This is a genomic window from Spiroplasma endosymbiont of Monopis laevigella (genome assembly GCF_964019975.1).
In the GTDB taxonomy this organism is placed as follows: Bacteria; Bacillota_I; Bacilli_A; order Mycoplasmatales; family VBWQ01; genus Spiroplasma_E; species Spiroplasma_E ixodetis_A.
This window is the reverse complement of sequence record NZ_OZ026473.1, coordinates 634386-692056: the sequence shown is the minus strand read 5'-3', so window position 1 is coordinate 692056 and position 57671 is coordinate 634386. Positions and strand designations below refer to the sequence as shown.

56 protein-coding genes, 1 tRNA gene, 3 pseudogenes and 1 riboswitch (2 of these 61 cut by a window edge) are annotated in these 57671 nt (G+C 24.0%); of the genes and pseudogenes, 24 read left to right on the top strand and 36 right to left on the bottom strand.

Annotation, left to right across the window (positions count from 1 at the left end):
• A protein-coding gene (gene leuS, locus AACK94_RS03850; protein WP_338976294.1) for a leucine--tRNA ligase crosses the window boundary here: on the bottom strand, positions 1–1993 show its 5' portion. The gene continues 446 nt to the left of window position 1, outside the view; only the first 1993 of its 2439 coding nucleotides appear in the window; it begins with the start codon at positions 1991–1993; the stop codon falls past the left edge of the window.
• 503 nt (positions 1994–2496) lie between these two features.
• On the opposite strand from leuS, the gene AACK94_RS03845 reads away from it, so the two are divergent.
• Positions 2497–3042, top strand: coding sequence for an amino acid permease (locus AACK94_RS03845; protein WP_338976293.1), 546 nt, complete (start codon positions 2497–2499; stop codon positions 3040–3042).
• On the top strand, positions 3042–3791 hold the full coding sequence (locus AACK94_RS03840) for an amino acid permease (protein WP_338976291.1): 750 nt from the start codon (positions 3042–3044) through the stop codon (positions 3789–3791). Before AACK94_RS03845 ends, AACK94_RS03840 begins: the two co-directional genes overlap by 1 nt.
• A 25-nt stretch (positions 3792–3816) precedes the next feature.
• Here the strand turns inward: AACK94_RS03840 and AACK94_RS03835 are convergent, their stop codons facing one another.
• Both AACK94_RS03835 and AACK94_RS03830 read right to left on the bottom strand, forming a co-directional pair.
• Complete coding sequence (locus tag AACK94_RS03835) at positions 3817–4065, bottom strand: hypothetical protein (RefSeq protein WP_338975120.1); 249 nt, start codon at positions 4063–4065, stop codon at positions 3817–3819.
• A 71-nt stretch (positions 4066–4136) separates the two neighbouring features.
• Positions 4137–5183, bottom strand: a complete 1047-nt coding sequence (locus AACK94_RS03830; RefSeq protein WP_338976290.1) for an energy-coupled thiamine transporter ThiT — start codon at positions 5181–5183, stop codon at positions 4137–4139.
• Positions 5184–5243: 60 nt separating this feature from the next.
• Positions 5244–5331, bottom strand: a riboswitch (TPP riboswitch).
• A gap of 202 nt (positions 5332–5533) precedes the next feature.
• Here AACK94_RS03830 and AACK94_RS03825 point away from each other — a divergent pair.
• Both AACK94_RS03825 and AACK94_RS03820 read left to right on the top strand, forming a co-directional pair.
• Positions 5534–6145, top strand: coding sequence for a hypothetical protein (locus AACK94_RS03825; RefSeq protein ID WP_338976288.1), 612 nt, complete (start codon positions 5534–5536; stop codon positions 6143–6145).
• Between the two features lie 39 nt (positions 6146–6184).
• Positions 6185–7302, top strand: a protein-coding gene (locus AACK94_RS03820) for an IS3 family transposase (RefSeq protein ID WP_338976287.1) whose coding sequence is annotated in 2 segments (ribosomal slippage) — positions 6185–6455 and positions 6455–7302 — 1119 coding nt in all. Because the reading frame shifts where the segments join, the coding sequence is not laid out codon by codon here.
• Positions 7303–7906: 604 nt separating this feature from the next.
• On the opposite strand, the gene AACK94_RS03815 is transcribed toward AACK94_RS03820, so the two are convergent.
• On the bottom strand, positions 7907–8683 hold the full coding sequence (locus AACK94_RS03815) for a hypothetical protein (RefSeq protein WP_338976286.1): 777 nt from the start codon (positions 8681–8683) through the stop codon (positions 7907–7909).
• Complete coding sequence (locus tag AACK94_RS03810) at positions 8634–9440, bottom strand: ABC transporter ATP-binding protein (protein ID WP_338976285.1); 807 nt, start codon at positions 9438–9440, stop codon at positions 8634–8636. Before AACK94_RS03810 ends, AACK94_RS03815 begins: the two co-directional genes overlap by 50 nt.
• A 173-nt stretch (positions 9441–9613) precedes the next feature.
• Between AACK94_RS03810 and AACK94_RS03805 the strand changes: the two genes are divergently transcribed.
• Positions 9614–10000 (top strand): hypothetical protein, encoded by a 387-nt coding sequence (locus AACK94_RS03805; protein ID WP_338976284.1) that lies wholly within the window; start codon positions 9614–9616, stop codon positions 9998–10000.
• Positions 10001–10193: 193 nt separating this feature from the next.
• Positions 10194–10685, top strand: coding sequence for a hypothetical protein (locus AACK94_RS03800; protein WP_338976283.1), 492 nt, complete (start codon positions 10194–10196; stop codon positions 10683–10685).
• Between the two features lie 83 nt (positions 10686–10768).
• On the opposite strand, the gene lon is transcribed toward AACK94_RS03800, so the two are convergent.
• From lon to AACK94_RS03780, 4 genes are all read right to left on the bottom strand, one after another.
• Positions 10769–13153 carry an endopeptidase La gene (gene lon / locus AACK94_RS03795; protein WP_338976282.1) on the bottom strand — a complete coding sequence of 795 codons (2385 nt, stop codon included), beginning with the start codon at positions 13151–13153 and terminating at the stop codon, positions 10769–10771.
• A 263-nt stretch (positions 13154–13416) separates the two neighbouring features.
• Complete coding sequence (gene tig, locus AACK94_RS03790; RefSeq protein ID WP_338976281.1) at positions 13417–14727, bottom strand: trigger factor; 1311 nt, start codon at positions 14725–14727, stop codon at positions 13417–13419.
• 15 nt (positions 14728–14742) lie between these two features.
• Positions 14743–15504: a DUF3196 family protein gene (locus AACK94_RS03785; protein WP_338976280.1), complete on the bottom strand. Its 762-nt coding sequence runs from the start codon at positions 15502–15504 to the stop codon at positions 14743–14745.
• A gap of 36 nt (positions 15505–15540) precedes the next feature.
• Positions 15541–15616: transfer RNA gene (locus AACK94_RS03780), tRNA-Arg, on the bottom strand.
• Positions 15617–15906: 290 nt separating this feature from the next.
• On the opposite strand from AACK94_RS03780, the gene AACK94_RS03775 reads away from it, so the two are divergent.
• The 4 genes from AACK94_RS03775 (at position 15907) to AACK94_RS03760 (ending at position 22658) form a co-directional block, all read left to right on the top strand.
• A complete protein-coding gene (locus tag AACK94_RS03775) occupies positions 15907–16362 on the top strand; it encodes a hypothetical protein (RefSeq protein ID WP_338976278.1) in 456 nt (151 codons plus the stop codon).
• Positions 16363–16555: 193 nt separating this feature from the next.
• Positions 16556–17140, top strand: a complete 585-nt coding sequence (locus AACK94_RS03770; RefSeq protein WP_338976277.1) for a hypothetical protein — start codon at positions 16556–16558, stop codon at positions 17138–17140.
• A 320-nt stretch (positions 17141–17460) separates the two neighbouring features.
• A complete protein-coding gene (locus AACK94_RS03765) occupies positions 17461–21810 on the top strand; it encodes a PolC-type DNA polymerase III (protein WP_338976276.1) in 4350 nt (1449 codons plus the stop codon).
• A gap of 32 nt (positions 21811–21842) precedes the next feature.
• A complete protein-coding gene (locus AACK94_RS03760) occupies positions 21843–22658 on the top strand; it encodes a Pr6Pr family membrane protein (RefSeq protein ID WP_338976275.1) in 816 nt (271 codons plus the stop codon).
• Positions 22659–22911: 253 nt separating this feature from the next.
• Here AACK94_RS03760 and AACK94_RS03755 read toward each other — a convergent pair.
• Positions 22912–23058: pseudogene (locus AACK94_RS03755) on the bottom strand (IS256 family transposase); the annotation flags it as partial.
• Between AACK94_RS03755 and AACK94_RS03750 the strand changes: the two are divergent.
• Both AACK94_RS03750 and AACK94_RS03745 read left to right on the top strand, forming a co-directional pair.
• Positions 23013–24443: a hypothetical protein gene (locus AACK94_RS03750; RefSeq protein ID WP_338976274.1), complete on the top strand. Its 1431-nt coding sequence runs from the start codon at positions 23013–23015 to the stop codon at positions 24441–24443. The pseudogene AACK94_RS03755 and the gene AACK94_RS03750 sit on opposite strands and share 46 nt — an antisense overlap.
• Positions 24444–24687: 244 nt before the next feature.
• The gene (locus tag AACK94_RS03745; RefSeq protein WP_281749131.1) at positions 24688–24930 is read left to right on the top strand and encodes a hypothetical protein; all 243 of its coding nucleotides are present in this window, start codon (positions 24688–24690) and stop codon (positions 24928–24930) included.
• 3 nt (positions 24931–24933) lie between these two features.
• Here the strand turns inward: AACK94_RS03745 and AACK94_RS03740 are convergent, their stop codons facing one another.
• From AACK94_RS03740 to AACK94_RS03660, 17 genes are all read right to left on the bottom strand, one after another.
• Complete coding sequence (locus AACK94_RS03740; RefSeq protein ID WP_338976273.1) at positions 24934–25794, bottom strand: hypothetical protein; 861 nt, start codon at positions 25792–25794, stop codon at positions 24934–24936.
• Between the two features lie 184 nt (positions 25795–25978).
• Positions 25979–26950 (bottom strand): hypothetical protein, encoded by a 972-nt coding sequence (locus AACK94_RS03735; protein WP_338976272.1) that lies wholly within the window; start codon positions 26948–26950, stop codon positions 25979–25981.
• On the bottom strand, positions 26901–28142 hold the full coding sequence (locus AACK94_RS03730) for a hypothetical protein (RefSeq protein ID WP_338975553.1): 1242 nt from the start codon (positions 28140–28142) through the stop codon (positions 26901–26903). The genes AACK94_RS03735 and AACK94_RS03730 overlap by 50 nt, the downstream gene beginning before the upstream one ends.
• 145 nt (positions 28143–28287) lie before the next feature.
• On the bottom strand, positions 28288–30366 hold the full coding sequence (locus AACK94_RS03725; protein ID WP_338975590.1) for a hypothetical protein: 2079 nt from the start codon (positions 30364–30366) through the stop codon (positions 28288–28290).
• Positions 30367–30431: 65 nt separating this feature from the next.
• Positions 30432–32072, bottom strand: coding sequence for a hypothetical protein (locus tag AACK94_RS03720; RefSeq protein ID WP_338976271.1), 1641 nt, complete (start codon positions 32070–32072; stop codon positions 30432–30434).
• 14 nt (positions 32073–32086) lie between these two features.
• A complete protein-coding gene (locus AACK94_RS03715; RefSeq protein WP_338975556.1) occupies positions 32087–33271 on the bottom strand; it encodes a hypothetical protein in 1185 nt (394 codons plus the stop codon).
• Positions 33272–33288: 17 nt separating this feature from the next.
• Positions 33289–33666: a hypothetical protein gene (locus tag AACK94_RS03710; RefSeq protein ID WP_338975557.1), complete on the bottom strand. Its 378-nt coding sequence runs from the start codon at positions 33664–33666 to the stop codon at positions 33289–33291.
• A gap of 13 nt (positions 33667–33679) precedes the next feature.
• Positions 33680–33859, bottom strand: coding sequence for a hypothetical protein (locus tag AACK94_RS03705; RefSeq protein ID WP_338975558.1), 180 nt, complete (start codon positions 33857–33859; stop codon positions 33680–33682).
• 34 nt (positions 33860–33893) lie between these two features.
• Positions 33894–34052, bottom strand: a complete 159-nt coding sequence (locus AACK94_RS03700) for a hypothetical protein (RefSeq protein ID WP_174480523.1) — start codon at positions 34050–34052, stop codon at positions 33894–33896.
• 16 nt (positions 34053–34068) lie between these two features.
• Positions 34069–34830 carry a hypothetical protein gene (locus tag AACK94_RS03695; RefSeq protein WP_338975559.1) on the bottom strand — a complete coding sequence of 254 codons (762 nt, stop codon included), beginning with the start codon at positions 34828–34830 and terminating at the stop codon, positions 34069–34071.
• Positions 34799–35065, bottom strand: a complete 267-nt coding sequence (locus tag AACK94_RS03690; RefSeq protein WP_338975560.1) for a hypothetical protein — start codon at positions 35063–35065, stop codon at positions 34799–34801. The genes AACK94_RS03695 and AACK94_RS03690 overlap by 32 nt, the downstream gene beginning before the upstream one ends.
• A complete protein-coding gene (locus AACK94_RS03685) occupies positions 35058–35369 on the bottom strand; it encodes a hypothetical protein (RefSeq protein ID WP_338975561.1) in 312 nt (103 codons plus the stop codon). Before AACK94_RS03685 ends, AACK94_RS03690 begins: the two co-directional genes overlap by 8 nt.
• Before the next feature lie 137 nt (positions 35370–35506).
• Positions 35507–35665 (bottom strand): hypothetical protein, encoded by a 159-nt coding sequence (locus AACK94_RS03680; RefSeq protein WP_174480528.1) that lies wholly within the window; start codon positions 35663–35665, stop codon positions 35507–35509.
• Between the two features lie 3 nt (positions 35666–35668).
• A complete protein-coding gene (locus AACK94_RS03675; protein WP_338975222.1) occupies positions 35669–35962 on the bottom strand; it encodes a hypothetical protein in 294 nt (97 codons plus the stop codon).
• A complete protein-coding gene (locus tag AACK94_RS03670; RefSeq protein WP_338975223.1) occupies positions 35916–36389 on the bottom strand; it encodes a hypothetical protein in 474 nt (157 codons plus the stop codon). Before AACK94_RS03670 ends, AACK94_RS03675 begins: the two co-directional genes overlap by 47 nt.
• Positions 36390–36397: 8 nt before the next feature.
• Positions 36398–36559 carry a hypothetical protein gene (locus AACK94_RS03665; RefSeq protein WP_338975224.1) on the bottom strand — a complete coding sequence of 54 codons (162 nt, stop codon included), beginning with the start codon at positions 36557–36559 and terminating at the stop codon, positions 36398–36400.
• A gap of 207 nt (positions 36560–36766) precedes the next feature.
• A complete protein-coding gene (locus AACK94_RS03660; RefSeq protein WP_338975225.1) occupies positions 36767–37279 on the bottom strand; it encodes a hypothetical protein in 513 nt (170 codons plus the stop codon).
• Between the two features lie 606 nt (positions 37280–37885).
• On the opposite strand from AACK94_RS03660, the gene AACK94_RS03655 reads away from it, so the two are divergent.
• Positions 37886–38725 (top strand): class II fructose-bisphosphate aldolase, encoded by an 840-nt coding sequence (locus tag AACK94_RS03655; RefSeq protein ID WP_338976269.1) that lies wholly within the window; start codon positions 37886–37888, stop codon positions 38723–38725.
• Positions 38726–38899: 174 nt separating this feature from the next.
• Here AACK94_RS03655 and AACK94_RS03650 read toward each other — a convergent pair whose 3' ends face one another.
• The 8 genes and pseudogenes from AACK94_RS03650 to AACK94_RS03615 all read right to left on the bottom strand — a co-directional run bounded on the left by AACK94_RS03650 (position 38900) and on the right by AACK94_RS03615 (position 46198).
• The gene (locus AACK94_RS03650) at positions 38900–40021 is read right to left on the bottom strand and encodes a site-2 protease family protein (RefSeq protein WP_338976268.1); all 1122 of its coding nucleotides are present in this window, start codon (positions 40019–40021) and stop codon (positions 38900–38902) included.
• Positions 40022–40045: 24 nt separating this feature from the next.
• Positions 40046–41059, bottom strand: coding sequence for a phosphatidate cytidylyltransferase (locus AACK94_RS03645; RefSeq protein ID WP_338973363.1), 1014 nt, complete (start codon positions 41057–41059; stop codon positions 40046–40048).
• A 34-nt stretch (positions 41060–41093) separates the two neighbouring features.
• Entirely contained in the window at positions 41094–41636 is a 543-nt protein-coding gene (locus tag AACK94_RS03640; protein WP_338976267.1) for a ribosome-recycling factor, read from the bottom strand.
• 136 nt (positions 41637–41772) lie between these two features.
• Positions 41773–42021, bottom strand: coding sequence for a hypothetical protein (locus tag AACK94_RS03635; RefSeq protein ID WP_338976266.1), 249 nt, complete (start codon positions 42019–42021; stop codon positions 41773–41775).
• A gap of 90 nt (positions 42022–42111) precedes the next feature.
• On the bottom strand, positions 42112–42582 hold the full coding sequence (locus tag AACK94_RS03630; protein WP_338976265.1) for a hypothetical protein: 471 nt from the start codon (positions 42580–42582) through the stop codon (positions 42112–42114).
• Between the two features lie 181 nt (positions 42583–42763).
• A complete protein-coding gene (locus tag AACK94_RS03625; protein WP_338976264.1) occupies positions 42764–43657 on the bottom strand; it encodes a hypothetical protein in 894 nt (297 codons plus the stop codon).
• Between the two features lie 385 nt (positions 43658–44042).
• Positions 44043–44990, bottom strand: coding sequence for a nuclease-related domain-containing protein (locus tag AACK94_RS03620; RefSeq protein ID WP_338976263.1), 948 nt, complete (start codon positions 44988–44990; stop codon positions 44043–44045).
• Between the two features lie 90 nt (positions 44991–45080).
• Positions 45081–46198 (bottom strand): annotated as a pseudogene (locus AACK94_RS03615) (IS3 family transposase).
• A gap of 535 nt (positions 46199–46733) precedes the next feature.
• Here AACK94_RS03615 and nusA point away from each other — a divergent pair.
• From nusA to rbfA, 4 genes are read left to right on the top strand one after another with little or no spacing between them, the layout of a single operon-like run.
• Positions 46734–47909 carry a transcription termination factor NusA gene (gene nusA, locus AACK94_RS03610; RefSeq protein ID WP_338976262.1) on the top strand — a complete coding sequence of 392 codons (1176 nt, stop codon included), beginning with the start codon at positions 46734–46736 and terminating at the stop codon, positions 47907–47909.
• 18 nt (positions 47910–47927) lie between these two features.
• A complete protein-coding gene (rnpM, locus tag AACK94_RS03605) occupies positions 47928–48218 on the top strand; it encodes an RNase P modulator RnpM (protein WP_338976261.1) in 291 nt (96 codons plus the stop codon).
• A gap of 27 nt (positions 48219–48245) precedes the next feature.
• Entirely contained in the window at positions 48246–50075 is a 1830-nt protein-coding gene (gene infB / locus AACK94_RS03600) for a translation initiation factor IF-2 (RefSeq protein ID WP_338976260.1), read from the top strand.
• A gap of 1 nt (position 50076) precedes the next feature.
• Positions 50077–50436, top strand: coding sequence for a 30S ribosome-binding factor RbfA (gene rbfA, locus AACK94_RS03595; protein ID WP_281747920.1), 360 nt, complete (start codon positions 50077–50079; stop codon positions 50434–50436).
• Between the two features lie 173 nt (positions 50437–50609).
• On the opposite strand, the pseudogene AACK94_RS03590 reads toward rbfA, so the two are convergent.
• Positions 50610–50894: pseudogene (locus AACK94_RS03590) on the bottom strand (transposase); the annotation flags it as partial.
• 72 nt (positions 50895–50966) lie between these two features.
• Between AACK94_RS03590 and AACK94_RS03585 the strand changes: the two are divergent.
• The 7 genes from AACK94_RS03585 to AACK94_RS03555 form a co-directional block, all read left to right on the top strand.
• Positions 50967–52084, top strand: a protein-coding gene (locus AACK94_RS03585) for an IS3 family transposase (RefSeq protein WP_338976259.1) whose coding sequence is annotated in 2 segments (ribosomal slippage) — positions 50967–51237 and positions 51237–52084 — 1119 coding nt in all. Because the reading frame shifts where the segments join, the coding sequence is not laid out codon by codon here.
• 114 nt (positions 52085–52198) lie between these two features.
• The gene (locus AACK94_RS03580; protein WP_281749630.1) at positions 52199–53437 is read left to right on the top strand and encodes an IS256 family transposase; all 1239 of its coding nucleotides are present in this window, start codon (positions 52199–52201) and stop codon (positions 53435–53437) included.
• 265 nt (positions 53438–53702) lie between these two features.
• The gene (gene ybeY, locus AACK94_RS03575; protein WP_338976251.1) at positions 53703–54173 is read left to right on the top strand and encodes an rRNA maturation RNase YbeY; all 471 of its coding nucleotides are present in this window, start codon (positions 53703–53705) and stop codon (positions 54171–54173) included.
• An 11-nt stretch (positions 54174–54184) separates the two neighbouring features.
• Positions 54185–54619 (top strand): cytidine deaminase, encoded by a 435-nt coding sequence (gene cdd, locus AACK94_RS03570; protein ID WP_281748063.1) that lies wholly within the window; start codon positions 54185–54187, stop codon positions 54617–54619.
• 3 nt (positions 54620–54622) lie between these two features.
• On the top strand, positions 54623–55519 hold the full coding sequence (gene era / locus AACK94_RS03565) for a GTPase Era (protein WP_338976253.1): 897 nt from the start codon (positions 54623–54625) through the stop codon (positions 55517–55519).
• A 255-nt stretch (positions 55520–55774) separates the two neighbouring features.
• On the top strand, positions 55775–56218 hold the full coding sequence (recO, locus tag AACK94_RS03560) for a DNA repair protein RecO (RefSeq protein ID WP_338976258.1): 444 nt from the start codon (positions 55775–55777) through the stop codon (positions 56216–56218).
• A 164-nt stretch (positions 56219–56382) separates the two neighbouring features.
• A protein-coding gene (locus AACK94_RS03555; RefSeq protein ID WP_338976257.1) for a glycine--tRNA ligase crosses the window boundary here: on the top strand, positions 56383–57671 show its 5' portion. The gene runs 127 nt beyond the window's last position; only the first 1289 of its 1416 coding nucleotides appear in the window; the start codon lies at positions 56383–56385; the stop codon falls past the right edge of the window.

The following is a 57671-nucleotide window of genomic DNA, read 5'->3' as shown; positions in this document are numbered from 1 at the left end:
AAATTGTATCTAATGATTTATCATTCTTAGTAGTAATTTTTATTTTATACTCATCTTTATTAACAAGACGATAAATACGCATTAAAAACTTATAACAACCAACTAAACCACTATTTAATCACGGTAAAGATGCTGTTAATGGTCCCATAAACATTTCATATATTCGTAAAGTATCAGCACCATACTCATTAATAATATCATCTGGATTAACAACATTACCGCGTGATTTAGACATTTTTTCATTATTTTCACCAAGAATCATACCTTGATTTACCAATTTTAAAAATGGCTCTTTAACACTAACTAATTTTAAATCATATAGTACTAAATGTCAGAAACGAGCATACAATAAATGTAAAACAGCATGTTCTTGACCGCCAATATATAAATCAACTGGTAATCAATAGTTAAAACGTTTTTGCGCAATAGCACTATTAAAATCACAATAAGTACCATCATCATTTTTTAAAATATATGCTAAATAATATCAACAGCTACCTGCTCATTGTGGCATTGTATTAATTTCTCTTTTTCCTTTTACACCATCTTTTCTAGTTACATGTAATCAGGAATTTGGTGCATTAGTTAAAGGTGCATTCCCCGAATTAGATGGCTTAATATTAGTCATTTTTGGTAATAATACTGGTAATTGTTGTTCATCTACTGTTGAGATTGTACCATCTTCTCAATAAATTATCGGAAAAGGTTCACCTCAATAACGTTGACGAGAAAAAAGTCAATCTCGTAACTTATATGCAGTATGTACTTTTCCTTGTTTTAAAGTTAGTAATTTTTTAACAATTAAATTAGTAGCTGTTTCTAAATCCTTACCATTAATAAAATCAGAGTTAATATATTCACTAGTACCCAAAAATGGTTCATTTTTATTATTAGTTTTCATAATAAAATTGATTGGTAAATTTTTATTTTTAGCAAAAATAAAATCACGACTATCATGTGCAGGAACACCCATAATTGCTCCTGTCCCATAATGATTTAAAACATAATCACCAACTCAAATTGGTAATTTACTTTTAGTAAAAGGATGAATAGCATAACTTCCAGTAAAAACACCAGATTTTAAAGTATCATATCCTTGACGCATTAAATCTGTTTTAGTTTTAGCATCTAAACAGTATTGAGTAATTGCTTGCGAATATTCACTAGTTGTTAAATCATGAATTAATGGATGTTCAGGAGCAAGTACTAAAAATGAAACACCAAAAATAGTATCAACCCTTGAAGTAAAAATAGAAACCTTACATTTATTATTTTCAACTACAAAATCAACTAATGTTCCAACACTTTTACCAATTCAATTACGTTGTAATTCCTTAACACTATTTGGTCAGTCTAAATCATCTAATCCTTTTAATAATTTTTCAGCATACTTAGTAATTTTTAAAACCCACTGACGCATTGGTTTTTTAATAACTGGGAAATTACCACGTTCAGAAACCATATGACCATTAATGTTAATTATTTCTTCATTAGCTAAAACAGTTCCTAACTGTTCACAAAAATTAACTTCAACATCTTTAATTTCAGCTAACCCTTGTTCATAAAGTTTAATGAAAATTCATTGTGTTCACTTATAATATTGAGGGTCTGTAGTATTAACTTCTTTATTATAATCAAAACTTAGACCAATACTTTGTAATTGTTTACGAAAATTATTAATGTTTTGTTTAGTAAATGTCTCTGGATTATTACCTGTATTTAAGGCATATTGCTCAGCTGGTAAACCAAAAGCATCTCAACCAATTGGATGCAAAACATTAAAACCATTCATTATTTTAACTCGAGAAATAACATCAGTAGCACAATAACCTTTAGGATGGCCAACATGTAAACCTGATCCTGAAGGATAAGGGAACATATCAAGAATATATGATTTTGGTTTTTTATTATCATCAATGTTTGTTTTAAAAGTTTCATTTTTTAATCAATACTGCTGTCATTTTTTTTCTATTTGTTGGTGATTATAACTCATGTTTTTCTCCTTTAATATGTTCAGGTAAAGTAATCATAAAACCATAATATCATAATCATTTAACAAGTTGCAATGTTTACTTATTGATTAAATTATATTTTAAATATTTTGTTAATTATCAATCAATGTTATTAAACCATTTGATAATATTTATTTTCTACAAAAAAGAAATAGTTTTTATTGTATTTCAAATAAAATATATTATATAATTATCGTTAATATTAAATAAATTCAAAGGAGGATTCTATGAACACACAAAAAGTTTTAAATAAGTCTTTAAAACAAAAAACAAAGCAGCAAAAAATAGGCTTAGGAGAACTGGTGTGACTTTGGATTTAATTATACTTGCACAATAGCTTTTCCTATGTCTTTTATAGGAATATATTATTGAAATAATGGCGGAGTTGGATTACATCTAATCTGAATTATGATTTTAGGCGCTATAATGGCTAGTATTAGTGCATGTGCTTTTTTAAAATGTAGTAAAGTTTATGCTGGTAATAATGGTTGGAGCATATATTTATGTTAGAGCAACTTTTGGTCGTTTTTGAGGATGAATAACCGGCTTTATGCAATATATCATTTTACCATCTACTGTTATTGGTGGTATTATTTCAATGTTTAGAATTAACTTAAACCAATTATCATTTTTTTCTTGATTACCTGATAGATGATCTAATTTATTTATTGATAGTTTAGTAATTATAGTTTATTGTTTGGTTACAAGTTGTATCTATTTTGGATTAAGAGGTTTTCGTTGATTTGTTAATATTTCAGGAATCATTAAATGACTGTCAACTTGTTTTTTGATTATTTGTGCCATTATTCTGGTAATCAAAAACGGCACTATAGTTTATCAACAAGCATTTGTTGGTACTAAACATCTTCATTTTACAATTAATATTTTTAATAATGCTTTTAGTAATTTTTTCTACTTTTTCCTTGGTTTTGAGACCTTTACTGTTATTGGAAAAAATGTTAAAAATCCTAATAAAAATTTAGGTAGGGAACAATTATTGTCTTATTTTTGACAACTATTTTTTATTTAATGATTACAATTTTAATTATTGGTGCCATCAGTTCGCAGGGACCTAATGGTAATAACGGATGAGCAAATGGTGGTAATAATTATAACCCAAATAATGTTATTGCTGGCATTGCTGGTACAACGGGTATCATTTTACTAGTTATTTGTACTTTATCAATTAAATTGAATGGTGTAATACAAGTAGCGCTATATTCTGGAGCTATGCTACAACCATTAGCCAAAGAAGGATACATTAGTGAAAAAATAGCCAAATTAAATAAAGAAAATATTGCAATGTATGGTAATACTATTAATTTTATAATTACAATTATAGTTTGTATTATTATGCTAATAATTCCGGATTTAATTGGAATTAGTTTTAATTATAACCAAATGTTGGGATTTACAACTAATATAACAATCTTTGTTTATCTTTTTGTTATAGCAGCAACTTGTGTTATGGGTTATTATAAAAAAATAAAAATAAAAGTTATTGAATGAATTATGTTTATTATCTGTTTATTATTTTTAATTAGTCAATTCATTATTTTTAATTATAATATGATTCATGATTTAGTAAGCAACAAAGGAATCATATTAATTGCAATTGCGATTAAGTTTTTAATATTTTGAGTATTTATTATAATTGCTACTATTATTTATTTTACTTATTATAAACCAAAAATAAAACAAAGATTAATAACAAATCCAGAATATCAAAATCAATTAGATAAAGAATTTATTTTTAATTCTCATCTAGTAGTTAATTAAATTACTTAAAAATTATATTATCTTATTATCGCCAAAAATAAACTAAATGAGTTGCTGGTTTTTTACAAAAACAAGTACCAGTAGTAGTTGTACTTTTTAATTTAGCATATGCTTGAAAATGTTCAGATCAACCAATATCAATTGTATGTTGAGCATGTTTTCCTAATTCAATTGCTGCTAATACAACCTTTTTCTCATTTAATGCTTTATTCATTAATTTAATATCACCATCCATAATAATAATATCTTCTTTGATTATTTCATCATTTTTCATTATAATCACCCTTTCTATCAATTAATATTATAACGCTATTTAAAAAAGAAATAGTAATTACAATTACTATTCTAACGATATCTTTCTACATAGTGACTAACTAAACCACGATAAATAAAAGGTATTGTTAATTGCATAATTGGATAAGTAAACAAAAAAATATGAATAAAATTGTAAACTAATGAGTAAAAAAGAGGATTAAATCCTGATCAAATATTTTTACTTCCGTCAGCATTAGTAATTTGTGATCAAATAAAATATCCTGCTATTGTTTGTCAAAAATAAATAATTAAACAAACTAAAAAATAATGTAAAAAATAATTAATATAAGTAAAAATTGATTTATCAGCTTTTAAATTAAAACGTAATAATGAAATAATAGCGGGCGTTGTCATTGGCAAAAAATAATCTAATAAATAACTTCAAGCATTAATAACATAACCACCACCAATAAATAATAATGACATTAAAGCACTAATCATACCCGTTAATCATCCACTTGCAAAGCCAATAATATAACTAATAACCATTAAAGGTATATATTTAATAGCAATACCGCCGCCGTATGGCATTTTTGGTAATAAATTTTGTTCAATAAAAGCACAAGCAATAGTTACACCAGTAAATAAACCAATAATTGTATAATCAATAACTAATCATCGTTTAATACCAAATGCAAATTTAAAATTAGTTCATCATCTTGTTTTTAAAATGGCAAAAGTTTCTTCTTTTTGTCATTGATAATGTTTAATTCAATTAAAAATTAATGCAATGGGATTGATACTAAAAATTGATAGTAATGTAACAATAACAATATTTTTATGCATATCTTCTATTTTAATTGTTCATGTAATAACAGATAATAAAATTGCTGAAATTAATAATAAACAAAGAATTAATATTAAATAAATTTTACTGCTATAAAATTGTCAACCAATAATAGTAGTAACTTTAAAAAAGTGATTAATACTACTAGCAGGTAAAATGCTAATAATAACTGTTAATGTTAAAAGAGTAATTAAACTAAAAATGGCTGATGCTTTAATTAACATTCCTACCCCCAGTTTGCTTTTAATTTTATTATAATTGATAGTTGTTAATAGTTGTTCTTTAAACATAATAAAATGATAACTCCTTTAATTTATCTTACATAACAAAAAGGAGTTATCATTTTTTAAAATATAAAAAATAAAGTCTCCCTCCGCTAGTACTAACTAGATCAGGTTATAGGGTATTTCTCAGGCAATGCCACCCCTGCTTTATATAATATATGCAAATTAATCCATATTTACTACTATTATAACATTCAAAATATTTTTTTAAATATAAAATATATTTTTTTATGATTTTTAGTTTAAATTAAAATTTGTTCTATTTTTATTTGAAATTTATTTGAAAAAAAATAAAATATATTCACTTCTTAAAAATAAGAAGTTATTGGGAAAAAATAAAAAGGAGTTTTTTAAATATGAAAAAGATATCAACACTAATTACAACAACAATTTTAGCAATAGCAAGTACAAACAGTTTAAATACCTTATTTATCAATAACACAAATAATAAAATTAAAACAAGTATTAAAAATGAAAATAATAATTGAAAAATAAATGAAATTAAGTCTTTAACAACTGATAGAAATAGAAATATTTATGCACTTGCTAATAATACTGTTTATAAATGTTTAGCAGAACAAACAGAATTCGAAAAAATGATAGTACCTAAAGAATTTGCTAATGGTAAATTTATAAAAACTGATAAAGATAAAAATACTTATGTAGCAACTAATAATAATATTTATAAATGTCTTGCAACACAAACATATTTTCAACAAATGATAGTACCTAAAGAATTAGAAAATATTAGATTTTTAAAAATTAATGAGAGAGACGGAAATTTTTTTATAATAGCTAATAATAGTATTTATAAATGTTTAGCGGGAGAATGAGAATTTAAAAAAATGACATTACCAACTAACATTAATTTTCTGAGTCACATAAGTATTGATAAATATGGAAATATTTATATCACTGCTAATAATAATCTTGGATGGGTTACACTTTATTGGACACTAATTACATAGACAAGTGAACAAATTAGTTAAAAGAAAGGAATTATAATTATGGTCACTATTAACTCATATTCAGATGAATTTAAAAAACAAATAGTAGCTTTATATCAAAGTGGCAAATCAGTATCTTGCCTTGTTAAAGAATACAATGTTACAAGAGCAGCTACTTACAATTGAATTAAGCAATTTACTAATTCAGGTAGTTTTAAAACTAAAGATAATCTTTCAGATTTAGAAAAACAATTAATTCAAGCAAATAAAGAATTAAAACACTTACGAATGGAAATTGATATTTTAAAGCAAGCAGCACTAATAATAGGCAGAAAGTAGAGATTATTGCAAATAATAAATCTAAATATAAAATTCGCACAATGTGTCATTTTTTAAAACTCTCTAAATCAACATATTATTTTAATTTAAAGAAAAAAAATAAAATTCAAAATAATATTTATGAACAAGCTGTTATTAGTGCTTTTAAAGAAAATAAAGAAGTTTATGGTACTAGAAGATTAAAAGTCATACTAGCAAACCAAGAAATTTATTTATCACGCAGAAAAATTAAAGAAATTATGAATAAGCATAATTTAATATCAAAATACACTAAATTATCATTCAAAAATTATCATAATAAAGTCAATGATAGTCAAATAACCAATCTTGTTAATAGAAACTTTAATAATAGAATTAAAAATGAAGTTATTGTTAGTGATTTAACTTATGTTCAAGTTAATGGTAAATGAAACTATATTTGCCTATTAATCGACCTATTTAACCGCGAAATTATTGGACATAGTGTTGGAGTTAAAAAAGATGCATCATTAGTATATCAAGCATTTATGCAATCAAATCACTGTTTAAAAGATATTGAAATATTTCATACTGATCGCGGTAATGAATTCAATAATAAAACTATTGATAAACTTTTATTAGCTTTCAACATAACTCGATCTTTAAGCAAAAAAGGATGTCCTTATGACAATGCTGTTGCTGAAGCAACTTTTAAAACTTTCAAAATTGAATTTATTAATGATAAAAATTTTACATCATTAATCCAATTAAAATTAGAATTATTTGATTACATCAATTGATATAACAACATAAGAATTCACAGTACTCTAAACTACCTAACTCCAATTAGTTATCAAAAACAAATGTCTACCAAAAAATAGTCCTAAAAAGGGTTGCCATTCCAGATTAACTTTTTATGAAGAAAATGGAAAATGATTTTTTCAAATCATCATTGCTCATTATGGTAAAACATGAGGATCTGAAAGTGGAGGACAAATTAAAACAATTTTAGGGAACGGTTTTCGATTATACTCATAATTTATTTTTTAAATATTCATACTCCTTTAAAAATAAATTTAAAGGAGTATTTTAATAAAACTATTATTTCAAAATATTGTTAATATATAAAAATCTAATTATTTATAAAAAATAATTAGACTATAAATTAATAAAAATAAGTAAGTTATTATATTAAAACATTTTCAATTTTTGATTTAAATTTGAAACATTTTCCAAATATTTATTTTCTAATTGATTTATTACTTTAGTATTTAACTTATCACTTTGTTTTAAATAGTTTTGTTGAGATGCAACTTCTGATAATAGTTCTAAATTTTCAAATTAATTTTGATTATCTAATCATGCTTTAACTTTATCAAAATAATTAATTGGTTGTTCATCAATAACATATTTTCTTATATTTTTAGGCATTGTATATTTTCACTCCTTTGTTATTTTATAATTCATTACATACTTTTATAAAAATTAATCAAATCATTTAAATAGTTTTCAAGTTAAATAATAAATGCCACAACTAATAAGATTTAAGGCAATAAATATACCCACTAAAATACCAACAACAGCACCAGCACCAATACTTGAAACTAATCCTTCACCAATAAGACTAGCTAAAAAGTAAGTTAAAATAATTAATGGCGCAACAATTAATAAACTAGTAAATAAACTAACAATTGCTTGTCCAGTACGACTTTTAATAATAACTGACATTAGCAAAGCAATACTAGTAATAGTAATAGAAAAAAATAATGTAAATAAAATAATAATTAATAATTGTCAATTAAAAATGGAACTAATCATTCCAGATAAAGGAACAACATAACCAATAATAATAACACCAATAAAAATAATAATATCAGAAATTAAAACTAAAGCTAAATTAAATATTGATGTTATAATAATAAACTTGGTTTTGCTAATTCTTGTTAAACCAATGCGTCGATAAACTACGCTTTGTTTTAAATCTAGTAAAATAGCTAAAAAAGTTTGAATTGAAAAGGAAGCAGTTTGTGTCAATCAAATAATCATCAAAATAAATCGTCCAATATTTTTACCAGCAGGTGATGATAATATTTGATTATTTCCACCAATTGATGCACCAATAAAAATCAATGGTGAAACGAAAACTGAAAAAATAATAATTGAACGATTACGTTTTAAATAACTTCAAAATAAATTAAGAAGAGATCAATCATTATTTTTGTTTTTTAAGGTGTTTTTTTCAAGACTTAGCTCATTTTTCATTATTTTCCCCTCCTAATCTTTTTAATAACGCTTCGCTATCATACATACCTATTTTATATTCTTTAAATTTAGTTTTAACATATTCTTCAATACTTCCATATTCTTTAACAACAGTTTTAACATCATTTATACTAATAATTGAACCTTCAAACATGAAAATAATTTGTTGACAAAAACGTTCAATTTCTTGCATATTATGTGAAACAATCAATACTGAAAGATTAGGTTTAATAAAAACTTCTTTTTCTAGTAATTCATAAATTCGCTCACGTACCTCTAAATCTAATCCCGTAGCTAATTCATCTAAAATTAATAAATCTGGTTCAACAATTAATGCTAATAAAATATTAATTTTTTGTTGTTGACCGCCCGATAAAGTAATAATAGGTTTATTAATAAATGCTTCAGCGTCCAAATAGTACAATAACTTTTGAATGTCTTCAACAGACTTATTTAAACGATAAGCTCTCATATAATATTGGGCCATATCTCAACCAGTTAGACCACGAGGAAATTTAGTTTCTTGTAATTGCATGCCTATTTTTAAATCAGGTTTAATATTAATAGTACCTGTTGTTGGTTTACGAAGTTGGGAAATCATTTCACATAATGTTGTTTTTCCAGTACCATTGGGGCCAACAATACCAATTTTGGCACCAATAGCAATATTCAGACTAACATTTTTAATGACTTCATTACTATCATAGTTTTTACTGACATTAATGATTTCAACATTATTTTTTTTATCTTTAATCATAATTACTTCCTTCCTATAACTTTATAATTTTATCATAATTACTACATAAATATTACTTGTTTTTTAAGTTATAAAAATTAAAATATTATATAATATATTGTAAACTTTATTAGGTTTTTACTCATTAATTTCATAAAAAGTAAATGAGTTTTTATTTTTAAAAGGAGAAAATTATGAAAAAAAATGCACAAAAAAAAGAAATAAAAAAATTAAAAAAAGAGAAAAAAGAATTAGAAAAAAGTTTGAATCCATTTAAAAAAAATTTTAGTCTTAATAATAAAGAAAAGATATTAAAAGAAATTGCTTTAATCAATGAAAAAATTGTTAACTTAAAACAAAAATTATTAGTAGATTATGAAGAACATTTAGATGAAATTGAAAATGGAAATCTAGAATTTAATTTTAACCTCCAACAGTTAAATAATGAAGATCAATATTTAAAAGATAGTACTTTTCTAATAACTAATGTAACTAATGATGATATAAATAGTATAAATTCAGAAGAATTAATTAATATGCAATATGGTAAAAAATGTTGTCCACCATGCACAATTTTTTAATTTTAAATATTTTTATATAAAAATATAAAAAAATATTAATAACAACACTTTTACTATTTATAATTTAATTTTTCAATTATAAAATTAAAATAATATATAATATAAAAACAAACTTGATCAAAGTTTTAACCCATTACTTTATTTTAAAAGTAAAGGGTTTTTTTATTTTTTAAAAGAGAGGAGACATTAAAAAATGGATATTAATGATTTAGAAAGAGAAGTTAACTTTATAGCAAATAATTATCATATTATTAATCTTTATTTACATTTTCCGATTGAAACTTATAGTAAAGATTACAATGATATTTTTGACTTTTGAGAAAATAATAAAAAAAATACTCAAAATCATTATCAATTTTTAAATAAAAAAATAAAAACTTTAGAATCCTTAAAAAAATTAGAAAATAATTTTATAAATTCAATAAATAACCTATCAAAAAAATTAAATAATAAAAAAATAAATAAAATAATGAAAATACTTACTATTGGATTATTTAATTGAAATAAAAAAATAGAAACAAAAATAACTATTTTAACAAAAATCAAAGAAATTAAACAACAAAATTTAGTAAAAATAAATGAACTAATATTACGAATTAACAAAAAAAATATAATTAAAAGTGTAAATTCGGAAATTAATTTTTCTGTAACAAATAAAAGCAAATCAAATTTATCACAAATATAAAAAAATTTTATATAAAAAAAGTAAATACTTGTTTTTAGTATTTACTTTTTTAAAGTTATAGTTATTAATAATTTAATTAGATTTTAACCTTCATCAATAATACTTGAAGTTGGTTTAATATTATTAATAGGTGAGTGAATTTTTGCTTTATGTTTATTAAAAATAAAATCATATACTTCAGAATAAAATTCAACTGAAACAATATTTAATTTTTTCTTTACTTCTTCTGGAATATCTTCTAAGTCTTTTATATTAGCTTTTGGAATTAAAATTGTTTTTAGTCCACTACGATGAGCAGAAATTGATTTTTCTTTTAATCCACCAATTGGTAATACATGACCACGAAGTGTAATTTCACCTGTCATACCAATATCTTTTGATACAGGTCTACTTGTCAGAGCAGAAATAATTGCAGTTGTTAAAGTAATACCAGCACTTGGACCATCCTTTGGCACTGCTCCTTCAGGAACATGGATATGAATATCATGTTCTGCAAAGAAAGTATCAGGAATATTGAAAGTAATAGCATTTGCTTTAATATAATCTAAAGCAATAGTAGCAGATTCTTTCATAACTTCACCTAATTTACCAGTTAATACTAAATTACCTTTTCCTTTAAAGTAGTTTACTTCAATTGGTAAGATATCACCACCATATTGAGTATAAGCAAGACCAGTTACCACTCCAATTTGTGATTCATTTTCTTTTTTAGTATAATCGAAAATTTGTTTTCCTAAATAATCTTTAACATTATCAGCAACAATTTCTTCAGTACTAATTTTTTTATTCAAAAGTTTAACAATAAATTTACGAGCAATTTTATTTAATAATCTTTCTAATTGTCGAACACCTGATTCTCTTGTATAATATTTAATTATTTCTTCAATTGAATTTGGTTTAAATTTTAACATTTTATTATTTAAACCAGTAATTTCAATAACACGAGGAATTAAATATTTTTTTGCAATTTCAAGTTTTTCTAATTCTGTATATGAAGAAAGCTCAATAATTTCCATTCGATCTTTTAATGGTTCAGGGATACCTTCCATATAATTAGCTGTTGCTAGAAACATAACTTGTGATAAATCATAATTTTCTTCAATATAATGATCTGAAAAATTAGCATTTTGTTCAGGATCTAATACTTCTAACATAGCACTAGCTGGATCACCACGATAATCAGATGACATTTTATCAATTTCATCTAATAAAAATAATGGATTAATAACTTTAGCACGTTTCATACCTTGGATAATTCTTCCTGGCATCGCACCAATATAAGTTTTACGATGACCACGAATTTCAGATTCATCTTTAACTCCACCAAGTGAAACTTTAACGAAAGTACGCCCCATCGCTTCAGCAATTGATTTAGCTAAAGAAGTCTTACCAACACCAGGAGGACCAACTAAACAAATAATTTGCCCTGGCATTGCCTTAGCCATTTTTTTAACAGCAAGATATTCAATAATTCTTTCTTTAACTTTTTCTAAACCATAGTGATATTTATCAAGAATTTTTTTTGCATTAATTAAATCAAATTTTTCTTCACTTTTTTGAAATCAAGGTAAAGTCATCATTCAATCAATGTATGTACGAATTATATTTGATTCACTTGAAGCTTGTGGCATATCTTCATAACGACTAATTTCTTCTTTAACACGAGTTTTGATTGCTTCAGGAAACTCTTCTGTTTCTAAACGTTCTAAATAACGTTTCATTTCATTAGACTTACCATCAATTTCGCCTAATTCTTCTTTAATAGCACGCAATCTTTCTCGTAAATAATATTCACGTTGTTGTTCATCAATACGATCTTTAATTTTAGCTGTTAAATCCTTTTCAATAGCACCAACTTGTTTTTGACCACCAACATCTTTCAATAATAAATCTAAACGTTTATTAATATCAATTTCTTGTAAAATTTCTTGGCGTTTATTGATAGTTAAAAATGGTAAAAATTGAGCCATTTTATCAATAATTTCACTAGCTTTCATTCCATCGGTGATTTGACTAATTACACCTTGTGGAATTGAACCATGAACATCTAAAATCTGTTGTAAATTATTTACAATTCTTTGGATCAACTCTTCTTCTAATGATTTTGAAACATTAGGACTAACTAAAGTTTCAGCATCTCCTGTATAAAATTTATCATCATAAAACTTAGAAACTTTAACTCTTTGTTGTCCATAAAAAAATACGGTAAGTGTACCATCATTATGACTTTTTTTAATTTGCACTTTACACAAAGTACCATGATTGTAGACTTCACTTAATTGAGGATTATCTACTTTTGGATCCTTTTGCGAAACTAAAATAATTTCTGAATTAAACTTAGCTACCGATTCATTAATTGCCGCTACTGATTTATGTCTGCCAACTTCTAGTTCTATTTCAACTGTTGGGAAAACAAAACTTCCTCTTGTTACTAGTACTGGAATATTAGTAATATTTTTTATCTTCATTGTCTCACCTCAAATAATGTATTAACTGGATTATAATATAAAACATTAGCACTTGCAATACTTAATTGCTAAAATATCTAATTTTTGATTTATACTATACTATTACAGCAGCACTTATTAATTCATATTTAATTTATACTAGTAGTATTTTATTACATTTATTTTTTTTGATAATTTTTACTTTTTGAAAAAAAATAAACGATAAAATAACCTAATTATTAAATTGGTAATTAGGTTATATAATAATTATCAAATTAAATTAATTAAGCACTTGTTGTTTGCTTTTGGTTTTTACCGTTACTTTCTCATAATAAATCAAAGGCTTTATTACGTTTTAGGGTAGTAGTCACTAAACTTAAATCTTTAATATTTGCTTTAACTTCTTCAATGCTTATTTTAAATTGGTCGGCAAATGTTGTTAATTGTTTTTGAACTTCTTCTTCGGTAATTTCTATTTTTTCTTGTTTAATAATTTCTTCAATAACTAAAAAATTCTGAAGTTGCATAATTGCATCCTTTTTTATTTCATTAATAATTTCTTCATGAGATAAACCGGTTGCTGCCATATAGTTTTCAATTGTAAAGTTTTGATTAGCTAATTGTTTTTTAAATTCATTTTCTAAACGTTCAGTTTCATTTTTAACAGCAAAATTTGGAATTATTATTTTTGAATCTTTAACAATTTTAGCAATAAGTTCTTCCATAAATTGTTCCTTAATTGTCATTGTTTTTTGTACTTCAATTTGTTTTTTAATATTTTCTAATAATTGTTCAGTAGTAGTAACATCTGGAATGTTAACATCTTTTACTAATTCTTCTAAATCTTCATTAATAACTTTTGTTTTTATTTCGTTTAATTCAATTTCAAATTGTACTAATTGACCTTTTAAATTTGGAACATGATAATCTTCTGGGAAAGTTACTTCAATAGTTTTTTTAGATTTAGGTTCCATACCGATCATTCCTTCTTCAAAACCAGGAATAAATTTACCAGAACCAATTTCTAATTCCATGTTTTTAGCTTCACCGCTAGGGAATTTTTTACCTTCTAAAAAACCAGTAAAATTAAAAACCGCAGTATCACCTTTTTCTAATTTTCCTTTTTCTTTTGGATTAAAAATAGCAAAACGATCTTGTAATAGTTTAATTTGAGTATCAATTTCTTCTTGATTAACAGTTGCTACAGGTTTTACTATATCAATACCACGATATTTACCAATAGTAATTTCTGCTGGTAAATCAAATACAAACATTATTTCACACTCTTTAATAGTAGATTTTTCCACATTAACTTCGGGTTGATTAGTAGGCATTAAGTTAGGTTTTTGTTTTAAGGCAAAATCATAAGCAATAGTAATAACTGCTTTAGTTGCTGTTTGTAAAGTTTGTTCTTCAGTTACATGTTTTTTAGCCATTTTAGTAGGAACTTTTCCTTTACGAAATCCAGGAATTTCTACTTGTGCAATCAATTTATTTTCAGCTTTTGCCAATTGATCTTTTCAAGTTTTAGCATCAATGGTAACATGTCATTTTCCAAGACCATTTTTTTCATCTTTTATAATATTTAATGTCATTTTTCAAATCTCTCCTTATGTAATTTGTTGTTGAATCATAATACTTAAGTATTTTTTTATTAAAGTAGTAGTAGTTTTAAATTTTTTAGCACTTTCTACCAATTTTACACTAATAAATTGGAAACTACAAGCACGAATATACAAAGCAGCTGCTAATTCTGCTGCTTGATTTTTATTAGGTAATGTTGGAAACAAATTCTCAAAATAACTATCCAATAAAAAAAAGCAAATACCATAAATACCTGGATTATCAATATGAACTTCATCTTCAAATATTTTTGTAATCTTTAAATAAACGAGTGATTCTTGTCATTGTGTTATTTTTTTTGGATTAATTTTAAATGTATCATGACCTTTTATTACTTCTATTTCTTCATCAATACCTTGATTATTTAATATAAATAATAGTTGTGTTTTATTTATATTATTTATATTTTTATTTGTAAGATAAATCTTAATTGTTGGCAAAATTAACCTAGCATTATGACTTTGTAAATAATAAAATGCCACCGGATGAAGATCTTCATCAAATGGATTCATTAATACATGACTTATTCTCTCTAAATTTCACTCATGACTTTCATTTTTACTATTTAATCTAATATGAGTAGTAATATTATGATGTAACTCTTGTAATGTAACTTCATGATGAATAGGAATATAAGGCATCTCTAATTCATGTTTGACCAACTTCATTGCTTGATCTCATTTATTTTCACTAATGAGGTGGTTAATTTTACCAATAATGTCTTGATAATAATTGTCATGATTTATCATTATTTAGTTAAACCTTCTTAGTATTTTAAAATTTAATGGCGCCCACGAGAAGATTCGAACTTCTGACCCCCGCCTTAGAAGGGCGGTGCTCTATCCACTGAGCTACGTGGGCATAACATTTACCATAAGTAATCTTAACTTGTTTGATTAAAAAATGCAATTATTAATTGGCTACTTTTCAATAAAATAATAATAATAATAATAATATATTTAATATTATTTTGATATTTCATTATGTACCTTTAAGTAATATTTTTTTTTAAAAAAAATAAAATATTTTCATTTTTTTATATTATAATATTTTTTGTAATTTAATAATTGTTCATTACTAATATAGAAATTATTTCTATATTAGGATTTTTATTAAATTAAATATTGAAAAAGAAAAGGAAGAAAAGTATTATGCCTAGTGAAATAAGTACAAAAAGAAAAGTAATTGCTGGTGTCACAATAACTACAGGAACATTAACAACAACTGCAGGAATAACAACAGCTTGTGTTGCTGCAGCACCTATGACTGGTGGTGCTTCATTATTACCAGTTGCTATTGGTACAACTTTAATAGCTGGTGGAATGGCTACTACTACAAATTTTGGAAGAAAAGAATCAAGAATTAACAAATTTTTAAGAACAAATCCTACTATCCCCACAGTAAGAGTATCAAAAGAAAATGTTAATCCTAATGACATTAAAGAATCACGATTTAACGAATTTTTAAGATTAAGTGGTTTTGTTTCTACAAAAAAAGTATCAAAAGCAAATATTACTCCTGATTACATTAGAGTATCTAATGAACTAGCAAATTCATCAAAAGAACCAGTTATGAGAACCAGAAGTTTAACAGTAACTTCTGTCTAAAAAAAACAAATTACATATTCATTTAAAAAATATTAAATTATAATTCATAAAATGCATAATATAACAAAAATAATTAATTTATATTATAATTATTTTATAATTTAATAAATGTTCATACCTAATATAGAAATAATTTCTATATTAGGATTTTTATTAAATTAAATTTAAATGAAAAGGACAAAGATTAAAAGATATGCCTACAGAAAATCAAATATTATTTAGCAAAGCAGAACTTAAAGGACTTACTAAAACACAAATACAATCATTTACAAACACTGTCAATAAACAAGAAATTGATAAATTTATTTTAAGTATCATTAAAGTAAATGATAATAATGGGTTACCAATTTGAAGACAATTATTGCAACTATTAAGCCCATATCAAGTTTCAACAATTAATTCCAACTTAATTCCCTTATTTACAAAAAATAATTTACTGCTTTATGCTTTTTCAAAAAAACAAATGAAAGCACTTACAAAAATACAAATACAAGCATTTACAACAGAACAAATAAAAAATTTCAGTTATAATAAGTTTTCACTACTAGAAAAAGGAATAAGAAAAGCATTAAAAACAATTAATAATCAATTAACAATAGAATATGATTTTTATGAATTTAAATTTCAAATTGAATCATTAACTCCAAAACAATTAGAATGATTTACTTCTAATCAAAAGGCAGCATTTACCAAAGAACAAATACAAGTGTTTACAAAAGAACAAAAAAAATCTTTTAATAAACCATCTATACAAACAAGAAATCAACAATTAAATTAAAATTTTAATGTGAATAATATAAATGCTATTTTTGAAACCGAAACATTACCTAAAACAAATAATCCAATAACACCTTCATGATAAAAAGTAATGCCTAATATTTAGGCATTACTTTTTATTGTAATTAAATTATTTTGTTTTTATTTTTTTTTATAACTAAAATTTCATACTTTTTTTATATAAGAATAAGAATAAGAATTTTAATTAAGTTATAATTAAAATATGAAATTTGATTAAACATTAGAATAATGATTTAATATATTTTAATTAAAATATATTTATTATTGTTAATTATTTAGTATTAAGAGAGGGAAAAATATATGAACCAAGATTTGCAAAAACTTTTCCATGAAATGGATTTTAATGATGTTAATAATGAATTTAATCATGCCACTATTAAAAAAGTACAATATTTTCATCATAATCAACAAGTAATAATTACCATCAATTTACCTAATTTTCTAACAACTACTACTTTAAAAAGTTTTGAACAACATTTTGAAAAATTACCTGTTTCGAATATTAGTGTCGATTTTAATGTTTCTCTTACTGCTGATGAATCAACTGTATTAACATATTTTCATTATATTAAAACTCATAAATTGCAACTATTAGCTGGCATTTATTATTCTTTACCCGACTCAGCAATTAATTATAAAAATAATATTATTACCATTACTATTCATAATAGTATTGAAGAGAAATTAATAACTAATGAATTTTTACAATTTATTAATTACTTTCAACAATATGGTTTTAAAAAAATTCAATTAAAAACTAAAATAAATAAAGCAGAGCAACCATTTATTAGTTATGAAAATGAATCTAAAACAGAAATTAGTAAAATTACCAACAATTTAAAAACTAAAATTACTAAAAATAATGTAAGTAAAAATTTTAGTACCACTACTTATCGCAAAAAAGCAAAAGTTAATTTAGAAATAACAGACCCAACTCATAGCATTAAAGATATCATTGGCGACGAACCCAATATTATTATTAGTGGTAAAGTTTTTAAAATTAATAAATTTTTAACCAAAACTCAAAAATGATTTTATTCATTTTGAATTACTGATTATAGCGATGCAATTACTTGCAAAGCATTTATTAATAGCGATCAACCAGATGAGAAATTTGATAATATTAAAGTTGATGATTGAATAAAAATTAATGCTAATAGTCGTTATGATAATTATAGTAAAGAACAAGTACTATGAATTGATGATTTAATTATCGATTTAAATAATAAAAATGCTAACAATAATGATGATGCTAAAACTAAAAGAATTGAATTTCATACTCATACTAAAATGAGTGCTATGGATGGTATTACTTCAGCAAGTGATTATATCAATCAAGTAGCTAAATGAGGACACCAAGCAATTGGTTTTACTGATCACTTAAATGTACAAGCATACCCAGATATTGCTAATGCTGCTAAAAAACATCCAAACTTAAAAGTAATGTATGGTGTTGAAATGGATTTAATCCCCGATAATATTAGTATTACTAAAAATAATATTAATACATCATTATTAGATTTAGAATACATTGTTCTTGACTTAGAAACAACTGGTTTATCAACCAATTATCACGAAATTATTGAATTTGGTTATACAATTGTTAAAGACAATATGATTTTAAAACAAGATACAATTTTAATTAAACCAAATAATCCCATACCTGAACATATTACTGAACTTACTAGTATTACCAATGTTATGCTAAAAGATAAACAAACATTACAACAAATATTGCCAACAATTATTGAAATAATTGGTAATAAAACAATAGTTGCTCATAATGCTAACTTTGACTTTGGTTTTTTACAAGCAGCAATGAAACAATTGGGTTTCATGCCTTTAAATAATCCTGTCATTGATACTTTGCAATTATCTAGAGCAATTCTACCACAACTAAAATATTATCGATTAGGTACTATTTGTCGTACTTATGGCATTAAATATGATGATGAAATTGCTCACCGTGCTGATTATGATGCTAATGTATTAGCCCAAGTATTTTTAAAAATGTTACAACAATTAAAAACAGAATTTAATTGTATTAATTTACAAGAAATTAATAACTTAATTAATGAACAAATTAATTATAAACTTCGTGGTGAACATATTACTATTTTTGCAAAAAATCAATTAGGTTTAAAAGATTTATATCAATTAGTTTCACTATCTCATACAAAGTATTTTTATAAAACACCAAAAATCATATCAGAAGCAATTAATGAAAATAGAAAAGAATTATTAATTGGTAGTAGTTGTATAAATGGTGCTGTTTTTGAAACAGCATTAAATAAAAGTGAAGAAGAACTAATTAAAATAATGAAGTGATTTGATTTTATTGAAATCCAACCACCTGCTGTTTATAAACACTTAATACAGTTAGGAAATATTACTAAAGAACAATTACATGATACTATTAAAAAAATTATTAATAATGCCCTTAAATTAAATAAATTAGTAATTGCTACTAGCGATGCCCACTATTTACATCCCCATGAAAAAATATATCGTGATGTTATTATTAATAGCAAAGCAATTGGTGGTTTATTGCACCCATTATTTGATCGTAAAGGTAAAGTTACATCATATCCTGATCAACATTTAAGAACTACTAATCAAATGTTAACAGAATTTAATTTTTTAGATGACCCTAATTTAATTAATGATATTGTTATTAATAATCCTTTGCAATTAGCTAAACAATTTGAAATGATTAAACCAATCAAAGATGGCTTATTTACACCAAGTATTATTAATGTTGATACTAAATTACGTAATCTTTGTTATGAACAAGCATGAAATCGTTACGGTAATCCATTACCAACATATGTAGAAAAACGTTTAACTCGTGAATTAGATGCAATTATTACTCATGGTTTTGCTGTTGTTTATTGAATTGCACACAAATTAGTAGAAAAATCTTTACAAGATGGTTATCTTGTTGGTAGTCGTGGCTCAGTTGGTTCATCTTTAGTAGCTACTTTTGCTAACATTACTGAGGTTAACCCACTACAACCACACTATTTATGTCCACAATGTAAAACTAGTGAATTTATTAGTAATGGTTTTTATAAGTGTGGTTATGATTTACCAAAAAAAATGTGTTCACAATGCAATATTGATTTAATTACTGATGGTCATGATATTCCTTTTGAAACATTCTTAGGATTTGATGGTGATAAAACACCTGATATTGATTTAAACTTTTCTGGTGAATATCAAAATAAAGCTCATGATTTTACTAAAGAAATGTTTGGTGAAGAAAATGTTTTTCGTGCCGGAACAATTTCAACAATTGCCAATAAAACAGCTTATGGTTATGTTAAAGCTTATGCAGAAAAAATTGGTCAATCAGATATGCGTGCAGCAAAACTAGAGTTACTAAGTCAAGGATGTGTTGGAATTAAAAGAACAACTGGTCAACATCCTGGTGGTATTATTGTTGTACCAAAAGAATATAATATTAATGATTTTACACCAATTAATTTTCCAGCTGATGATACTAGTTCTACATGAAAAACTACCCACTTTGATTTTAATGCTATTCATGATAATTTATTAAAATTAGATATTCTAGGTCATGTTGATCCAACAGCATTAAAAATGTTAGAAAATTTAACTGGTATTGATCCAAAAACAATTCCTAATCAAGATGAAAAAGTTTTATCATTATTTTCTAATTTAAGTTCCTTAAATATTACTAGTGATGATTTACTTGGCGAAAAAACAGGAGCAATTGGTATCCCTGAATTTGGTACTGGTTTTGTTCGTAAAATGTTAAGTGATACATTACCTACTTCATTTTCTGAATTAGTACAAATATCTGGTTTATCACATGGTACTGACGTTTGATTAAATAATGCTGATGAATTAATTTCACAACAAGGTTTAAAACTAAAAGATGTAATTGGTTGTCGTGATGATATTATGACTTATTTAGTATATCAAGGCTTACCAGCAAAAATTGCTTTTAATATTATGGAAGATGTCCGTAAAGGAAAAGGCATTAAACAAGAATATGAAAAGTTAATGCAAGAAAAGAAAGTTCCTAATTGATACATTCAATCTTGCAAAAAAATTAAATATATGTTTCCTAAAGCACACGCTACTGCTTATGTATTAATGGCATGAAGAGTAGCTTGATTTAAAGTTTATTATCCACATGAATATTATGCTACTTATTTTACAACAAGATGCGAAATTTTTGATATTAAAACTATGTTACAAGGTATTGGTGCTATTACTAATAAATTAAAAGATATTAATAACAGATTAAGAAAAAATGATGGTCAAAAAAATACAGTTACTACTAAAGAAAAAGATTTAATCCCATTATTAGAAGTGGCATTAGAAATGAATGCTAGAAATATTAAATTTAGCAATATTAGTTTAGAACATTCTGATGCTAAACTTTTTCAAGTTAAAGTAATAAATGGTGAAAAACAAATTTTACCACCATTTATTACTTTAGATGGATTGGGTGAAATTGTGGCTAATTCAATTGTTAAAGCAAGGAGTGAACAAGCAATTACTTCAAAAAATGATTTACAACTACGAACTAATATTACTAAAACTAATTATCAACTATTAAATAAGTTAGGAGTATTAGAACATTTAGAAGAAAATACACAATTAATGTTAGAATTATAATACAAAGAAAAAAGAAAAGATGTGGGATTATTATGTATAAATTAAGTAACAAAGCCAACTTTTATATACGTTTATCTGCATTAATAATGATAATTTTATTTTTAATTATTGATTTAATTAGTGCAATATATTATCCAATGGAAAAATTTGAACATTTAGGATATGGTGAACGAGTAAGTAACTACTATGCTTTTTTTACTACTGAGAGTAATTATATGGTTGTTATTTATTTTTGTGTTTATTTATTTGATTCTTATTTTCGTGGTACTAAACCAAGTTTTCAAACTCGATTAGCAGTAACTGTTTATATTACTATTACGATGTTAGTATTTTGAATAGGTATTTTCACTGCTGAGCAAGATCCAAAACAATACAGTGCTTATAATTGAATTACAACATTAATTTTACACTTATTAATGCCAATAATTATGATTACTAGTTTTATTGTTACGTCAGGTCATCAATATATTAATATGAAACAACAACATAAAATATATTTATGATTAATTGTTATTTATCCAGCAATTTATTGTATTGTTATTCTAATTAGAGGTCATTTACGTTATTTAGATTTTATAGAAACTGGTCATCCACCAAGAGATACATGATATCCATATTTTTTCTTTGATTATTCAAATGGCGAATATGGATGATTAATCGCTGCTAGTGCTGTTGTTTTTGTTTTTGGTTTAGTTTTCAGTTTACAATATTTTTATATTTGAATTAATAACTTAATGTTCAAACGTTATCAAACTTCTGAACATCGTTTATATGATTTTTATCAAAAAATATTACGTCAACTTAATAAAAAAAAGAAAAGCAAAATTAAAAAGAAAAGAAAAAAGTAAAAATTTAAAACATATCTTATATTCCTTACATGATAAATATTATGGGAGCGTACCGATGTTGTCAATAATATTCAAATTTGTCTTTAAATTATAAGATTAGACGAGAATCAATATGCAATTGTATGTTAATCTTAACACTTGTAAAATATTAGTCAACAATAATACTTACTTTTATAACTCAAAAATTCTTATTAAATTTTACTTTAATAAGGAGGCTTTTTAATAATCTGTGTATCTTTGTTTTACAAAGTTACTAATTTAGATTAATTCTGTCTTCAAATTTTATCATAAAATGAGCAATTGCTGTATTTCAATTTTGAATAGGCAATGTTCATTTTTTTGTTATATTTTCAATTGCCAAGTAAAATATTTTGAAAACTGCCATATCATTTAGATACATATAATATTAATTTATTACCTAATAATCCACATGGTATTAAATGAAAAATAACTAAGGATGGTGGATGTATTATTTTTCCTAATAATCAACAAATTGACTTTATTGGTTATGCTAATGGTAATAAGATTTTTGGAAAAGAAGCCGGTGGTTCAAGTTTTTTAGGTTCAAGAACAGATGAAATTATTATGGCAGAAGAAAAAGAAACACTAACAGAAAAGCAATTAACATATCGATATGAACGTTTACAAAACTCTATGTTTAGAAGTAATCGTATTAAAGTATCAAAAGAACCTATTAAAGAATGAAGTTGAACGTTTATTGATAAAAATATATATAGTCCTAATTTTGGAAAAAAAATTACTAGCTATTTTTATAAAAGTTTCTTTATTACTTTTACATGTAATCCTTATGATAAATATCATCCATTTTATTTAAAATACTGTACGCCATTTTTACCATTAAATGATAAAGTGATGGAAAATCTTAAAAAAAATGGCAAAATTTATTATGAAAATCAAGATATGTTTAGTGGTTTAGGTTTATTTGTTTTAAGATTTACTATTCAACCATTTTGAAATAAATTACCAGATATTCAAAAAAGAACATTATTAGAAATGAAAAAAAGTAATCCTGATGAATTTAATACTGTTTTTTATGGTTTTGAATTTTTAGATAGTGATGCAACAATTTTCCCATTTCAAAAAACTGTAAAGTGCTGACAACCATATGATTTAAAAGAATTTTATAATTCAAAAAAAGATATGTATAAATTTGATTTTTATTCAGTTGGTGTGGATTGAGCAACTGGTCATAAAGACCATACTGTATTTATAGTAGTGGGTTTTAAAGAATATAATAATACTGGTTATTATGATGCTTATATTATTTGTGAATTAGTAGTTACTCCAAATGATTTTATAAATGAAAATGAAAAAATTAATGCTTATGTTAATGAAATTTTAGGATTAATTGATAATTTTGAAAATTTTGAACAAGCAATTTATTTTTATGATGATAAAGCACGAACTGCCATTGATTGATTAAATCAAAAATTAATAGATGAACATAATACTATTTTAATCACACAAACTGCTATTAAACATGCTTCAAATTTAAATCAAGAAGCAGGATTAACTAATAGAGTAGTTTGAATGAGAAACATTATGAGTTATGGAAACTTTTATGCAAATAAAGATGATTTACCAAAGACTACTCAATGTTTAGAAGAATTACGTTATGACCAAACCAAAACTAACATTCCTGATAAAAATATGTATCAAGACCCGTATGATGGATTATTTTATGCATTGTATCCATATAAAAATGTAATTAGGGGTAAAAATAATGCTACTGTGAAAAAAAGCATCTTCACATTTGCCATATAATAAACAACTACAATATCATTAATAGTATAGGTATCACAAAATAAACGCCTTTTATTTAGGCGTTATTTTGCGTTTAAAAACGTACTTGTAAAAATAATCAAAAATAGTACAGTTTATAAGTAAAATCAAGGAAAAAAGGAGTAATTTAATATGAAAACATGAATAAAAGCAAATTTAAGTAAAATAACATTAGCATTAGCACTAACTGGTGCTACAACTGGAACAATAGGATTAATCATGGGAGGTGCTTACCCATAATCTTAGTGGACTTAAATATTATTTAAATTCATATAAAAAACCTATAATGGGTGTTCAGAAAATATGAATGTCTGACATTCATGGTATTTCAGTTTCTATAAAAAGTGAATTTAAAATATACTTTGCTGATAATCCTAAAAAAACAAAATTTTATAATGGTGGAGATACTATTGAAAGAATAGATATACCATGAGATGGCAATTATCCATATGGTTATTTTAATAAATAACATTTAAATTTCTAAATTAATATAAGAAATATTTTCATTATATTTGTCAAATAAATTAATATTAGTTAAGTTTATTTCTTGTTTGTCAGTTATTAAAATTAAATAATAATTACCAGCACCAAATATTCCACTAATTTCAATCCGATTTAAATTATTAATTGGATTTTTAATTTGCAATTCAAATTCATTTTTATTATCAATTTGTAATATCTCTTCATAAAATTCTAATTTAGAAAATAATTGAGATTTATTTGAACCATATAAATTTAAAGCATTCTCAATTTTATTGTTACTAATAATTACTCTTGTAAAGTATTTTCCATATTCGCCATTTCCTAATGTTCAATCTGCTGGAATTAATGACGGAATATTATTGCTTTCTAATTCATTTGTAATAGATAATCAATTAAATTGATTATCATCAAGTTTAAATAATTCATTTTGACTAATATCATTATTTTTTAATTTAATATTATTCATATCTGTAAAATCAAAATATTCAGATTTTAGTATTACTTTTACATCTTTATATTTTCAACTATTATCCTTATTAGAATGTATAGGATTTGATTTTAATTCAAAATAATAAGGTAATAAAATTTTATTATCATCATTTAGACCTTTATTTATTGATAATGTTGAATAAATATACTTTGATAACATAATAAATACTTGTTTAAATATTTTAACTTGTTGCAAATTTATGTAATTTGGATAATCAAGTTCTCATTTTCTAAATAAATTAGTAATAACTTCATCAGGTTTTTGACCTGAGAATTTATCACGTAATTTTGCTATTTCATTTTTATCATCATAATCTGCGCCATCAAAATTACGATTATAATTATAGGTATAACTTAGCATATCTAATAATAATTGTTGTAAGCTATCAATAGTTGGTGCATCTTTAATTTCAATTTCAATATCATTAAATTTATTATTAGTTGCAATATAACTATAAAATTGACTTTCACCTACAAAATCTCAAACTTCTTTATCCTTTAATTCTTTTTGACTTTTTAATGGTCATTTACCACCTAAAACATTACTAAACTCATATCCTAATCAAGCATGAGTTTATTCTTGCATTATTAATAACTTCTCTTCTTGTTACAGAACCACTACTAATTTTAATTAAATCTAAAACTGATTTTTCTTGTCCGATAAATTGTTTTGCTAAATTTCAAGGTAATATTTGCTCACTAAATCATTGTTGTAAAATTCTAACTTTTGGTTGAGTTTCAATAGGCATTGATAACAGCGGAAATGCTATCTTATTTTTAACAAATAACTTTGGGTATACTTCCATATTGTCAACTTCACCAAGTACCTTTATATTGCCAAAAATCATGCTTCTAGGGGCTTTAATTTTTAAACCAGTAACTTTTGTATCTTTATCTAATGGTTTTTGTAATTTAATAATGATTGGATAACCATCTCTTGTTTTAAAATCTTTAATTTTAATAATAGTTATACTTTTAGTACTTCTAGTTTTTGGATTTTGATAAGGTTGTGAATAATTATTAATTATATATAAATTATCAATATTATTTTCAGTTAAAGGTTCATTTATACTAACTGCACATAACTTAAATTGATTTAATAAATTTATTTCTTGAAATATTAAATTTTTAATATCAGTCATACTATATTCAATTGTATTATCATTAATATTAGTACTTGCTCTTTGATTTAATTGCATAGTAAAATCAGATGTTTCAACAGCAGTAGTTTTTAATACTTTATCAATATCAATAAAACCTATTTTAATAGTATTTGCTGAAAATTTTAAACTATTATTTTCATTATTTTTAAATAAACGTTCAATTTCATAAATATATATCGTTCTTTTTTTAAATTCATCATATGCTCTATTAATATCTGGGTCACTAGTAGCACGCATCATATTAGTAAAGTCATAAGGAATGTTATCAATTAAATAATCATTTTCTACTTCTGCTTGATTAAGTTTAGTTTGTTTCTGTGGAAATTTCGTTTGTGGTTTGTTGTTGTTTTCCATTGTTCTCTCCTATTAATTGGTTATTTTCGGGATTAAATAATTTTAATTTAACTGTTAAATTATTAATTTCTTGATCATCATTAATATTAAATGTTTTACTATTTAATAAATCTTTATCTACACTTACTAATATTTGAATAAATTTAAGAATATCAATATTAAATTGTCATAATTTTTGTTCAATATAATTAATAGTTGAAATATTTACTGCTGTACTTTCGGGAACTGATTGTTGTGCTGATTTCTTTTGACTTGGTATATGAATACCACAACGTTTAAATATTTCATTAACATTTCAATCATATATATCAGTTAAATTTTTACCTTTAAAATTACTATTTGTCATATTGATATTTTCGTTTTGTTCATTATTATCTCCACCGCTTTTAAATATGTAATTTTTAGTAACTAATGTTCTTACTGCGTCTTCTATTAAAGATTGAACATTGCCATAAGTTTGACTAAATATAAATTTAGGTGAGTTTAAAATAGTATCTAAAACAATTTGTTCATAAATAACATCTAATGCTTTAATTTTATCCATTACTTTATTACAATCTGCTAGCTCATTTGCTTTATTTCTCATAATTGCTATTGGTATATAGTTAATATTTAGTGTTTGTTCTTGTGCTAAATTAGGGTTATTAATGAATGATTTAAAATCTAATGGAAATTGTTTTTTATTATCACTAATACTATAAATTGCACGATTAATAGTTATTTGTTCATTATTTAATGTATAAACTTCAAATAATCTTACCATTTGTGCATTTTGTTCATAACTATCATAAAAAATAGTACATTCAATTAATTTACCAGTAATATCATAAACTCTTTGTTGTATATCTACTACTTGAAAATATAAGTCATCATTAGCAATATAAATTAAATAAGCACTAATTCCTAATTTACTTAATTTAAAAATTGAATTTCAATTTTTTCTGTAAAATTCTTGTTGAATTAAATATTGTTTAATAGTTTCATTATTAATATCTAATGGAGCATTATATAAATTAGCATTATTTTCTGCTACAAAATCAGTGAAATAAGTTTCATGGTTAAAATCATTAAAACCAAAATAATTTAAAATTGAAGCATGAGTACTTTTATTTTTATTAGTTAAAAATTTTACTTTTTCATTTTGATTATCACTAATATTACTTTTTTCTTTTCTTTTAAATAGACTTAACATAATATTCACCACCTTTTTTTAAAATATTTGATTAATTTTTAATACAATTTTTATAATAATAAATATAATTAAACCTGCTGTTGCTGATGATAAAATTACTCCTATTAAACCTAAAATAATTTTTATAATTTTAAAAAACATAATATTATTCCTGTAATTCTTCTAATTTTTTAAAAATATAATCTCTACCCATACCCCGCATTATTCTATTATTATAAATATTAATTTCAGTATCCGCATTAACATTATTATTTGATATTCATAAACTACTTTTTAAAACATTTGTATCTAATTGATAATAAAAATTAATTATTTGTCAACTATAATTTTTATTATTTTCTTTACTAGTATAATCACCAAAACTATAATATATTCTATAATGTGTTTTATCTTTAAATATATATTCTATATGTGTAATATTATTTTTATCTACTACGACTTTACCTACTTCTTTTCAATTTGAACCACTTGGACTGGGTTGTGGTTGTTTTTCTAATATTTCATTAATTGCTTGTAATAATTTTTTATTTTGAGTTTTTAATAATTTATATTCATTATTTTCTAATAAATCTTTACAAAGTAATGAATTTTCTTCATCATTTAATGCAATTTCATTTGTTTCAGTATTATATTTAAAATAATCATTTGAAAATTTTTTATCTTTTATTTTTTCTTTTAATTCATTAATAGCACCGGCAATAGTTTTATCAGTAGTTTCTAAATTAGGAATTTCTGCACTAATAGCATTTATTTGAAATGCAATAGGAAATTGTGATTTTACATCTTCTAATTTTTTATCTACTTCTTCTTTTTTATAATAATCAGATAAATTAGGAATTTTATTATTGATTTCATTAATTGCAGGAACTATTTGTTTAGAAACTTTTTGTAAAGCATCATCATTGATATTTTGCTTTTTATCTAATAAATTATTAGTTTCTAGTTTTGTGTAATAATCATGTTCAGTACTTTCTTCTGTTATAAATTCAGTTGGTGTATCTATTCCTTGATATTGATATATTTCTTGTATATCACCAATTAAATTAATTTTTCCACGTTCAGGATAGGAATTACCTCCACCACTAAATTTTTTATTTCTATTGTCATAGTAAATAGTTCCAATATTTAAAATATTTTCATTTTGTATTTGTTCTTTATAAGTCATGGAATCAACATTTAACAATTCAAATTCATGAAAAATATTATTTAAATAAATTTTAATTATTTTATAAAATTTCATAAAGTTATTTTCTGTTGAATAGTGATAACTGATTTTAATAAAATATCATTTCAACATTTCTATATTATTATTTTCAACTTTTTTTCATAAAGGACTAGTTTCAATATTAAATCAATTATTTTTGATATCATCAATGTTTTCATTTGTTTTAGTTAATTCACTATTTAATTTGGTAATTTCATTTTCATTAGTAGTAATTCGTTTTTGTTGTTTAGCAGAAAAATCACAAGTTGGTGCATGAGTAAAATCACCAATTTGCGGATTATTTTGTAATGCTTCTGGTGGTAATGTTCCAATTTCATCTGGTCAATCTAAAATCATTGTTTCAGTTTCTTTATCATAACCAGTTGCAACATAACCTTTATTAACAAATTTACTAATAGGACCTCTATATATTTCATTTTCATTATCATCAACTAAATCATCATATAATTTAATTTGTTTTAATAATGTAAATTCTTTTTGTTCTTTAATTAATTCATCAACTTGATTTCTAGTATAAAATGCTTTTAAGTCAATTTTTTCAACATCTATTTCATCATTATTATAACTTGAAAATATTTGTTTTAATTCTGTTAATCTTGCTCATATTTTCATTCTACTAGGTGCTAAATCTCAAACATTAATTGTAGGAGTACTATTTGCACTAAATTGATTACCATTATTAAATTGAATAGTAGCATCAACATTAAATTCAATTGGTGTACGATTAAATACTCAATGTTCAACCATAACATAAACCATATCTCTTAATGTTTCTTTAATTAATTCATCTTTAAAACTATCAAAAGGAAATTTAGATAAAATAAAATCAAGATAAGCATTAATATCATTTTGCGCGCGAATAGCAAAAGTTATAAATCAATCATTAATATTTGATCATGTTTGTATATATTGTTGTGGAGTTTCTGTAATTTTTCCAGTTAATGGATATCAGTTATTATAATTTTCAAGACTGACATCAGTTCAAAGTTTATTAATCATAATTTATCATTCCTTAAAAAATGCTTGTTTATAATGATGAGTATGTTTTTTTGTTTTTTTATGTGTTATATGTTCAATTTCTTTTTGTATTTTATTTTTTTCTTACTTTTTGTTACAACTTGACTATATGCAAACTTTTCTAAATGATGTAATAATCCAGTACCAAATAAAGTATTAACACTAAATTTTAAACCAACATTTTTAAATGATTTGTTAATATTTTCAATAGGATTATTAATAACATTTACTACTTTATGATAAGTTCTAATAGTTCTAAATATTTCTCTATATACTTTAAAACTATCTCTAATTACTTGTTGCACCACTGGTGGAGCAAATGCTATTGCTTTTAATCATTTATTTTGATTAACTCCATAACCAATGTATCAACCACTATATCAACGATATCAATGGAATGGATGTATTTGAGTAACAAAAGTTTTTGCTTTAAGAATACTATCAACAACTGTAATTGGGTTATATTTAGGATTGCGATGATAAATAGTAATTGCACATTTATCTAATGACAAAGGTTGAATTTTACAACCCATAAATACTGGTGAATTTAATGGAATTAATTGTGCGTGTTTAATTGCTCTTTTTTCTGCACTAGTAAATAAATCAGTTGCTTTTTCTTTTAATTTCTGAATTTTTTCAAATACTTGTTTTTCTAACTTTTCAAATTTTTCTTGTAATTTATATATACTTTCTCGTATTTTTTCAAAATATGGTGTATCTTTTCAAAATTTATTTAAACCTTTTTTTAAATAAAATCAAATATCAAAATATTTAAAAGTTTGATTTGCTTTTAAAACAAGTTGATGAATAACATTATTTTTAAAATTAAATTTAATAGCATTAGCACGAATTTTTTGTAAATCTAAAATTAAAGTTTTTCCATATCTATTTTCTGTATGTATTGTATGAACTAAATTTAATCAATCATGTTGATTCATTTTTAATACTTCTTTTAAATCAGTATTAAATTTTTTTAAAAAGTTATTTGCTTTTTCAATATCTTTAATTTTAAATTTAGGAGTTAATTGTGGACTTAATTTTATTAATGTATTTTGTAATAATAAGTGTTCCATTAATTTTTCTGTTTCTAGTTTTTGAAAATTATTCTTATATTGTCTTTCAGCAACATATCCTAAATCTCGTAATACTGTTTCACGATTAGGAGTAAAACTATACTTCATTAAATAACGTTTATTACCAATAATTTTATCTGTTAAAATTTCTTTTCCACTTACTTGACTAATAATTTCTTGTAAGTTTTTTGCTTCTTTAATACCAACTTGTTCTAATGTTTTAGTTTTTTGTGCTAACTTAATAAATTTAGTTGTACGATAACCACGACTAATTTTATTAAGTCCAGCAAATGCTGGTAATATATTAAAAAAAGTATTTAATGGTGTTACATTTCCTTTTAAATAATCATAAACTTGATTAATAGTAAAATCAGTTAAAAATTCTACACCAACAGCACTAATACTAGCAATTAAATCACTTGCACCTAATCCAAGTGCTAAATCTTCACTTAAACCACCAGTAAAAGGAGCAAGTGCTACTACTATAACTTGTACACCAATCATTTCTAAAATTTCTCATCATAAACTTTTATGTTCTTGTTGTTGACTAATTCTGGTATGTTTGGGTTTATTTATTTTTAAGAGTGTGGCTGTATTTGCTGTACCAATAGGCATAATTAATGTCCTTATTATTTAAGAGTTATTTTTATAGGATTTGTTGAACCTTGATAATTTGCATCATTAATATCTGCAGTAATAATTACATATAAATCTCCTGCTTTTTGATTTTGATTACTTACATCAGTTTTGCCTTGTGCATCACTAAAATATTTAATATTTGCATGTACTAAATCTAATGCTGGATTCAAACCAGTAATTTCTCTTGCATTTTTTATTGCTGTATCTAGTAATTGATTTTTTCTATTCGTATTAGCAGTAATATCAGTTGTTAAAATTGTAAGTTTACTACTTAAATCTGTTTTAGTAATAATTCCACATAGCATTCAACGTGATGTTGTTTCTTTTTTTGACATATAAGGAATTGATTGACCTAGTACTTCACCACCAACTTTATATGCTCTACCAAGTTTGCCATCAGCAATTTCTTGAACATAAACAATTGTTTGTTGTAACATATATCTTTTCATTGCTCTTGGTGTTGCTAAAATAAAAGGTATAATTTGTTTTTTATTTTCACTATCAGTAAATGTCATATAATCATCCATTACAATTTGACATAATACACCTTTTATATATAAATCATTACCATTTAATCTTAGTTGTTGAGCAATTTGGTTATCTGTAATTAAACCTTTATTATTAGCCAAATAAACAATAGTATCATAAAGATTATTTGTAATAAAGAAACGACAATTTGCACTATTTCTTAATTGAAATAAAGTATTTCAAGCAGATAACATTGCCTGTATATGTCCTGTTGGTGATGTGTCACTAATTATTACTTTAGTTCCGTTATCGCTAATTACTTGTATATCATCAGTTGCTAATTTATCTGCTAAATCATTAGCGACTTCATATTGCATACTTTCTAATAAATTTTGTCCATTTTCAGCATTTAAGTCAACTGCTGCAATAGTTTCACCAGCAACATATAATTTTTCAATTATTTTTGGAATAGTATCAGTTTGTGCATAAGTTACATCTATTCTTTGACTTTTATCATTTCATGCAATAACTTTAATTGATGGGTCTTTCGGAACTTTAATAATAAATTCTATTTTAGTAGAATTAACTATTTCAATAGGAAAAAAGTTTGCTCATGGACTATTTGATTGTTTGAAAAATTCAATAAATTCTGGTGCTTCAACTAGTTTTTCTGTATTATTTAAGTTTGTTTGAATATTAATTGCCATTTTTATTTTCCTTTCTGTTATAAATTATTTTTCTTTTTATAATCCAATAAACTACTTTTTATTGAATTCGATTGATTTGTTAATATTGTTTCTTGTTTACCACCTGTATTAATTGGTTCTTTAAATACTGGTTGTTCTTTAATCATTTTTTTAATAGTGTCTTCTACTTTTGAATTTTCTATATTACTTGTTTTAAATTTTAAAAAATCATAAAATTCTTTTTTAACTTGATATTTTTTAAATATATTAAGCATTTCTTTTTCTTTAATTTCTTCATTAAGTTTATTTAACTTATTTTCTAATTCAACAATCTTAGTTTCTTGTTCTTTTTGCAAATCATTATTTTCAGTTAAAGGTTCAGTTGTTTCTTGAACATTAGTTTCATTTTCTAACATTTACATTACACCTTTATTTATTAATTTTTTCATTTAATTTTGCTAATTTTTTTTTATGTTTTATTACTTTATTATTTGCTCGAACATGTTTTGGAGTTGTAATAAATCGTTTAAATCAAACAATTAATTCTCTGCAAATTAATGTTCCTACACTTGTTCCAATAATGATTAATTCATGCAATAATTCTTTCATTTCAATATTTTCCTTTCAATTATTTATTTTTTAATTATTCGTCAAATTGACCACCATTAATTCTTTCAACCATTGACTGATAATTACTTATAATAGTTACTAATAAAGAAATTTCTTTATTTAATTGTTCCATCCTTTCTTTATGTATTTTTATTTCGTGATTATAATATTCAATTAATTTTTCTTTATTCATAAATTACTCACCTCCTTTATAAACTGTCATAATATGTAGTTGGTCTATATACTGGTGATATTCTATCTACAACATCATTAATTAATCTTGCATTTTCACTAGTAAATGTTGTTTCTTGCATTTCTTCAACATGATTAGTTGTTTCCATTGGTAGTAAATTATGGATAATTTCAGATGCACCAGCAATAATAGTCGGAACTGCATAAGCATTCATAAAATCATTATTAATACCCATAGCAACACCACTACTAATCAAACAACCACCAGTTGCCATATTTGCTATTTTACGTATAGTTTCAAATTTACTTGGTATTAATTCTGTAATTCCAGCAACCAAATTTGCAATACCATATGAATTTAAAGATATATAAGTATCTCAATCCATTAAAGATTGGTCATTAACATTATTATTAGTTACTGATAATGTTAATGCTGGTCATGGCGGAGTTTCTGTAGTGGTTGTAGTTGGGGTGATAGGATTTATTGTTTCAGTAAATTTACTATAATTTGCTAAACCAATTGTTCCTAATCCTAATGCTATTTTTTTACTTGAATTTAATAGTTTACTTTTTAAATTTGGCATTTGATTTAAATTTCATATATCAATTCCTAATTTTTTAGAAAATAATAAAGCATTTATACTACCTAATATTGGATTACCAATAAGTTGACCATAGTATGCAGAAGTTCCTATCATACCAAATAATGGACTTGCTCCAGTTCTTATTAATTTTAATAAATTGTAATTACTTGATTGTACAGTTATGTCATTTGGCATTTTCTTCTACTTTCTGTTTAATAAAAACTTCTATTCAACCTTGATAATTAAAGTTATCTCCAACTAAAATTGCAGTATTAGCATGTGGTTGAGAAACAATTAAATATTTAGCAATAACATTGGGATATTTTCATAAAATCAATGCTTTTATATCATTACTATCTGTTAAATCTTTGGGATTTGGTGAAAATATTTCTATTTTATCTTCACCAAATAAATCTTTTAATTTAATCATTATCAAATTCTCCATTTTCAATTCTTTCTTTTAAAGAAAAGACATATTCTGTATAAGTTCTATGTGGATTTTTATCATTTATAATTTCATCGATATCTAAAATTAATTTTTCTTTATATTCATTAATATATTTTTGGGCAATTTTTCTTCTTATATTTTCAACTTTTATCATATGTTTATCACAAAAATATCTTACTTGAACATTATCTTTATCTAATTTTGTTGGTAAATTATTACAATTTGTTATATGTTTACCAAGTTCATTAACTTCACTAAAACAACATGGTATATTTTCTTTATTCATTATCAATGTTTCCTAAATTTCTTCAACTTCTTCTATTTCATTTATTAACTGATTCTAATCAACAACTATTACAGGTATTGGATAAAAAGTTTTCTTTTACTTTATTGTACATAGAACATTTATCTTCATATTTCATATTATTTCTCCTTATTTTCAATTTGATTAGCAATTTCACTTAATATTTTTAATACTTTATATTCATTTTTTAATTCTTTACTAATAAATATTAAAAATATTATTAGTGTTATGCTTGTTATTAATATTGGTACTATTAATAAAATTTTTCATAATATCATTTTTTACTCTTTTCATTTTTTAAATCATTTAACATTTATTGAACAAAATGCACGATTTTTAGGAATATTTAAAGTGTTAAAAATTTGACCAGTTACAATAATTTCATCGTTTTTGTTTAATAAAATACAGCGTCTATAAAATTTTGGGTTGTTAAAAATTAAAGTAACATAGTTTAATCCATTTCATTGACCTCGAACACTATAATATAATTCTTTATTACCTTTTTCGTAATATTTTGTTTCAATAGTGTTACTCAGTTTTACTGTTAATTTGACATAATTGGCTTTCTCTTTCATTTTTATAATTCCTTAAATAATATTTAATATGCTTATATGCATCTTGTTCATGTTTTGTTAATTTTATATTTCCTTTATAATTTTCTATTTTGTTTTTATTTTTTGGTTCACTTTCTAAATAATCTCAATTCATAACATCTTCTGCTAATACTATTAAAGCACCAATAATTTTAGGAGTTGCTAATGGATTTGTTAATAATTGTTTTGAATTTAAAAAGAAATTTTCTACAATAACTAATATTTTTTTATTATCAAAATGTTTTTTAATTAATAAAAAGTATTCTTTAAATAGATTTTTGCTTTTTAAAACTGTTTTAGTTTTAAATGTTTCATTAAAAACAATATTATTAGTTTCATTTGAGTATATAATAATTCCATTACTACCAATACCAGCAGGGTCAATTCCAATAATTAAGTCATATTGCATTAATCAAATTAACCTCTAACAATTGTTTTAATAATTTCTAAATCACAATTACTTCAGCAATATTTACATTCTTCGATAAACTCTTTATGTCCACAAACTAAATTATTTTTTTGTAAACTATCAATTTGTTTGATTAATCCTACTTTATATTCAATAATCTTTTTTTCCATTATGTAAATCATCCTTTTCAATTATTTTTGCTGTTTGTTTAAGGTATTTAGGTATTTTGTTATAACAACTGTCACATATTAAATAAGGTATTGGTCAATTTTTATATTTAATAGTTTTAGTAGAATTATTAATACATTCTTTTCAAACTTTATCCATACAAACTCTTAATTCACATTTTTTATTTTTATTATTCATAGTTTTTTTCTTTATAAATAAAATATCTTTTCATTATGAGTTAAAATATGTTTATAAGAAGTGACTATATAATTAATTGACAAATCATTATGGTTATATGGATTATTTAGTTTAAAACCTTTTCTGTTTTCTTCTCATGTAACATTATATTTAAAACAAGGATTAGTAATCTTTGTTTTACTATCAGTTATTTCACCAATAAATCAACTATTATGCTGTTCATAAAATGTTAATGGTTCAAGTTTTATATCATTAAGATAATATTCTTTGGGTGTTTCTGGTTTATTAACAGTTATTTTCTGTTCAGAAATATATGGTTCTAATAATTTTGTTAATTCATCACCATTTAATTCTCTTTTAATATTTTCAGAATTAAAAACCCAATATGTGTAATTATTATCAACAATAAAAGAATTATTTTTAATCATTCATTTTGGAAGTGATAATTTATATTCAACATAATCAATAAGAATAGATTGTGGTTTATCTTTAACAATTTGTTCTTTTTTAAATTCTATTTGCATAATAATCCTTTCCTAATATGTCCTGTTGCTTCTAGCATAAAGGACATATATTTTGATTTTTAAATTATTAATAATACTATTATTAGTTTTATTCATTCCAGAAATTCTGGGCTCAAAAATTTTTCAAAAAAAATAAAAAATAAAACCAACACTTGCTCACTGGTGAGTGGCAAGGTTGGTTAAATAAAGAATAGAATTAATATAGTAGGTTCCCTAAGCAGGTCTATATATACTAGTTTCCAATCCGCTCCCACCCCAAGAATTACCATTAAATGGTTAGTATATTTTATTAGGTATCACTCCACTTTTTATTTATCCATGCAAGTCCACATGCTAGCTACTATTTTTAACAACTGTGTTGTAGTTCACTTTTTTAGTTCCCTAACACGTGTTGATAATAGCGTTAAAGAGGGTTATTAAAAATTTTAAAATTTTACAATTACAAAAAAAGACAAGATTTTTATTCTCATCTTTTGTCATTTATTTTTAATTTAAGGATTTAAAAAAGAAAGGAGCTATTTTTAAAACTTTTTAGTTATCGACATCTTCGGTACGCTCCCAATATTATTGATATAATTAAAAAAAAGAAAAGTTAGGTGATTGTAATTGAAAATTAACTTGAAAACAATGTTAAAACATGCACAAATTAACAAATACGCAATCCCAAGTTTTAACTTTGATAATTTAGAAATGTTAATTGCAATTACTAATGCAGCCGAAAAACAAAAAGCACCAATATGTTTAATGATAACACCTAACACTATTAATTGTATTGATTTAAAATATGTACTTGCTATTATTAATAATGTTATTAATCGTGCAAAAGTACCAATTTTTTTACAACTAGACCACTGTCTTGATCCACACTTTATTAAAACTAAAATTACATCTGATTTTAGTTCAGTTATGTTAAATTACAGTAACTATCCAATTAAAGAAAATATTGAAAAAACTAAAGATATTGTTCATTTTGCTGCTCCTTTGGGTATTATTGTTGAATCAGAGATTTTTTACAATAATACAAAAGGAGATATTACTAATGATATTAATTTAATTGAACAAGCAATATTATTTAGAAATAAAACTAATATTAATTGTCTTGTATTTACTGCTATCAATAGTCATCATCAAGATAATAGACAAGATTTAAAAATTTCTCTAATTAAAGAAATTGCTATTAAAATGCCTGAAATTTTTTTAGTATTACATGATAATATTACTATTAATGATGAACAATTAACTCTAGCAATTAAAGCTGGTATTACTAAAGTTAATATTAGTAGTGATTTAAGAAAGATTTACGTTGAAAGTCTAAAAAAAAGTTTGCAAACTAATTCTAATTTGTCTAATCTTAATACATTAACAGAAAATGCAATGATAGCTATTCAGAAATTTGTTGAAGAAAAAATAATTCTCTTAGGAGCAAATAATCGATATAAATTTTAGTTTTTATACTTATAAAGTATATTTCAAAATAAAATAAAAAGTGAACAATATTGTTCATTTAAAATAGTAACTATTTTATTTTTTTAAAATATAAATAATTAAGAAAATTACTCAAAACTTTTTCATTCAAATTTATTATCCTATTTATAATAAGATTTTATTATAAAGTAAAGATTAAAAAAATATATCTTTAATAGTAATAGCAATAAAGATAACTAAAAATAATATAGCTCCAGCAATACTGACAATAATTTTATATTTTTCATTTAATTTTTTTCTTGTTACCGCTTCAACTGCATTTTCAACAAATTTATAACCATCCAATGGCGGAATTGGTAACATATTTAATAAAAATAAATTAGATGATAATAATGCTGCTCAACGAAAATATGTACTTGCTGCTTGTGTTGATGATAAATCAGGATTTAAAAAACTATTAGTTGATTTAACAATACCAACAGGTCCTGATAAATTTTGTCAATGAAAAGTAACTAATTGTCCTAATGCTTGTAAAAGACTGTAACTATCTTTAAAAGTATCAATGATACCATTACTAATAACTTGCCCTGCATTTAAATAATAACTACCTTGACTAACACCAATGAATAGTACACCTTTTTGTTCTACTGGTTTAAAAGTAACAGTTTTATCATTTTTATTATCAAAAGTAATTTCGTAATCAGCAATAACTGTACCATTAGTAGTCTTTTTATTATATTTACTTAATCATGCTTCTAAATCATAATATGATTTAATTGATTGTTTAGATTCAATATCACCAGTATTATAAATACTAGTAATAGCATCAGTATCTAAAATTTTAAAAGTTGGATTATGTTCATTATATTCTTTAACTGCTTCATATAATGGTCCTGTTGTTGCATAAGTTGGTGGCAAGTTAGGATCATATTTATGTGGATAAATTCCATATCCAATCATTAATAAAATAAAAGCTAATAATAAATTCATTAGTGCACCTGCACTAATGAAAGCTGCTTTTTTACCACGTTGCAAGTTTTCCATCATTCGTTTACCTTCAATTACTTCATCTTCTCGTCCTTTAGGAGCATCAGCAATTTCTGAAGCAATAGAAACATAACCACCCAATGGTAATAGTCTTAAAGTATAACGTGTTTCTTTTTTACCTCACTGCAAAAGTTTTGGTCCCATACCAATAGCAAATTCATATACATATGCTCCTGATAATTTAGCAATTACAAAATGAGCAAATTCATGCAATGTAATTAAAAATAATATTGTAAATAAACCAATTAAAATGGCTAAAAATATATACATAACTTCATCCTTAAATTTTATATATTAAGCAATAGCTGCTAGAGTAATTAGAGAACCAAAAATAACTACTGTTGAAAATGAATCTAAACGATCTAATAATCCTCCATGTCCAGGTAAAATATTTGAAAAATCCTTAACATGATAATTACGTTTCAAATAAGAAAATAATAAATCACCCATTTGACTAACGATTGAAAGAATAAAACTAGTAGCAAAATAAGCAATATAGATTGGTGCTTTACTATTAACTTCTAAAAAAGGCAATGGATTATAATTACTTGTTTCTAAAAAAACAGTTACTGTTATCATACTTAAAATAACTGCTGTTATTAAACCAGTAATAGCACCTTCTCAAGTTTTATTTGGTGATATACTTGGTGCCATTTTTGTTTTACCATAAATTATACCACCAATAAAAGCACCAACATCATTAGACATAACAATAATGAATAAAAACAATAATGTTGGTCATCCTAGTTTTGAAAGTTTAATTTCTGATAACATTAAAAAATTAACAGCTTTAACAACAAATACTAAATAAATAATTCAAGTAAAAATAAAAATAACATCACTTAATTGAAAATTTTTACTTCGTCAAGCAATTAAAATAAAAATACAAATGAAAAATAATAAAGTTAATAAAGTCATTCAAGTTTCAAATCAATAATGATTATAAATATATGGACCAAAAGTTTCTTTACCAAGCGGAACTCATAAAAGTATGACTCCTGTTAAAATTATAGAAATTTTAAGTACAATTGATCAATTTGATTCTTTTTTTAAATTAATAATTTCTCATAAACAACCAATAAAAATTAAAGTATTAATTATCATAAATGTATAGGCTGATCACTGTGGTTTATTACCAAAAATTGGTTCTAAATAAACTGCCCCAATAAACATTCATAATACACCACAAGCAATTAACATAAAGCTTGTAAGAATACGATTTCGATAGGTTCTAAAAAAATTACTAAGTTTTGCAAAAAAAGAAATTTTAGATTTTATATTTTCTTTATTTATTATCTTTTTTTTCACAATATTTAACCCCTAACTTTTTATTGCTTTATTGCTAAATTTTCATTAAATCGGTTTTTTTATTGTTTTCTATTAATACAAGTTCTTTAATTTTACTATCAGTTAAATCTTGAATTGTAGTTTCTGCATGCTTTTCTTGATCTTCTGGTAATTTTATTTTTTTCAGATTTTGAACAGCATCACGTCGACAATTACGGATTTTAACTTTATATTCTTCAGTTTTTTTACTCAAATCTTTAACTAAAGATTTACGAACGTCTTCTGTTAATTGTGGGAAAATTAAACGTATATTCTCTGCTTCGCTTTTAATTTGTAATTTCAAATCAGCTTTTGTAACAGCTTCTGTAATGTCTTTAATTAAACTGCGATCATATGGTTTAATTAATAATTGATGTGCTTCTGCTACTTTAACTTGCGCAATATTACTTAAACTATCAACACCACCATAACATTTAACATTAACTCCTTCTAAGATATTAGGATTAGCTCTTCCGGTGCGAATTTTGTTAATTTCATTTTTATAACTTAAAATTATTTCATTCATCAGATTTGTGGCTTCTAAAATAATAACTTCCATATTTGTTTTCCTCCTAGTTAATAATTTTAAGTTGTTTTTAAATCAAACTATAAAAATTATATAATAATTTTTATTAAAACCAATGGAAAACTATTTAAAAAAATAAAAAACATCATTAATTAATGATGTTTTTTTATTAATATCTTTGGATTTTATTTTCATCATTGTTTAAATCAACTAATATAAAAATACCACCAATAATACCTAATGCAGCACCAAAGATAATTCCTAATATTGCTAAAGCAATTTTTTGATCAGTAGTCGCTTCACCTTTACTTACTTTTTTGTATAAAATAAAAGCGGGTATTGTTCATAATAAAGGAATTATAAATATTGATTCTAAAATAAAAACAATAAATATTAATATACTTCCTGCTTTTAACATATTTTTTCTCCTTCTTTAATTTTTATAATTAATAATATCACTTAATAAAATTGAAAGATACAATTGTGTCCTCATTTAAAGTTTATTTTTTTAACTTATCAATGTTATAAATTTAATTTCTTCAGTTTTACCCGCTTCAGTACTTGTAATTTTTGCAGATAAGGTAGTAATTTTTTTAACATCATCAGATGAATATTCTTCATTTTCACTACCACTTGTAATCCCTAATTCTTTCAAAAATGCTGCAGCATCAGCATCTTTTGCTTGATTTGGATTTCTAATTTCGTTTGCGTTTAATAAACTGTTTTTAAAATTAGTCATCATAATTTTTGTGTCATCAGCCTCAATTGAATACTTCTCTTTACCAGTAGTTTTATCCCTCTTTAATTCTTGATTAATTAAACTTGTATTTTCATCACTATATCATCCTAATAATTTTGCATATTTACCATTTAATATTGGTCCTTTTGTTTCAAAATCACAGGCAACAATTGAACTTGCTACAGTTGTAATTAAAGTAGTAGCAGCCATTAATCGTAATAATGTTTTTATATTTCTCATATAATATTTTCTCCCCTTTTAGATAATTTTCTAAAAAATATAAATTATTTTCTGCTATTTATTATATATTCTTCTTGATTTGAAACTATTTTTATAATTTTAATTATTAATAATATTTTTTAAATGATAAAAAAAGAATATAAATTAAAAAAGATTGCAATTGCAATCTTTTAAAATATATTTAAGCTTGTGGAGTTCCAAAATCTAGAGTATTTGTAACTTTTACTTCTCCAAATTTTACGGTTAAGTATACTTTTTGAGCTGTATACTTAGGTATCACTGTTTGACCTTGATCATCAGAAGTTCAAACTAATGATACTTTATCTTTGCTAAATAAATTAACTAAAGAATTATATAGATTTTTTTCTTTAGAATTCTCAGTTTTTCAAGGTAAAGACTTAAGTACATCTTTGCCTTGTTCAAATCCATTAGCTTTAGTTAAATCCAATTTTGCTGATTGTACAAGCGTATCTACTTGAGCAGGAACACCTAATGTATCTTTCTTAAGAGTACTAATAGTATATTTTTTTACAGATTTGGCATCATCTCCAGTTGCCTTATCCATAATATTAATTTGACAAGTACCAGCTGCAACTTTAAAATCAGTTGTACCAACAGCTTCAATTTTACCTGCTTCAGTACTTTCAACTTTTGCAGATAAAGCAGTAATAGATGTAACTTCTTCAGCTTTATAAAAAGCAGTAGTGCTACCAGATGTAAATCCTAAATCTTTTAAAAACGCTGCAGCATCAGCATCTTTTGCTTTAAATTTATCAACATCAGCACCGTCACCTGCTTTTAATAATTTTTCGTTAAATTTAGTTGCTGTAATTTTTGTACTATCAGCAGCAGGAACAGAAATTGAATAACTTTCTTTACCAGCAGTATCATCCTTTTTTAGTTCTTGATTAATTGTACTTGTATTTTCATCACTATATCATCCTAGTAATGCTGCATATTTGCCATCTAATGTTGGCGCTTTTGTTTGAGTTCCACATGCAACAACTGAACTTGCTGCAACTGTTGTTAAAGCAGCAGCACCCATTAGTCGTAGTAATGTTTTCATGTTTCTCATATTGTTTTTCCCCCTTAGATAATTTTTCTGAAAAATATAAACTATTTTCTGTTCATAATTATACATTCTTTTTTATTTGGTGTTCTTTTTATAATATTTTTCATTATTAAGTGTTATTTTGATTTTTTTAAAAAAATAATTTCAAAAATGTTAGGATTAAATTGTTCATTAACTGAACATTCTTATTATTTTTTATATATACTCTAGAGTACTTCCAAGATTATTGAGTAATATAATGTAAAAAAACCTGAAAATTTTTCAGGTTTTTTTATATTTAAAAATTAAGAACAGAAAATAAAAATAAATTTTTTTAATTAAAATTTCAAGGACAGAAGATTATTAGAAAAATTAATTTATTAAATTTTGTTCGCTTATAACTGTGTTTTTAATAGTCTAATTGTTCTTTATGAATTTGAATGTTTTCTGGATTATTATTATTTAAAATAATTTGATTCATTATATTTCTTTGAATATTAGAAGAAGAAGTACATTTTCCTGAATTTTCTTCAATTTTATTTTTAATATATTCAGATAATTCAAATAAATTTAATGCTTTCTCATTTATTTTTAAGTTACTATTTTCAGTAATTTGTAAATTATTTTGAACAAATACTACAAGACTAAAAAATTTAAATTGTTTTAAATTAATGTTTTCTTTTTTTAAAAGATACAGAATAGTTCTAACATGACTTCTATTTTGATAAAGAGGTGATGGAATAAATTCTTGTCTTTCACCATGATATTGGATTCAATTTTTTTTAAAATAATCTCCATAAGTTTTTAAAGATCAATTTTTAGTCTCAATTATAAAAATACAACTATTTAAAATTAATAAATGATCAATTTGATTAATTTTTCCTTCAATAGATGGTAAATATAAATTGTTAAATAATTGTAAATCTTCTTCATTAAACATACTTATTATTTTTTCTTTAACAATTAATTCACCTTTAATACCTAACGTATTATTTAAATTATCATTATATTGATAAGGATGTTCAAAATTTTTTAAATTTTGATAAATTTTTTCATAATTTTTAATTCGATTTTCTAATTCTATTATTTGATAAGAATATTCTATTTCTTTACTTTTTTCTAAATTAAAATAATTTTTTTTATATTTTAAATATTTATTTGCCAATATAATAGTAGTTAAAATTGAAACAATAATTATAGAAAATATAATAATTATAGTTATTCAAACATTATTAACAATTCATTTTTCTAAACCTTTAAATAATGACTTAATCAAAAATATAATAGTGATAATAATTATTAATGAAATAAAAACTACAATACTAATATTTTCATTCTTTTTCTTATTTTTACTCATAATATTTACTCCAAATTTTTATTATTTAATAAAATTTAATAAATAAATCTTAACATTTTTACTAATGTGGAATGGCAACCCTTTTTAGGACTATTTTTTGGTAGACATTTGTTTTTGATAACTAATTGGAGTTAGGTAGTTTAGAGTACTGTGAATTCTTATGTTTTTATATCAATTGATGTAATCAAATAATTATAATTTTAATTGGATTAATGATGTAAAATTTTTATCATTAATAAATTCAATTTTGAAAGTTTTAAAAGTTGCTTCAGCAACAGCATTGTCATAAGGACATCCTTTTTTGCTTAAAGATCGAGTTATGTTGAAAGCTAATAAAAGTTTATCAATAGTTTTATTATTGAATTCATTACCGCGATCAGTATGAAATATTTCAATATCTTTTAAACAGTGATTTGATTGCATAAATGCTTGATATACTAATGATGCATCTTTTTTAACTCCAACACTATGTCCAATAATTTCGCGGTTAAATAGGTCGATTAATAGGCAAATATAGTTTCATTTACCATTAACTTGAACATAAGTTAAATCACTAACAATAACTTCATTTTTAATTCTATTATTAAAGTTTCTATTAACAAGATTGGTTATTTGACTATCATTGACTTTATTATGATAATTTTTGAATGATAATTTAGTGTATTTTGATATTAAATTATGCTTATTCATAATTTCTTTAATTTTTCTGCGTGATAAATAAATTTCTTGGTTTGCTAGTATGACTTTTAATCTTCTAGTACCATAAACTTCTTTATTTTCTTTAAAAGCACTAATAACAGCTTGTTCATAAATATTATTTTGAATTTTATTTTTTTTCTTTAAATTAAAATAATATGTTGATTTAGAGAGTTTTAAAAAATGACACATTGTGCGAATTTTATATTTAGATTTATTATTTGCAATAATCTCTACTTTCTGCCTATTATTAGTGCTGCTTGCTTTAAAATATCAATTTCCATTCGTAACTGTTTTAATTCTTTATTTGCTTGAATTAATTGTTTTTCTAAATCTGAAAGATTATCTTTAGTTTTAAAACTACCTGAATTAGTAAATTGCTTAATTCAATTGTAAGTAGCTGCTCTTGTAACATTGTATTCTTTAACAAGGCAAGATACTGATTTGCCACTTTGATATAAAGCTACTATTTGTTTTTTAAATTCATCTGAATATGAGTTAATAGTGACCATAATTATAATTCCTTTCTTTTAACTAATTTGTTCACTTGTCTATGTAATTAGTGTCCAATAAAGTGTAACCCATCCACTTTGATAAGCAGAATATATAGGAAATTAATATCAATATAAGAACAAATTAGTATTGAAAATCGATTTAGTTCCCCTTGATTTTAAAAAAATAGAAACTTTAAAATGAATGTTATATCTTTCAATGATAATAGAACAAAAACAATTACGACTATATAAATAATTATATTTAATCAATTTAAAACTTGAAAATTACCATTAATATAATGAAAGATATTTCTACAATATAATCTACGATAATAAAACTCTATCCTTTAATAAATTTCTATTGTTTTCAAATTAATAATATTGTATAATGAACAATGAATTAGAATTATAGCAAGACAGCTACCAGCTGTCTTTATTATTTCTAGTGTAATATATTTTTTTATTTAAGTATATTTTCATTTTGAAATAAATCTATTTCAAATACTATTAAATAATAAACAACAATGTTTATAAAAAACAAGGAGGAGAAAAAGTGGACAAAGAAATTAGTCAAATCATTTTAAATGCCATAAATGAAATTGCTGAAGAAAAACAAATAGCAAAAGAAGATATCATTGAAGCTTTAAAAGAAGGACTAAAAAAAGCATATGAATATCAAAGTCATCGTGATGATAGTACAAATATCAGAATTGAAATTGATCAAAATAAAGGTACTATTAAAATTTTAAAGGATTTAATTGTTGTTCCAAAAGTTGAAGATCCTGAATTAGAAATTGCACTTTCAACTATTAAAACAAAGAATCCCGGCTTAACAATTGGTGATACATATACGCAAATAATTACTAGTGATCAATTCTCTCGTTTATCAATTTTTAAAGCCATTCAAGTAGTTAAACAATCAATTCGTGAAGCAGAAAAAACATCAATTTATGATGAATTTATTGATAAAAAAGATCACATATTAATTGGTACTATTGAAAGCGTTGAAGAAACTTATATGTTAATTAAAATTGGTAGAGCCTATGCTTTCTTACCAAAACAAAATCAAATCCCTAGTGAGATCTTACCAAAAAATAAACCAATCGCTAATAATACTTATATCAAATTTTATGTTGAAGATATTATTAAAAATAAAAACTATGGTCAAATTTTAGCATCAAGAACTCACGTTAATTTTTTACGTTGTTTACTAGAATTAGAAGTTCCTGAAATCGCACAAGGTGTAATCGAAGTTAAAGATATTGCTCGTATTCCTGGAATTAGAGCTAAGGTTGCAATTGTTAGTCATGATCCAAGCATTGATGGGATTGGTGCATGTATTGGCCCAAAAGGCGAAAGAACAAAACTAATTACGCAAGAATTAAGTGGCGAAAAAATTGACATTATTGCCTGAAATCCTAATATAAAAGAATATATAATTAACGCTTTAACACCAGCTAAAGTTATTTCAATTGATATTAATGAAGAAGAAAAACAAGCAAATATTATTGTTCCTACTGAACAATTATCATTAGCTATTGGTAAAAATGGTATGGCTGCTAAATTAGTTGCCGGTGTAACTCACTGAAATATTAATGTTACTTCATTAGAACAAGCAAAAGAAAATAATATTAAATTTACTTGAAATGGTAATATTAAAGAAAGTGAATATGAAAAGTTTATATCTGAATTATTAAAAAAAACACAATGAAAAAATAAAAATCAATAAACAATAAAGTAGGTCGTTATGAATAAAATACCTTTAATTAAACGTAAAAAAATACCAATGCGTAAATGTATAGTTACAAATACTATTTTACCTAAACGTGAATTAATTAGAATTGTTATTAATAAAGAAGGACAATTATTCATTGATAAAACTGGCAAACAAAATGGTCGAGGTGCCTACATCCAACCTAAACTTGAATTAATACCTTTGCTTATTAAAAAGCAGGCATTAGAACGAGCATTAAAAACAAAAATTCCAAATGAATTTTATGAACAATTAATTAATGAAATTAAAAAAAATTGAGATTAATTTTCCCAAGCGAAAGGCGGGATGCAAATGGCAAAAAAACGAATATCTCAACAAACACAAAATATTAATCAACAACTAAAACAAAAAACATCTCAAATTAATGAAAAAGGAGTATTTTTATATAACGAACCATTAACTATTTCAGAATTTGCTAAAGCATTGCATCATCCAGTAACTGACATTATTAAATACTTCATGAAACAAGGCAAACTATTTAATCAAAATCAAATATTAACTCAAGAATTAATGCTTGAACTTTGTTTGGAATGAAATATTGATTTTGAAAAAGCTAAAGTGGTAACATATGAAAACTTATTAGAAAATATTAATCTCGAAGATGATAAAAAAAATTTAGTAACTCGACCACCTGTTGTTACAATTATGGGCCACGTTGATCATGGAAAAACAACACTATTAGATACTATCCGTAATTCTAAAGTTACTAATCAAGAACACGGTGGTATTACTCAACATATTGGTGCTTATCAAATTAAAACTAATAATAAATTAATTACTTTTATTGATACCCCAGGTCACGAAGCATTTACTGAAATGCGTTCACGTGGTTCTAAAATTACTGATATTGTTGTTTTAGTAGTTGCTGGTGATGATGGTGTGATGCCACAAACTCGTGAAGCAATTGACCATGCAAAAGTAGCTGGTGTTTCAATTATTGTTTTTGTTAATAAAATGGATAAACCAAATGTTAATACTGATCGCATTATGAATGAACTAGCTAATTGTTATTTAACTAGTGAAGAATGAGGTGGCGATACTATTTTTGTTTATGGTAGTGCTTTAAAAAATCAAGGAATTGATGAATTATTAGAAGCAATATTAGTAATTGCTGAATTAAAAGAACTAAATGCTAATCCAAATCGATTTGCTAATGGAACTGTTATCGAATCTCATCATGATAAAAATGTTGGTTCAATTTGTACTTTATTAATACAAGGTGGAACACTAAAAGTTACTGATATTGTAGTTGCGGGTAGTGTTAAAGGAAAAATTAAACGCCTTATTAATGATACTGGTAAAATAATTACTAAAGCCGGACCTTCAATGCCTGTTCAAGTTTTAGGATTTGAAACAGCCCCTACTCCTGGTGAATCTTTTATTGTTTTTAATGATGATAAATTAGCAAGAAAAGTAGCACTAGTACGCCAAACAGAAGAAACAAATAAAATTAGAAATAATCGACAAATTAGTTTAGGTAATTTAACACAAGATGTTGCTACAGGTGAATTAAAACAAATTAATGTTATTTTACGAGCAGATACTCAAGGTTCAGTGCAAGCAATCGTTCAAGCAGTAAATAAAATTAATGTTAATGATATTACTGTTAAGTTTATTAGAGCAACTATTGGTGGTATTAGTGAATCAGATATTAAACTTGCTCAAACTTCACGAAGTATTATTTATGGTTTCAATGTTCGCCCCAATCATGTTATTCGTGAAGCTGCTAACAATGCCGGTGTTGAAATTAGATTACATAATATCATTTATAAAATAACTGAAGAATTAGAATTGGCTGCTAAAGGTTTATTAGAACCAACTTATGAAGATAAAATTCTTGGTCAAGCACGAGTTATTAAAACTTTTCATTTTTCAAAAGTAGGAACAATTGCTGGTTGTGTTGTCATTAATGGTTTCATTCAACGTAATAGCAAAGTTCATATCATTCGTGATGATGTTGTTATTTATAACGGTGAAATCAGTGGTTTAAAACATGAAAAAAATGATTTAAAAATTGCTAAAAAAGAAACTCAATGCGGTATTACTATTAAAAATTTTAATGACTTAAAAGAAAATGATATTATTGAATCATATTTAGTAGAAGAAGTGGAGACAAAATAGGATGTCTATCATTAAATTTGAACAACAAGAAAGTTTCTTAAAAAAAGAAATTACTAATATATTAAAAAAAGAATCAAAAAATATTCTTTTCAAAGATATCACTATTACTAATGTAAAAATAACAAAAGATAACAGTTATGCTACCATTTATTGAACAGTTTACTTAGATAATTTAGATATTAAAACCATTAGTACTGCTTTAGAAAAAGCGAAAGGTTTTTGTCGAAGCGCACTTGCTAAAACAAGTAATAAATATAAAGTTCCAGAATTACGCTTTAAATATGATAATACCAACACTAGAGTTAAAAACATTGAAGAAATATTAAAAAATATCAAAAATAATAATTCTTCAAATGAATAAAAAAAATAAAATTATTAGTATAATAAAAAAAGGAATCATCAATAAAATAAGGGAATTATTCAGTAGCTACTAAGTAAGAAAGGAAAGCTACTATTAATGGCACAAAAAATTTATTCAACACCAAATAGTGAGAGGCTTTTTAATAATCTGTGTATCTTTGTTTTACAAAGTTACTAATTTAGATTAATTCTGTCTTCAAATTTTATCATAAAATGAGCAATTGCTGTATTTCAATTTTGAATAGGCAATGTTCATTTTTTTGTTATATTTTCAATTGCCAAGTAAAATATTTTGAAAACTGCCATATCATTAGGAAAAACTTTTTTATTTCTGATGATTTTTCGTAATTGACTATTAACAGATTCAATAGCATTTGTAGTATAAATCACTCTTTTGATTTCTACTGGATAACTAATAAAAACCATTAAATTATCTCAATTTTTATATCAAGATTTGGATGGGTTACACTTTATTGGACACTAATTACATAGACAAGTGAACAAATTAGTTAAAAGAAAGGAATTATAATTATGGTCACTATTAACTCATATTCAGATGAATTTAAAAAACAAATAGTAGCTTTATATCAAAGTGGCAAATCAGTATCTTGCCTTGTTAAAGAATACAATGTTACAAGAGCAGCTACTTACAATTGAATTAAGCAATTTACTAATTCAGGTAGTTTTAAAACTAAAGATAATCTTTCAGATTTAGAAAAACAATTAATTCAAGCAAATAAAGAATTAAAACAGTTACGAATGGAAATTGATATTTTAAAGCAAGCAGCACTAATAATAGGCAGAAAGTAGAGATTATTGCAAATAATAAATCTAAATATAAAATTCGCACAATGTGTCATTTTTTAAAACTCTCTAAATCAACATATTATTTTAATTTAAAGAAAAAAAATAAAATTCAAAATAATATTTATGAACAAGCTGTTATTAGTGCTTTTCAAGAAAATAAAGAAGTTTATGGTACTAGAAGATTAAAAGTCATACTAGCAAACCAAGAAATTTATTTATCACGCAGAAAAATTAAAGAAATTATGAATAAGCATAATTTAATATCAAAATACACTAAATTATCATTCAAAAATTATCATAATAAAGTCAATGATAGTCAAATAACCAATCTTGTTAATAGAAACTTTAATAATAGAATTAAAAATGAAGTTATTGTTATTGATTTAACTTATGTTCAAGTTAATGGTAAATGAAACTATATTTGCCTATTAATCGACCTATTTAACCGCGAAATTATTGGACATAGTGTTGGAGTTAAAAAAGATGCATCATTAGTATATCAAGCATTTATGCAATCAAATCACTGTTTAAAAGATATTGAAATATTTCATACTGATCGCGGTAATGAATTCAATAATAAAACTATTGATAAACTTTTATTAGCTTTCAACATAACTCGATCTTTAAGCAAAAAAGGATGTCCTTATGACAATGCTGTTGCTGAAGCAACTTTTAAAACTTTCAAAATTGAATTTATTAATGATAAAAATTTTACATCATTAATCCAATTAAAATTAGAATTATTTGATTACATCAATTGATATAACAACATAAGAATTCACAGTACTCTAAACTACCTAACTCCAGTTAGTTATCAAAAACAAATGTCTACCAAAAAATAGTCCTAAAAAGGGTTGCCATTGGAAATGTTTAGTAATCTGTGTAACTTACAAAAATAACTATGTTTAATTAATTCTAGTAAATATAATTAAATGACTAGAAAGATTGAGTTACAGATGGCTAAAAAAGATAACTTTAATAATAATGATCCAATATCAAAAGCAGTAGATTTATTACTAGAAAATACTGAAGATTTAACAACAGTTTTTAAACCTGGCGGTTTATATAAAGAATTAACAAAAAGATTAGTTGAAAAAATGTTGAATTCTGAAATGCAAAATTATTTAGGATATGAAAAAAATCAACATAGTACTACTGAAAATGCTCGTAATGGTACAAGTTCAAAAAAATTAATAACTCAACAAGGTAAAATTGAAATTGATGTACCAAGAGATCGCAATAGTAATTTTACTCCTGTAATAGTTCCTAAAAGGCAAAGAAGATTTGATGGTTTTGATCAACAAGTTCTTTCCTTGTATGCAAAAGGAATGACATTATCTGACATTAGAATGCAGTTGCAAGAGTTATATCATGGTGCTGATATTAGTGAAAGTGTTATTAGTCAAATTACTGATGATGTTATTGATGATGTTAAAGCATGACAAAATCGACCATTAGAAAGTATTTATCCTATTGTTTATTTTGATTGTATAGTAGTTAAAGTACGACAAGATAAACGGATTATTAACAAATCAGTTTATATAGCATTAGGAGTTGATTTAGAAGGCAAAAAAGATGTTTTAGGATTATGAATTAGTGAAAATGAAGGTTCTAAGTTTTGATTATCTAATTTCACAGAAATGAAAAATCGTGGCTTAAATGATATTCTTATTGCTTGTAGTGATAATTTAACAGGCATGTCAGAAGCAATACAATCAGTTTATCCTAAAACAGAACATCAATTATGCATTGTTCATCAAATTAGAAATAGTTTAAAATATGTTTCATACAAACATCGAAAAGGTCTAGTTGCAGATTTAAAACCAATTTATAGTGCATGTAGTGAAGAACAAGCAATGCAAGCTTTAGAATCGTTTGAAAGTAAATGAAATAAACAATATCCTCAAATTACTAAATCTTGATATAAAAATTGAGATAATTTAATGGTTTTTATTAGTTATCCAGTAGAAATCAAAAGAGTGATTTATACTACAAATGCTATTGAATCTGTTAATAGTCAATTACGAAAAATCATCAGAAATAAAAAAGTTTTTCCTAATGATATGGCAGTTTTCAAAATATTTTACTTGGCAATTGAAAATATAACAAAAAAATGAACATTGCCTATTCAAAATTGAAATACAGCAATTGCTCATTTTATGATAAAATTTGAAGACAGAATTAATCTAAATTAGTAACTTTGTAAAACAAAGATACACAGATTATTAAAAAGCCTCATTTTTTTCTCTATTAATAAATGTTATTTAACAATTTTTTTTCCAAAATGAAATGATAATAATCAACTTTTAATTGAAGAAAATATTAATTCTAATACATATTTAAATCAAATGGTATTAATAATTATTGGTGAAGAAAGTTTGTTAACATTTATTTGAAATAATATTACAACATAAATGTAAATATTGATATAATTTAATCAAAAAGAAGTTAGGTAGATAAATGCCAGCAAAAATTAATATTGTAAATATTTACAATGATCATAACTATGACATTAAAAATTTTAATATTTTATCAGAAAAAATTTTAAATGCAGTAGCTATTAAGTTAAAACAGAAAATTACATGGTGTATTGCTGCTATTTTTAATGACGAACAGACTAGTATTGAATTAAATAAAATGTATCGTCATAAAGATTATGTTCCTGATGTTTTATCATTTGGAAATAATGATGATGATTTTCCAAATATTAATATTGATATTAGAGATTTAGGTGATGTTTATATTTGTTATTCAAAGGCAGTAGCGCAAGCACAAGAATATGGCCATAGTTTAATTAGAGAATTATCATTTCTTTTTATTCATGGATTACTTCATACATTAGGATATGATCATCAAAATAGCCTAGAAGAAAAGGTTATGTTTGATTTACAAGATGAAATTTTAAATATTCTTGGTATTACTAGAAAATAAGGGGTGGTATAATGGAACAAGATATAGATTTATTAGTATTATTGAAAAAAGCAAAAGCAATACAAAAAAATGCTTATGCTCCTTATTCTTTATTTAGAGTTGCTGCAATAGTACTTTTGAAAAATAGTAAAGAAGTGTTAGGAGTAAATGTTGAAAATGCTGCATACTCAGTAGGCATTTGTGCTGAAAGAGCGGCTTTGTCACAAGTTATTGCTCAAGGTTATAAAAAAGAAGATATTATTAGTCTATTTTTAATTACTGATAGTGAAACTGTTGGTTCTCCTTGTGGTATGTGTCGTCAATTTATGATTGAAATTATGCCAGAAACATGTCCTATTTATATTAGTAATAAAAATGAAAATAATGATACTAAAACAATTTGTAAAATATTAGTAAAAGACTTATTACCTTTAGCGTTTAAACCAAGTTCATTGAAAGGGAATTAATTTATGAATAATAATTTTAAATCAGGTTTTGTTAGTTTTATTGGTAGAAGTAATGTTGGAAAATCAACTTTATTAAATACCATTCTTCAAGAAAAAAAGGCAATTGTGTCTAATAAACCACAAACAACCAGAAATCAAATTCAAGGTATTTATAATAGTGATGATATGCAAATCATATTTTTTGATACTCCCGGCATTCATAAACATAATAACCAACTTGGACGAATGATGAATCGCGATGCTAATCGCGCCATTAAAGAAACTAACATTATTTGTTTATTAGCGCCATGTAATGAATACATTGGAAATAGCGATAAACATATTATTAAATTATTATCAGAAAGGGTAAATACAACTATTCTACTTTTATTAACTAAGGTTGATTTAGTAACAAAAGAAAAATTAATGGATAAAATTAATGAGTGAAAAGATTTATTACCATTTAAAGAAATAATTCCAATTTCTGCTATAAAAGAAATGAATTTAGATATATTATTGAAAAAACTATATGAGTATTTACCAATTGGTGAAAAGAATCATTTAATCGAAAATAACGATGATGTTTCAGATAATACTTTAATTAAGGAAATTATTCGTGAAAAAATTTTAAATTTAACAGAAGAAGAAATTCCTTATAGTGTAGCAGTATTAATTGAAAGTATTAATTATAATCCAAATACTAATATTACTGATATTAATGCTGTTATTGTTGTTGAACGAGACTCACAAAAAGGAATTATTATTGGTAAAGGAGGTAGTATGATTAAAGAAATTGGAATAAGAGCTAGAACAGATTTAGAAAGTATTTTTGATTCTCATATTATATTAAAAACTTTTGTAAAAGTAATACCTGATTGAAGAAATAATCCTAGAAAATTAAAAGAGTTAGGTTATAGTTAAAATGTGTTTAATATTGATACTGGTTTGATTTTAAACATTAACTACATTAAATCAATAAATAATGTTACTATTTTAACACCATAATTTGATGTTAAAATAGTTTCTTTACCAGAAATAAAAATCAATTTAAATAAATATAGTCTTTTAGATTGTTGAATTTTTATTTTTAATCAAAATTATGATTGTTCAAACTTATGTATAACATATAAAAAAATAAAAAGTTTTAATAGTTTTATAAATGAAAAAAGTTATCAATTGATTAAGAGTTTTAACAAGATAGTTATTAATTATTTAGAAAAAATTATTATTAATAATAAAAATATCTTTTCTTTTTTATTTAATTTATATGAACAGTTAATGATAAATAGTAATTTTAAGAAAGTTTATGTTTTTTTCTTATTTCATAGTTTAATATTTCAAGGAATTCAGTTTAACTTTACTAATTGTATTAATTGTAATCAAATAACTAATTTGTATTTAATTAATTATGATTTGGGTGGTGTTTTTTGTAAAAATTGTTCTTTAAAATTAGCTATAATTAATTTTGACATTGTTTTGTTTAAAAAAATATATCAACTTTATTTATTAAATTATCAAGATATTAATAAATGAAAAGTTGAAAAAGAAGAACTTAATAAAATTCTTAATATTTTAGAAAACCACTGTCAAAAATATAATAATAAATTAATAATTACATAAATATTTTAATAATTAGTTGTTATATTGTTTTTAATAATATATAACACTTATAATAGGTTGACAAAACCTATCTATGAACATATTATTAACAGGATTATTCTTTTTAGAGATTTTATGTATTATTTAAGATATTTAAGAAAATTTTTATGATTAATGGAGGGGCAATGATTAATAAAATTATCAATGATAAGTCAATGAAGGAAATAATTACTCATTTAAAAGAAAATGGTTTTATTTTTCAAGGATCAGAAATTTATTCAGGTCTTGCTAATAGTTGAGATTATGGTCCGCTTGGTGTAGCACTTAAAAATAATATTAAGAAAAGTTGATGAGTTTTTTTTGTCGAAAAAAATCCATACAATGTTGGGCTAGATAGTTCAATTATTATGAAATCTAAAGTTTGAGAAGCTTCAGGGCATTTGAGTAATTTTAGTGATCCATTAATTGATTGTAAAAAATGTAAGTCTCGCTTTCGAGTTGATAATTTAATTAATCATTATTTTCCTAGTATTAATTGTGATAATTGAAGTAATGAAAAATTAGAAACATATATTAATCAAAATCATATTAAATGTATTAAATGCAATAATGAAGATTGAACTAAAGTTAGACAATTTCAATTAATGTTTGAAACATATCAAGGTGTTTTAAAAGAAGATAAAAATAAAATTTATTTAAGACCTGAGACCGCACAAGGAATATTTATAAATTTTAATAATGTAAGAAATAGTTGTAATAAAAAAGTACCATTTGGTATTGGTCAAATTGGTAAAAGCTTTAGAAATGAGATAACTCCTGGTAATTTTATTTTTCGTACTAGAGAATTTGAACAAATGGAATTAGAATTTTTCTTTATTCCAAAGGATAAAAATGATAATACTTGATTTAATTATTGAGTTGATCAATGTAAAGAATTTCTCTCTCTAGTAGGTTTATTGAATTCAAAAAATATAAAATTTAAAAATCATGAACAAAATCAACTAGCACATTATGCATTAGCAACTACTGATATTGAATATAATTTTCCTTTTGGTATGAGTGAATTATGTGGTATAGCTAATCGTGGGAATTATGATTTAACAAAACATAGTGAGAATTCTGGTGTAAATTTTGAGATTCAAGATCCTAATGTTACAGTAAAAAGAATAGTTATTCCTTCAGTTATTGAACCTTCAATTGGTGTTGAAAGGCTTTTATTAGCTTTAGTTTGTGAAGCATTTACAAAAGAAGTTTTAAAAGACGATAAAGAACGGTTAGTGTTAAAATTAAATAAGAGTATTTGCCCTTATCAAGTAGCTGTTATGTCTTTAAATAAAACAAAATTAGGTAAAGAGGCATATGAAATTTTTGAAATGTTAAATAAAACACAATTAAGAGTAATTTATGAAGCATCATCAAGTGTTGGTAAATCTTATCGTTATCAAGATGGTATTGGTACTATGTATTGTGTAAC